We start from the raw sequence: 57,671 nt of genomic DNA, 5'->3' as shown, positions 1-57,671 counted from the left end.
CTTATCCTTTAGGTTTGATGTTGGGTGCATGCATTTATTTAAGCATACTTGTATCTTGCACCCTACTTTTTAAATATTAAAACGACAAAAAGCAGCGAAGATCGCTGCTTTTAATTTACTCAAAAAAGTTATAAAACGCCGCGGCGCTCTTGGTCTCGCTCAATTGACTCAAACAATGCTTGGAAATTACCTTCACCAAAACCACCATCATCTACACGTTGGATCATTTCTATAAAAATAGGTCCAAATAGGTTTTTAGAGAAAATTTGTAATAGGTAGCAGTTTTCACTTTGGCTATCGACTAATATTTGATGCTCGCGAATTTTTTCTTTATCTTCTGCAACCCACGGCACACGGTCAAAAATAGTGTCGTAATACTCAGGAATAATGTCTAAAGTAGCAATGGTCGATTTATCAAGCTTATCAAGCGAGCTAACTAAATCGTCAGTTAAAAACGCGAGATGTTGTACACCAGGGCCATTATATTCGCCTAAATACTCGTCAATTTGGTTGTTGTTATTGCCTTTACCTTCATTAATAGGAATTGAGAAGGTGCCACAGGGTGATTTTAATGCATACGATAGCAACGCTGTTTTTTGACCTTTAATATCGAAATAGCGTACTTCTGTAAAACCAAACACGTCTTTGTAAAAGTTTGCCCATGTTTCCATAGTGCCTTTGTAAACGTTATTAGTTAAGTGATCTATACGTATAAAGCCTTTATCTTCAACTACATTAGGTGATGATAAATCTTCAAAGTCAGACTCATAAATAGACCCTTTATCACCAAATTGCTCAATAAAGTAAATCAGGCTATCGCCAATACCGTAAATGGCGGGGTAAGGTAAGTCTTTATGGGTTGAGTCGGTTGCGGGTTTTGCACCACGTGCTACAGCTGTTTCAAATGCATGCTGTGCATCCTCAACGCGCCAACCCATAGAGCAAATTGCTGGGCCATGACTTTTTGCAAATTCAGCAGAAAAACCATCGCGTTCGTTATTTAGTAAAAAGTGAATGTCGTTTTGGTTGTAATAGACAATATCTTTGCCTTTAAATTTTTTTAATTTTGAAAAACCAAAATCAGTAAACACCTTATCCATGTAGTCTGTATCAGGTGTTGCGTATTCAGTAAACTCAATACCAACTAAACCTAGTGGATTATTTGCTTCACTCATTTTTATTACTCCTGCAATAAATATTGCTACTGCGATTATGTGTTGTTGTCGTGTTGAGCTAGATAATCAACTAGATTTTAAGTTTGGGGAAGAGGGGGAGCAGATTTAGCATTCGAGCAAACTGTAAATTTAATAAGACGTTTACTTAGTCAATAGGTTTAGACCTTACGCTTTAGGGTAAACGAGCATGTATTAGCTTGATGCTTTTCGTTTATTAAAGTTTAAGGTATTGATATAAATAAATAAAAAAGAGGTTTTATAAAAATAAAACCTCTTTTAAAAATGTAGTTACGTAATGTTTTTTGTATTTAATTGTTTACGCTTTGTGTCCTGTTGTTAAAAAACGTGTTGCGCTGCTCGAGCCAAAGGTTAGGTTTTACGGTTGGAGCTGCTTGGTAATGGCGCTCAATAGCTTGGTTTAATACCCGTGTTGTAGGGGTAAATGTCAGCTTTGATTGTGCACTGCCCATGCTTTTAATTTCGTCTCGAGTCAGGGCGCGCCCAGCATATAAAAGTGAATTTAAATAACCTGGCACTGTTTCAAAGTTGTTATCTGTAAAGAGTAAAACAGATGACGTTAATGCCCAGGTGTTATTTATTTCACCGTCTTCTTTAACACCAGCAAGCTCGCCGTCTATGTACACTTCAAATACCCCATTACTGGGGGCGGTATAAAATACAAATGCAACTCGGTGCCAGTTTTCAGGCTCTGTTTGTCCAAAGTAACCACTATCACTGGTTGATTTACCATAACCGCCGGTTGGGTCGATAAACATATCGGCATCATCAGTGAGGTAATCTTGTGTGTTTGCTTGCATGATAGCGCGATAAATATCTTTGCCTTCTTCTGGCCAATATAAATCCATTACTAAGGTGTAATCAGAAACCATTCCTTCACTTGCATAATCACCATTGGCAGGTGTATTTAAGGTTATTAATAACCCCTCGGTAGGGGCGTGGCGTGAAAACGCCATTACACCTGAGCTGCCATCAGCAAAATCAGCAATACCAAGTGCTTGAGTTGTATTATATTGCGTTTCTTCGGGGCCCCAGTTTGTTTGTTCTGGGTCAAAATAGCTCAATACTGATGGGCCATAATCTGCTGCCAAAGGGCTATTTGCATCGTCAAAATTCCACACTGTGACATTACTTTGCTCATTACATGAAAAGAGTTGATTATCGGTATCTAGGTATAAGCATTGGCTTGTTCTAAAACGCGCATATTGATCGAGTAACCACCATGCTTCGTCAATAGCTTCTACATTTGAAAAGGTAACACCGCTAAAAAATAGTTCAGGATTAAGTGCTGCGCCTTTAAATAACGCAACCTGGTAAGTGCTCGCAGCTTGTATATCATCTGGTTTGAGTAAAAACCAATTTGGCTGACTGGCAAACATGGTGTTTAAATCGCTACCTGTAACCGTTACGCTATATAACGAATTAAAGCCAGGAGTGTTAGAGGGCTGACGCTCAACATAGTAGGCTTTATGAAAGTCTTCTTGTGTTAAGGTCCCTGGTGTCCACCTTGTTTGTACTAATTCTGGGTTAAGCAAGGCCGCCGTTATATCACTTGCATGGGCTGCAGCTAAAGCCGTTATTTCTGCAAGTTCTAAACTACTTGGGTAGTTTTCAGAAATAGCAATTTCTGTGTTTGCATCAGGCGCATAGCGGCCCATAATTTCATCAATTGCCAGTTTAGTTGGTTCATCACGTTCGCTGATGCTGTCAGTTTCAATCGTGCTGTAATCTATTGTTGGCGATGTTTTATCTTGCAAGTTAAACGTAAGAGTAACATCGGTGATGCCTTTGGCGTAAAAATCTGGCTGAATAACCACAGCGCCGTTCTCGAGCGTATTATAACTTTCACCGCCATGAGTATGACCGCCTAACACTAAATCAATACCGCTTACATCGGTTGCCATATCAATGTCTAAGCCTTCACCTAAATGGCTTAGCATTACCATGTAGTCAACATCGCCTTGGTATTGGTTTACTATACTTTGTGCTATTTGTTGCCACTGCCAGCTCATTTTAAATTGTTTGATAAAGTCAGGTATAGGCTCATCATCTATCGGTTCATCTAGCTCGTTCCAAGGTACTGAGGTCATACCAAAGACACCTAAGGTCACACAGCCTACTTGTACTTTAGCAAAGCCTACAGCGGCAAAATCTTGTAATTGTTCGCCTTCATAGCGTGTATTACTGGCAAGTACTATGGCGTTATCATCTTGCGAGTAGCTTAATAATTTTTCTGGCCCCCATGCATAGTCGTGATTTCCTACCACACGTAAATCAAACTGCATGGCTTTAATGGCTTCTTCTGTAGCGCTACCTTGTGATAGTTGCTCAGCAACAGTGCCTTTTTCGTAGTCATCACCCCCGTTGGTAAAAAGGGTATGCGGCGTTTGTGCAAGTACTTGGTTGTAGTAGGCTTTTATGCGGCTAAAGTATTGCTCCTCATAACCGAACCGCGCATGTAGGTCGGCAACATGAACAAATCTAACCGATTGCTCTGTGGCTGTGGCATCACATGTTGGGCCTATAGCTGCAAAGGCCTCATTGCGCTGCATCATAATAGCGAAGGTTCCCAGTGTTGTTACTTGCGCACTTACAAAACCATCTGCAACAAAAGAGTTATCAATAACTTCCCAGCCATCGCCAGATTGTCTAGCAATAAATAGTTGGCCACCTAATTGGTAATCATCAGGTATTTTTATGGTAATTGTTATTGGGTTACTAAAAGAAAGCGTACTTGGGGTGAGTAGGTGTATATCTGAGATAATATTTAGTAGTGCATTTGCATCATCTAATACTGTTTTTTCGTAGGTAAGCTCAGTGTTTTGAGAGACGGCATTGGCAGGTACAGTCAGTAAAAAGCTTCCTTCATCAAGGCTGACATCTAAACCTGTAGTTGTAGATACGGTTAACTCGCTAGGCTCAGGCTCAACGGGATCATTAGGGTTAGTTGTAACTTGATCGTCTGAACCACCACAGGCAGATAATAAAAGAATGCTTAAGGTTAAAAATAGGGTGCGAGATAAAGTTAACAAGCGCATGTAATGCGTCCCTGAGACTAGTTAAAAATTAATCAGCAGATGATACCAGTTTACAGCGAGGTGATATAGAAATTTGAGAAAATTTCCCCCATAGCGGCTATGGGGGAAATTATAATTAGTATTACGCGTAATTAAACGTGCAATATTATGCAGCTTTTTCTTCTAGGCCTTGTTTTTCCCATACTTTCGCTTTAAAGCTCATAAGCACTAAAACAATACCTACGCCAATGCTAAATAAGGCAATTTGTAAGTATAAGTTAGGGATTTCTTCAACGTTATTTGGATCAAAGTTACCAGCCAGTAAGCCAGCAATAATGTTACCAATTGAATAAGTTAATACAAATACACCCATCATTTGGCCTGTGTAACGACGCGGCGAAAGTTTACTTACCGCACTTAATGCTACAGGGCTTAAACAAAGCTCACCCACTGTATGTAAAAAGTAGGTTGTTACTAGCCAGTATGGCGCTACTTTTAAGCCTTCAGCTGCGTAGTGAGCGGCCATAAACATAACTAAAAAGCCAGAAGCCATAATAATTAAGCCCATTGCACATTTTACGCTGTAAGTAGGCGATACCATCTTTTTAGATAAGTTAATCCAAAGCGCGGCAAAAAATGGCGATAAAGCAATAATAAATAGTGAGTTTAAAGATTGGAACCACGTAGTTGGAATTTCAAAAGTGCCTATAAGGCGATCTGTGTAATCACGGGCAAATAGGTTTAGTGATGAACCCGCTTGCTCAAAGCCAGACCAAAAACACGCAGAGGCAACACACACTAAAAATAGTGCCCACATTCTTTGTTTTTCGCCCGCTGTTAATTTACCTGTAAAGTAAATAACCCCGAAATAAATAAAGAATATAATAGTAAACACAACAGCTGTGTAGCCTGCTACAACAGTTGGGTTAATAATAATTGCGCCCGTCATTGCTGCAGCGGTCACACCAGCGGCAATAACAACAAAAGCAGCAATACCAAACCATGCACGAGATGCACCTTTAGCGCTTAATGGGTTAGCCGGTAATGCACTGTGCTCTGGTAGGTTGTTAAGCGTACGCTTATATTGGATTAAGCCAATAGCCATACCCACAGCAGCTGCACCAAATGCCCAGTGCCAACCTACGTTTTCCATAAAGTAGCCACATACGTAGTAACCAATTAAAGAACCTAAGTTAATACCCATGTAGTATATAGCGTAACCGCCATCACGGCGCTCATCAGCATCGCTGTATAACTGGCCTACCATTGCGCTGATATTTGGTTTTAGCAAACCAGTACCTGTAGCAACAAAGATCAAACCAATAAAAAATGAATACTCATGAGGCACGGCCAAAATAATATGGCCACACATGATGATGATACCGCCGTACCATACGGCCTTTTGACCACCGAATAATCTATCCGCTAGCCAACCACCCGGTAAGCCTAAGAAATAAACGGCACCTGTGTATAAACCGTAAATTGCAGCAGCTGATGCAACCGTAAAGGCAAGGCCTTCTTCTTGTAGGCTTGCTGTCATAAACAATACGAGCATCGCTCGCATGCCGTAGTAACTCATTCGTTCCCACATCTCAGTGAAGAACAATGTCGAAAGTCCTTTAGGGTGGCCAAACCAACCACTATCTGGAGCTGAACTCATATTTACTTCCTAACTTTAAGAATTGTTGTAATGGCCTTATAATTTTTTGCTTTAGCTGTTTTGTGCCATGGGGCACTAAAACGCTCGACCATCTGTATATTATTTGTAGCTAAGATAATGATTTGCTAAATGGTAGTAACACCACAAGGTAAGAGACACACCCTTATCCTAGTTACAATTGCGCTCAAGTATACATATACCTTAGTGCGAGGGGAAGCATTCGCGATGTATCACCTTGCACTGCGTTAAAAGTCTGCGTAGGGAATAATTGGGGTGCCAGGAAACTCTAACGTCCCGTACACAGGATTGAAGTAATAGCGAATATAGAGCTGGCCAAAGTTTGGTTCGTAAAAGTCAGCGCGATCGATGGCTAAATAACCACCAAAAAACCAATGCGGTGTTATTCGGTACTCAAAGCTTCCTTCAAGATTGTATGACACGCCAGAGCTGTCATCACTCTCAAATACTGGGTCTACCCCGGTAATCGCTTCTCTATCGTAGGCTTGTAGCTGCAAGTCAGTATCGTTAGGATAAAAATCAATGGCCTGGGTTTTTGTTTGCGAATACGAAATCCCTGTTTTTAAGCGATAAACAAAGTCATCGCCCCAGCGCGCATCGTAGCTTAAAGGCACCGACAACCCAACGTAGTTTTGTGGGCTATAGTAACCGCCGTGGCCCCATGTTTCTTCACTTAAATTATACTGATATGCCCAATGTAATAGACTTGCGCCGACGGTAAATTCGCGTTCTTGATTACTAATAACGCGATAATAAGACCCGCCCATTACTCTATAGCGTTGGTTATCTTTAACATTTTGCCCTTTATAGAGCGTAAAGTCGGCGCTTGACCAAAAGCCCCAATCGCCACCTAAGTCATGAGATAGGTTGGCAGTTAGGCCTGTTGAGCGCACGCCGCCCCAAATTTCACCGGTATTTACATCTTCAAGCCCAGCATAAGAGAGCACGGAACTTGTTACAGGGCGTTTTTCGAGCTCTAGGCTATAACCAAAGTCGCCAATACTGTTGGCGTAATTTACACCCCATACTATGTCTTCAATTAAAAAGCCAAGTGGGGTCGTGCCTACATCAACACGCCAATTTTCATTTTGCCACCCAATACCTATGTCGACCCCATCTTGCTCAGGGCTTACTTCATTAATAGCACAGGTAAATATACAAAGTGCACCTTGGCCGTAGCGGCTACCAGCAAATTGCTCATCAAAGCGAGTTGTTTGTGCGCTAATAGTGGTTGGGTCTATTTTAATAAACCCTTGGCCTTGCCAAAGTGGAAAGTAGGCCTCAATAGGTACTAAGCCTGCGCCAAGAGTCGCCTCGCTTTCGGTGCTTGTTTGGCCACTAAAGTTTACCCCAATAGCAATGTATGCTTGGTTTTTGCTTTGCTCATTTATAAGCTCGCGCTTAGCGCCATTAATATACCACGCATCATTTTCATCTATGCGAGCAATTTGTTTATAAAACGATTCATCGTTTAGGCGTTGCTCGCTTGATAGCGTTTTTAAATACCATTGCTTAGCTTGGTCTTGTTCATTAAAATTTCGAGCAACTTCAGCGCCCAAATAACTAAGCTCTTTATCATTGGGTGATTTAGCAATTAATTGATTGGCTAAAACTAAAGCATCACCTGCGTAGTTAAAGTCATTTAACGAGGCCATTATTTGGCGTTGTAAGTAGGCTTGCTGATCATCTGTTTGCGTTATTGCGCGCTCAGTGACTTCTTTTGCCTGAAAGTCGTTACCTAATTCTCTGTAAGCTTTTGCTATTGCAAGCATAGCTTGAGGTTCAATTGGCTGATTGTTTTTCAGTTTTTGCTGATAAACAATAATTGCTGACTCTTGCTGCCCCAGAGCTAAATTAGCATTTATTAATGCCGTGGTGATGGCGGGTGTACTTTGGTACTTTTGATCAAGCTGGTTAAGCTTTGCTAATAATTCGCCACCTTCGTAATACTGATTAATATACGTGGTGTATAAATTGACGTACTGTTCTACTTCGCCAGCACTTGCATTATTAGGCAAGCTGTAATGAGAAAACCATTGTTCTACAGCAGGGCGCTCGTTTTGTTCTAATAGCCACTGCGCGTAAAGCATATGCCAATAAGGTGATAAAGTAGGCTCAGTATTTAATGCAGTATTAATTAACTTTAGAGCGTGTTTTTTCTCATCTATTTGATACCAGCTACGCGATAGCTCGGCTTTCATTACTGGAGTTAAATTTTGCGCTTCTAAATTACTTAAATGAAAAATAGCCGTGGTTCTATTTTTGGTATTTAAGTGTCGCTCGCTTTGTCGAAGAGATTCGTTGAGCCTAAGTTGTTGCTCAAGAGAAATTATGTCGTCATTTCGATCATTAACCGGCACATACTCTAAGGTGTTTAAAGCGCCTTGATAATCATCAATTGAGCGTAAAAATAAAGCATGGCTATAACGTAACTGTGGATTGAGCGGAAACTGCCAAAGCACATTATTAAATAACGTTTTTGCCTTTTTAGTTAACCCGTTTTGTTGATAAATAAACGCTAAATCGTAATAAAGCCAAGGCTGCTCAGGGGCCTGTTCAATAGCCTCTTTTAAGGTTTGCTCAGCAAGCTCTGTATCGCCTGCATCACTATATTGGCGTGCTTTTTCGCGAAGCTGGCTACTTAACGTTGCCGCATACACAGGTTTAAGTTGTGCTTTTTGAGACTGAGATAAAGCATTATAAAACTTGATTAACGACTGCTCATTGTTATCCAATTCAACAATTTCTAATAACCCTGTTAGAGCGCCATTATTAAGCGGATCATTTTTTAACACGGTTTGATAAATAGCGGCCGCTTGTGAATAATTACCTTGAGCAAATTGTAACAATCCGCGGTTATACAAAACGCTAGCAGGGTCTTGCTCAAGTGTGTCGGCTAAATTTAATTTAAGCAACGCCGTTTTAAACTGACTATTATTAATGGCTTCTTTAGCTTGGCGTATGTAAAGCCAAAACTTTGCAGTGGCGGCTAAGTCTTTTAGCGTTTCTCGCTCGGCAAAATCGGCGGTATGCGAATACGCCTTAGTAAAATAATTATAAGACGTTTGATTTTTACCCATACGCAAATAAAGGGTGCCAAGGCTGCGCATAATTGCGCCATCGTTAGGGCGCCCTTTGAGCGCTTTTAGTAAAAGCGGCTCTGCGGCAACGAGCTTGTTTTTTTCAAGTAACGCCTCACCTTTAAGCCATAGTTGGTAGGCCGGGTTAGCTAATAGTTTTTGTCGCGCTTTTAAATCTTTTTTGAAATCTTGATACTGTAATTCGCCTTTGCTGCTAAACGGATACACGCTAAAGTAGCGCTGAAATTGTTTCTCTGTAGCGCTATTTAATTGCATGTTAGATAAAGCACCTAACCAGATTGCTTCTACTTCATTACTGTAGCGAGAGGTGGCACCATATTTACTTAAAATAGTTAGTGCGGTGCTATCAGTGGGGTTATTTCTGAGTAAGTGGCGCGCATATGCAATATCTACCACGCCGATGTTCTCGTAACTGCGTAGTAGCCTTTCGTAGCCTTTTTTTACATTTTGCCATTGGCTTTGCTCTTGTGCATACCAACTTAAATGCTCAAGCTCAAACGCTAAGCTTGGATAGGAGTTTTTAAAAAGCCTGTTGTAAATTAATCGCGCTTGTTCGTAACGTCCCGCACGGGCAAGTAATTTAGCTTGTTGTATATCTGCTTTGTCTTCGTTTTCTAATCTAGCAATTAATCGTAACTGTTCTACACAAGGGTGGGTACGTGTGTTGTTACCGTCAATTTTTCTTAAAATTTGATTTGCTTGTATAGCCTTACCATTGGCAAACTCAAAACGAGCAAGCGCACACTGGCTTTCTATTCGATTAGGGGCAATGGCCAATAGCTTTTGTAGGCTATCGGCAATTAAATCTTTATTTTCTTGCACTTCACCAATATTGATTTGGCTTAAAAGCCACTCAACAGAGTGTGTATCAATGTCATTATTTGTTTTAGCATGCACACTTGCGCTGACTGCTAACGTACAAACAACAGCCCATTTTAACGACATTCAGTGCTCCACCTTGGCTTGAGCGTCCCGTCTGCTGTTATTAAAAAGCGCTTATTAAGCGCACTACTACCAAACAGGTTTAATACACTGTCGTAATAGCGTGTTTGTGTGAATGACTTATCGACCATTAACTTTTGTTGAATGGCCATAACCAAAGAATCATCGCCTTTTTCTTTTAGCATGGGCAGTAGGGCAGCATTAAAGCCTAATGGGCCACGCTTTTGGGTTTTGCCAGAGCGTGCATAGGTATTTAAAGGAACGTAGCCACGGCTGTTTATAGCCTCAACAAAAGGGGTAAACTGCTCGCTTAGTTGTTCTTTGTAAGGCGCATCGTTCGCCATCATACTGGCCCATAAGTAAACCCTAATGGCGTTAAAGCTGCCTAAATCGGTTGCTTTTTTATCATAATAAAAACCTTTTGCTGGGCTATACATCACCCAATCAGGGCTCACTCCGTTTTTAGCTGTATCCAAAATAAGCTTTGCAGACGCTTCATGTAATTGCTGCCAAGGTGAGTGCGGGTATAATTTGCTAAATTGCTGATAAATAAATAACGGTGAATAACTAGGGTTGAGTTTATAGGTGTTATTTTCAAATTCAAACCCAGCAGGGGCGGGTAATAAAGTAAGCCCTAAGCCTGAAATATAGGCGGTTTCTTCTCGCATAATACGCTGCGCTAATACAGCAGCTAAAATACTATAGCGGCGGTCGTCCCATAAAATAGCTGCTTGCGATAAACTATATGCTATCCACAAATCAGAATCTGATGCTGGGTTTGAGTCTAAAATCCCATAGGTATCATTGCCTGTTTCACCCCATTGCCAAGCAGGCAAACGTGTACTTAAATCGCCTTCAGAGAGATGGTCTTGCGTCCAATCTAAAATGGTATCAAACGCGGCTTTATCGTTTGCTACTAGCGCAAAAAATAGTGCGTATGATTGCCCCTCTGAGGTGGTAATATTTTGTTTTGAACCTAGGTCTATTACGCGGCCTTCATCACTAATAAAGTGATTTTTAAATACTTGCCACCCCTGCCAAGGCTCGCACTGCTGCGTTTGCGCTGACACAGAAAAACTTATAAAAGCGGCTACTAATAATGCTCGGTTAAGTAATGTCATTATTCATCTCCTTCAGCTAAACGCTTATGGGTGAGTGCTTGTAGTAATCGCCATAAAATAAATGAAATTAGTAACAGCGTTAATATTGAAAGCAGAGCTAAAATAAATGGATGGTCAGATAAATGGAACCATACCAGCGTATGTACAGGAATATGACCGACAAAGTATTGCTCTTCGGTTTTTATTGTTTTAACGCCTTGTGAGTTTATAACCGCAGCACTGCCTTTTAATTGGCTTAATGTTTGCGAGTCCATAAGGGTTTTATTAATCAAGCCAAAGGCTTTTTCAGTGGTGGCATTAAGTGACACAACAGATCGCTCAGAATCAAAAGGTGATTGATAAGCTGTAATTACCGCCATATCTCCGCTACTTTTTACACTCACTTGTATTTTATCTGTGGCTTGCTCATCGTATGCACCGTTGTAAATTGCTTGCTTTATTTCACGTTGGTTATTGGTTAAAAGTACGTTTGTATGCGCATCTTCATCTAGTTGCTGAGCTGTGCTGCCAGGCTTTGCAACAACTAAAATATCTTTGTCGTCTAAATCAACATTTTCATTTAAATGGGCCACTGTCATTCTGTGGGTTGGATACCCTGTTATTGCACCAAAATGACCGGTAAGATTAAACAGCAAAGTTAACGCTTTAGCAGAAGGTTGCGGGTCAATTAATACAAGTGTTTGCTGTAAATCGGCATATTTGGTGTACGGGAAGCCACTGTTCGCAAATACATTCAAATCTGGCAGGGCAATGTAATGATCAAAGCCACTTACATCAATATTAGAATTACCATCAATAACACCAAACTCACCACCAGGTGGTGCTATTGCACACTCACCTTTTTTCAGCACACCAAATCTAAAATCAAAGTTTAGCTCGTTCCGAGTGGCTAGGTTTATGCCATTCAGTGAAAAGTTTTCTGCGTTTTGTGTAGTATCGGTATTGGCAATAAGTGGCAATAATGTTTTTGTAGTATTGAGTGCAGAGTCGTCATTATCTAACAAATATCCACTAATAAATTTTTGATTAATCAACATATTTAACCGAGAGTCCAAAGACTCGCTCTCGGGTGTGCTGCGATATTGCAATGTAATGGGGATGCCTTTTTCGCGCCAAGTAAATAAATCTGGAGCAAAACGCACATTTAATTTTACGGGGCCGTTATTTAACCCTTGTGCTTGTAGCTGATTGTCAAAATCAATTAATTCGTCAAAGTGTACAGCTCTATCAGCGCGTAACCAGCGCGGGGCATCGTACGCCTTGCGAAGCGGTAGTTGGTTAATTGCTTCTATGCTAGCTGTTCTGCCGGTCATGACTTTATGGCCAAAGGCCAATCCCGTGACGGCGGTTTTTAAATCGTCTTCATCACGCCCTAAAATAAGCAACATTTTACTGTATCTATGTAGTGGGTTTGAAATAATCTCAACGGTTGGCTTTTCCACATCGGGATAGTCTTTTAAAAAGTCAGGCTTTGAATCGTTGGTAATAAAAACCACGCTGTGCGTATCTAATGATTTGTTAATCACCACCGGAAAATCAGCACCACGCCAGTCAGCTTGCGCGCCAAACCAGCTTGAAAGAGTCGCAGCCGCTTCAATTGTTTTGGTGTTAGGTGTTTTTGCAAACACAAACGGTAAGCTTAACTTATTGTAATCTTTGGCATCAAAAAAGGGCTCTGGTAAATATTCTAAACGGCTATCTATTGCCAGTTGCTTTTGATTGAGCGTGATATTGCTCGATTTATTAATTTCGGTCCAAATAGAGCGACTAAAGTAATCTTGGCAACGTAAATCATAATAACCAACAAGCTCAAACCGTACTTGGTTGTAGTCTTGTACATACTTAGCATTGAGTTTTAGGCTATGGTTAACGGTATTTTTAACCACACTTAGTTGCTCATTTATGGGCAGTACAGTGACTAAGTTTTCATTAAAATACACTTTTAAATGCGACACGTTAGCAATCAATGATGGCGAGTTTGTGTAAGAAAAATTAAGCTGTAAATCGGTGCTTAATTTATCAATGCGGTTGGTAAAATCCACTCTTGAGTTGTTGTTTATGCCATCAAGCTTGTAGCCATTAAAGCCCAAAGCAGCAAAGTCTAATCTTAAACTAGATACGTTGGCGCTTTCTGGGTAGCCATTTATAAACACAGATTTATCGTGCATTGGCTCAATAGCACATGCTTTGTAAGCACTGCATGTTAAAAACAGTATTAGAAATGTATTAAGCAAATTTTTAATCATAATTATTATGCACTATTGGTTTTTTAGGGGTGAAAGAGTTTATATATACAACAATTTTTGTCATTAGTTTTACAAAGGGTTGTAATGGCTTAGGAGCATGAAACAATAAATTGCTAAATCCTCTTAAACTTGTTTTTTGTACTTCTTTAAAGCTATATGAAGGGCGGTCATGACGAAAATTATTTTGCCAGTCCAGCCACGCATCCGCTCTTGAAAAGGTGCACTGTATAAATGCTTTTTGCTTTTCGAGCGAGAGATCTTTTAACGTTAAGCCTATTTGTTTGTTTCGGGTGTTACATACATATGTTGTAAACGAAAACTGTTTATTACCGCGGCTCATTAATAGCTCTATTTTGTCGTTTACTCGGCACAAATGAGCGTGCTCTGTTTCAATACCCACTCCATTATCAGAGTAATCGGTAATTTTAACTTTTAACGTATGCCCATTTGCTAAGCGCACGCCCGCCGGAAAGTTTGCCTTAATACGGTGTGACTGCCTTACTTGCCTAGCTTCTGCAGCAACGGCTACCGCAGCGCCTAAAATAATAATATTATAAATTGCCCAGCCCATGCTGATTAACAAAACGCCCACTTGGCTCGGATCGCCAAAGCCTAAGCGTAAAACACCTACAAGCATGCCAACTAAGTTTATGAGTAAAAGTACCAAGTAGGGTTTAGATATACCCCAATCGTAATGCTCTTTATCATTTAAGCCGCCTTTTTCTGTTACGTTAAACTTACCCTTATTAGGGTTTATTAGCGCAACGGTTGTCGGCTTTAATATGTACCAGGCAAGAACAGACTCATACACTTCCCCCCAAAAAGAGTAGCGATATTTACCCTGAATTCGTGAGTTGGTCGCTTTTATTTGTATGAGTGTAGGCACTACATAAATAAAAATAGCTAAAAACGGCGCATAAATAATGTAAGCATTAAAGTATATGAGCGCCAGTGGTGCGGTTAAAAATACAATACGCGGAATGCCCGATAAAAAGTGAAGCATGGCGTTTAAGTAGCACAGGCGCTGTGGTATATCGAGCCCTTTACCTAAAATTGGGTTATCGAGCCTAAATATTTGTGCCATACCCCGAGCCCAACGAATACGCTGGCCAATATGTGCAGAGAGGCTGTCGGTGGCAAGGCCTGCAGCTTGTGGGATATTTATATAAGCAGTTTTATAACCGGCACGTTGCATACGCAGAGCAGTGTGGGCATCTTCGGTTACCGTTTCAAATGCAAAGCCACCAATATTGTCGAGTGCTTCGCGTTTTAAAACAGCGCATGAGCCACAAAAGAAGGTGGCATCCCACATGTCATTACCATCTTGGATCAACCCATAAAAAAGCATGTTTTCATTAGGGATTTGGCTGTGGTTATTTAAATTACGCTCAAACGGGTCTGCTGAGAAAAAGTGATGCGGTGTTTGCACTAAACATACTTTGCTGTCTTTTAAAAATTGGCCCATGGTCATTTGTAAAAATGAGCGGGCAGGTACGTGGTCACAGTCAAAAATAGCAATGTAGTCGCCGTTAGTGTAGCGCATGGCACTATTCATATTACCAGCTTTAGCGTGGTTATTATCGGGCCGTGTTAAATAACCCACCCCCACTTTTTGAGCAAATTCTTTAAACTCAGGGCGTTTGCCATCATCAAGAATATACACGTTGAGCTTATCAGCAGGCCAATCAATGCTCATCGCCGCAAGCGTGGTAGGTTGTACAACGCTTAATGGTTCATTATAAGTAGGAATGTATACATCGACTGTTGGCCATAAGTCGGTGTTTTCTGGCAACGGAACAGGTTTACGCTCAAGGGGGTTTATAGTTTGAAAAAAGCCTAAAATGAGCACTAGCCACGCATAGGTTTCTGCCAGCAGCAAGCCTGCGCCTAACGTAAGCGCAACAGGGTCATCCCAATTGAGGGTTTCTGTGTAGCGCCACCATAAATAACGCGATGAAGTGGTTACCGATAGGGTGATCATTACAATCGTGGCCATTTGTCCTTTAACGCGTTTAAGCCCGTATGCCACTATCAAAATAAAACTAATAAACACGGCTTGCGCTTCTAGGCTAAACGGAATGGTTATAAAAATAGCCAGTAAAAACAATATAAAGGCTACAACCACATATTTTATTAGTTTATTTTGCCAAATCTTAGCGTCAGCCATGGTTTTAAAAGCACTTTTTTTAGGACCCTTAACGTTTTTTGATAACAAACGCTTTAGTAATCTACCTAGTTTTAAGTCAAACCAACGCAACTGTTTAAGTGAATAACTTATCCCATTATAAAACTGATTTGATAGCCGCTCCCTTACAGAGTTATTTTTAGGTTTGTATTTAAAAAATAACAAATAAGCGCTTTGAATGATAAAGCGCAAAATATTTGAATAAATAAACGTGCGGTACGGCAAACGAAGATGCGGGTAGTAATCATATAAAATAAGTTCAAAGTTAATTTTGTGGTCTTTTATATTGATAAACAATGAACTAATCAGCGTAATAAAAGGCATTAAAAAGGCTTCTATTACGTTTACTTTGTGCTGGTTAAAATAACTATGAAACTTAAATAAAATATAACGTACAAGTTTTTCAGTAAAAATAATGCTTAACAGTAAATACAAAGTACTGTGTATTGGACGCTTATAAAATAAAGAAAAGCTCATAACTACAGGGCCGATTTACTTACAAGCCAGCCGGCAAGTGTTTCAAAGTCATCGTTAGCAACACTGTAAGGCGCACAATTAAGCGCTACATTTCTATAGGCTGTAGACTCTTTAATTACTTCATCACTATTTATAAAAAAAGGCGCCATAAGCGGCAAGGTAGATTGCCATAAAGAAAACAGGTCGAACTCAAGTGTTGATGCAGAGTTATAACGATTGACTAAAAAGAAGTGTTTCCACTGGTTGTCAGTGTGTTTTAACGTTTGTAGTTTTTTATAAATTAAGCTGTGGCAAATAGCATCACAATTAACTATTTCAATTACTATGTCGTTTTTATCGAGCGGATAGTGGGTGATATCAATATGTGCAGGGCAATCAAAAAGAAGCCAAGCATTATTGTTATAATCCAGTTTATTGCAATTGTTAATAAAATCGAATAACGCGGCGGTACTAACACTTTTATCGCCAAAAGGTAAAAACACTATGCCATCACTATCTTGATGAAAGTGCTCAAGTGCTTGTTCAAAGTCCTGCTCGTTACTCCAGCCGTGGTTGTACTGCCAAGGCAGGCCAAAGTGCAGGCCCAAATCGCTTTTAGAATCTAAATCTATAGCAATAACGTCAGAGCCCGACTTTTTTAATACGCAGGCTAAATTGGCAACCATAGAAGTAGCGCCAGTGCCGCCTTTAATGCCTTTTAGAAAAATTCTTTGCAAAGGGTTGTTTACCTGTCGTTTTAATTAGTACTTACGTATTTACTGCTCGGTGTATTTCGTTCAGTAATGCGTATTTTTTTATTGTTTGTTTATTTTTTTGTTTATTAACAATTTCAACGTAATCTTCACTTTTGCCGCCAAAACGTCGTGCAAGGTTCTCAATGTCATTTGATGTTAAGGTTTCAGAGCTTTTTGTCGTTAAATTACGCATTGTTGCCTTTATGGTGAAGTTTATTATTTTTATTTAAAGTGGACAATATTTGTCTATTATATATAGAATAGCGGGTAAAACTAGTAAAAAAGTATTTTTTATAGGCTAAATTCAGTGCAAAACTTTAACATTTCAGGCTTGCAGCCCTCTGCTGCAGAGCTAAAACCTGCATCGTTATATGCAATTTTAGCCCCTTTAGACAATTTTGCTACTGAACTGGCATTACATGCAATTAATAAACCCTCAGCCTCTGATATTTATATTGTTTCTTCTCAAATAGAAATATTTTTTGAAGGCCCTTTTAGCGATGCATTAAATTATGCATTTGGCCAACACAAAGTGCATCCGTTTAGGTTTTCGGCAGATACGCGGGATTGGCCAAAGCAACAAATAATTAACAACACCCTAAAAGAGCTAAATGCTTATAAACAGCTAAATAACGCATTGGTCATTGTTCACTTTAGTACGACTGATTTAGCCTCATTGGATCAAAAGCAACTGATTCAAAGTGTTCAGGCCTATAAAAAATTTAGTACACAATCAGGAGCGACCGTCTTATTTTTAGTTTCTGGCCCTGAGGTGACTAACTATCGCTTTTTATTAAGGCGGTTAAATTCGGACCTCGACGGGTTGGTATATGTTGAAAATGATTCAACAGTGCGCGTACTAGAGTACGATTATTGGCATCACAGTACAGGTATCATCGCCTCTGTACAGTATCCATTAATGATTGAAAATGGCTGCTTTAAAGTGCAGCAAAATAGTATTACGGAACAACAAACCTCAACATCGGGTGTATTTGCAGATGAAGACGACGTGTGGATTGTACAAGGAGCTATTCCTGAAGGGACCAAGCTTCCTGCAAAATATAAAATAATAAAAGACAACAATGCGCTTTTTTCTCAAGGCCCTAAATTAGAGGCGGCAACATTGGTATTTGCAGTTTCGCGCTATACCGATTTAGCCCTGCTTGCCAAGCAATGTTTTGAGCTGAGAAAAAACTGTGGTCGCTGGCTTAAATTAGTGATTCAGAACGTTGATGGGGTGATCCGCCATCAAGATGAATGCTTATTTTTGACCTTAGGTGTTAATCTTATTTTGTATAGTTTTTCAGAGCCTTCTAGGTTGCTCTCACAGGTGCAGTCAATTCAAGGGTTTCAATTTTCAAGACCGTTACCGCCTTCTATTGAACATGTACTTCAATTTACCGAAAATACCTTTTCTAAAGGTTACCTGCCTTTTATAGAATTTACCAAACAGGTAGAAGTTCACAGTGACTCAGCTGTAAATCTAGGGGTAAGCGGGGTGTTGGTTAAATTAGAGCTTTTGCCTCGGATTGATCCTATCCACCCATTGCATTTATTTCATATAAAGCGTGAGGGCGACGTATTCAGTTTGGTAGAAAACACCGTGTATTTGTATTTACATGCGTGTCGCGAAAATGATGTAAACAACGCGATAAAGCACTTGTTTAAATTAGAAACAAACGATTTTTTTGCGCAGCAAAATATTATTTCCGATCATTTTTATATTCAGCAAGAATGTAAACAGCTTAGGCGTTATTATGCGGACCAAGATATAACCGATTACTCTGCCCAATTAACAGAGAATGAAAGCTATAAATTTTCGCAAAAAATAGATCCAAGTGTTGCAGCTGATTTAGAAACACCAGAGTTTACTAAAAACGAGCGCGCAGATGCCGTGCCGTTCAAAATGGCCATAAAGAGTAACGTATGAGTATTAATCAATTATTGATTACAGCAATTTTAGCGATGCTAGTTGGCGTATTTTTATGTATGTCGGGGTCGTTGATACTGAAAAAAATAAAAAAATACTATGCTCAGCTTACGTTTAAACATGAAGTACTCGAACCTTACAAACCAAATAGAATAAAGAAGGGTAAATAGTGAAATTATCAGGCTTAGGGGTGTGGAACCTCTATTTTTTAGTTAAGTTTGCACTTTTTTATTATGGTGCAATCGACTTTGGCTTATTAGCAAATGCAGCGCTGGCTGCTTTTTTTGCTATTTCTTACACGCACCCTTTACTAAATAAAGCCAAACATTGGTTAGGCGCAGTAATGGCCATTGTTTTACTTTATAAAGATTCGTGGTTGCCCCCTATAGACCGTTTAACACGCCAAGCTGGTAACGTGCAAGACTTTAGCTTTGGCTACTTTTTAGAGCTCATGGCGCGGGTTATTAATGTTGATATGTTATTGGCACTGTTTGTTATTACTGTGTGCTTTTGGTATTGCTCACAGTGGATACGCTTTACCACCGTAACAATAGTTGGGCTTATGTTTGTAACTTGGCAGGGGACAAACAACGAGGATAATTTAATTACACAGCCTGTGGCGGCTAATAATGTTCAAACAGCAGCGCCTCGTGCACAAGCACAAGTGGTAACGCAAGAAGCAAAATCGCCTGATCAGCAATTAAAAGAGTTTTATCAGCAGCAAAGTTTGCTAGCAAGCCAATTCCCTCAGCAATATAATGGCGAGTTATTTGATGTCATAGTACTAAATATTTGCTCGATGGCCGTGGCTGATCTAGAGGCCATTGGCGTAAGCCTTGATGATTTATATAGCGATTTTGATGTGGTGTTTTCTGATTTTAATTCGGCTACTTCTTACTCTGGGCCTGCTGCAATTCGCCTGCTACGAGCAAGTTGTGGTCAAACAAGCCAAACTGCCTTATTTGAAAATGCGCCAGAGCAGTGTCACTTGTTTAAAAATTTAGAAAACTTAGGTTACAAAAGCAATGTGGTTATGAACCACGACGGCCACTTTGATGAGTTTAAAGGTTTGGTGAAAAAGTTTGGTAAAATAGATGAGCAGCCTTACGATATAACTAACTTACCTGTTGCTCAATACGGGTTTGACAACAAGCCTATTTATTCAGACGGGGCAGTACTAAACTCATGGTTAAATGAAAAAGGTGAAGACTGCGCGCCATGTGCTATGTATTACAACACCACCAGTTTGCATGATGGCAATCAACTAGCGAATCAAGCCCGCATGAGTAGCCTTGAAAGTTACCCAATTAGACATAAAAACTTATTTAACGATATTAACGGGTTTATTAAAAACCTAGAAAAACGTGGCCGTAATGTCATGCTGATGATAGTACCTGAACACGGCGCAGCATTAAAAGGCGATAAAGTGCAATTTGCTGGGCTTCGTGAGATACCAAGCCCAAGTATTGTATCTGTTCCGGTGGCGATTAAGTTTATTGGTAAAAATGTACAAAGTTATTCACAAACGCTTGTTAGCGAATCAACAAGTTACTTTGGTTTATCGGAGCTAATTAGTGGCGTGCTTAGCACAAACTTTTTTGCAGGTAATGGCAATATTGCCGACTTAGTTGATACGCTGCCTCGTGCACCTAAAGTAGCCGAAAACGCCGACACAATAATGATGTATGTTAATAAGCGCCCTTATATTCAATTAGATGGCGGAGACTGGACCCCATATCCGCAAAATTAATTGCGTATACGCACGACCCCTTTTAAAACGCAGCTTACACGCTGCGTTTTTTAGTTTTAAGCTGCACGTTATTACAGTTTGATGTTTATAGGCGTGAGTTTACAGCGATAAAGACGGTGGTTTGTCCAAATTTGTTTACAATTTACTGTATTGAATAACGGAGTTAGCGTATTATTCGGCTAATATAGTTTTTCCTTATTCGAGGATGTATGCGTCTAGATATTCATTGTGCCGACCGTGTAGGTATTGCCCAAGAGATCCTAAATATTTTAGTAAACTACGATGTTGACTTAAAAGGGATTGAGGTTGATTCGGTAAATTGCCGTATGTATGTAAGCTTTCCTGAAATTGAATTTGAGCAATTTCAAAAAATTATGCCTTCTATTCGTTTGATTGATGGCGTACATGATGTTCGCACAACCGCCTTTTTACCCTCTGAGCGAGAGCATAACGAATTAAATACACTGCTGCGTGCACTTCCCGATGGCGTTATCTCGATTGACGCAAAAGGGTGGGTACGTTTGTGTAACGACGCAGCCTGTAAAGACCTACAGTTGAGCGAAAAAGAAGTGGTAGGGGCCAATATTAATAACCTACTAAAAGGGTTTAACTTTACGCGTTGGTTAGAAGGCAAAGAAGTACTTGGACAAACAACCCGGGTAGATGTTGCCGGTGAAGACTTTATTGCCGATATTTTACCGATTGCCGTCCCGCAAGGTGGTGAAGGTGATGTGTTAGCTGGTGCGGTTATAAATATAAAATCGCAAAGCCGCCTTGGTCAGCAGGTCAGTGCCTTTAGACGTTACGGGCAAGAGAGCTTTGCAACAATTCACAACTTTAGTACTGCTATGCGCCGGGTAGTGCGCGAAGCACGCAAAATGTCGCAGCTAGAAGCACCCATTTTAATAACCGGAGAAACTGGCACAGGTAAAGAGCTCCTTGCTCGTGCGTGCCACTATGCCTCTAATCGTTCGGTTAAGCCGTTTATTGCACTTTCGTGCGCATCTTTGCCCGATGATGTGGCTGAATCTGAATTATTTGGTTACGCCGGATATGAAGAAAACACCGCACCTAAACGCGGGGTCCTAGAGCAAGCAGATGGCGGTACTGTGTTTTTAGATGAAGTCGGCGAAATGTCTACACAGCTACAAACAAAGCTGCTGCGCTTTTTACAAGACGGCACATTTAGAAAAGTGGGCGACGAAAACGAAGTAAAAGTAAACGTGCGTATAATTGCAGCCACACAAAAAGATTTACCCGCGATGGTGCAAGAGGGCGTATTTAGAGAAGACCTATACTATCGAATTAATGTACTCACATTAGAGATTGCACCACTGAGAGACCGTAAAGCTGATGTGGGCCCATTAGCCGAGCACTTTATTCAAAAGTACGCACAGCAAAACGGCCACGCAATTCCGCTTTTATCACAAGAGTGCTTACGCTTTTTACAAGAATACCCGTGGCCAGGTAATGTGCGCCAGCTAGAGAATGCAATTTATCGGGCGGTGTCGTTACTTGATGATAGCGAGCTACGTGTAGAGCATTTGCAATTGCCCACCTTTACCCATGATTTAGGCTATTTAGAATCAGACTTTGAAGGGTCGTTAGATCAAGCGGTAAAACGTTTTGAAGCAACCTTGCTACGTAAATTGTATCCGGCTTACCCAAGCTCAAGACAATTAGCTAAGCGTTTAGGGCTTAGCCACACTGCAGTGGCAAATAAACTACGAGATTACGGTATTAATCGCAAAACTGTTAAAGTTTAATAGCCGCTTTACTGGGCACTAGCTCTTAGTGCCCATGTTTTTAGTAACCCCATCAATGGCGATTGTTTCTATGCCATTTTCATCAAAATTAATCACTATGCTTGCGTTATTACGAGTAAAAAAGTAACTGCGGCCATTAAGCTCAATCACGTAATTGCCTTTTACGGGGTCTTTAAATTGCTGCTTTTTTAAACTGACAGTATGTTTACCTATTTGCCAATCAAACGCTTCAATAAAGCCATTATTAAACTCTTGTACCCACACTTGGCTATCGTCTTTAGCTAAAGTGATTGCCACCGAGTATGAGTTAGGTAATTGCGACATATTGTAGCTTTTGCTACCTATCGAAAATTTACCAAGCTGCTGCTGCCATGCAAAGCCAAAATTAAAGGTTTTTTCTATACCTGTTGGGTAAGTTACCGTGCCTGGGCCTTTAATAGTAAAATCGGCCAGTGCGCAGGTGCTAATGCATAATAAACTGGTTGTGAAAAGTGTCGCTAATTTATATTTCATACTATGACTTTTTTATATTTATAATTTGAGATTAAAACAGAACATTCGCCTTAACAAGTGGCTATGTTACACTGAGTTAACTTTATACTGGTAAGACCTTCTCGTGAACTTATATATTAGACTTCTTTTATTATTTTTTAAAATTAAGCGCAACCGCGACTACCAACAGTTACTTGATACTGTCGATATTGATTACAAAGCGCTACCAACAGACTGCGATATAAACCTGCATCTAACAAACTCGCGTTATTTGGCTATGATGGACTTGTCGCGCACTTGGATGATTGAGCGAATTGGTCTATTAAAACAAGTAATGAAGCGCCGTTGGTTTCCTATTGTTAATGCTACAGCCATAACTTATATTCGCGATATTAAACCTATGCAGCGTTATACCATTAGTACCAAGCTGGTGGGGTGGGATCATAAATATTTTTACATTGAACAAAAGTTTCATTCTGCGCGTGGCCTGCACGCTATAGCGTATGTGCGCGGTGTGTTTAAAAACAAAAAAGGCATTGTGAGTATTGAAGAAATGCTTGAAGTAGCCGAGTTTGATGGTGTTGCGCCTATTTTGCCAAGTGAAATTATGCACTGGAAAGAAATGCTTGAGCAAAAAAAGGTGAATAACCTTCCTAAATAATTTTCATAAAATAAGGCCTTTCGGCCTTAAACACATAGAACATAGGCGCTGCAAACTTAATTAAAAGCTGTACCTTACACCAAACATGGCAACGACAGGGTCAAGCTCAACGGTTGATGTAAGGGCTTTTGCACCGTTTGCATACACTGTGGCATCGGTATCTATGTCAATCATTGATACCATGGCATGTAGCCCCCAATGTTGATCGATTTTATAGTTAGCGCCTACTTGTGCAATAAAGCCAAACGAATCATCGAGTTTTACTTCAACATCATCAGTGCCTAGGGTTGCTTTTAGCGCTTGAGAAGGCTGCTCGTCAAAAAAGGTGGTGTAATTTAACCCTAAACCAATAAACGGGCGTAGCGCGTAACTTGTATCTAAAAAGTGGTATTGCGCAACCAATGATGGCGGAAGCTGTTTGATGTCGGCAATTTTATTGCCAGCTAACCCACCCGCGCCATTTACATCGTGCGAAAACGGCGTAGCGGCAATAAGCTCTACCACCCACTTATCGTTAAATGCATAATCGATTGTAATACCTAGCTGCGTGTCAGAGTCGCCTTTAAGACCCAGGGTTGGCGCTTCGTTAATTGCCGAGCTGCTGTTATCTGGATTTACATTAATAGCGCCAACATTAACGCTAAGGTTAGCGTGCGCTGCAGGGGTAATAGCAAGTAAAGAGGTAAGTAATGCAATGCTGATTTGGGTTTTCATGTTGTGCTCCAATAACTACTTTTTGATTGACGCTATTATTACAATCTCCGAGCGTTGAAAACCTGTTCTAGATCAAAGTTTCAAAAATGTTTGAAGTATGTGAACCCTTTTCTTGATTTAGATTAAAGTCAGTGCAAAAAGTATTTTAATTAATTGACACAGTTATATATTTAACGGTCATCGCACTGTATTAACTTTGCCATTATTTGGTCATATTCTCGCGCTTTAATAATCTCTCTTATGGTTATTGAGTGTGTTGTTATGTCTGTTGCAAAAGTATCGCAAAACAGTGTAAGTGAGCCTTTAAGCGCGGTGGTAAAAAATACGCAAACGCTTATTAGGTTTGAGTCTGTAACGCCTAACCAAGGCGGTGCCATAGATTGGCTTAGCAATGAGTTAACTGCGCTTGGTTTTAACTGTGAGCAGTTTATTTGTGAAGGCGTTACCAATTTAATTGCCTACGTTAGTTTTGAGCAAGAAGGACCTTGTGTTGCGTTTTCTGGGCATATTGATGTTGTGCCCGCAGAGTCGGGCAACTGGCTAAGCCCGCCTTTTGCCGGCAATATTATTAATAATGCCGTGTATGGTCGCGGCGCTGCCGATATGAAAGGCGGCGTGGCGGCTATGCTTGGTGCTACTAAGGCACTATTAAAAGAGACTAAAAGTAAAAAAGGGCGTTTTTACTGGCTTATTACCTCCGATGAGGAAGGAGAGGCCGTATTTGGCTCAGAGGTAATAGCCGCGCGTTTAGCAAAAAATAATATACAGCTTGATGGCTGTATTGTTGGTGAGCCGACAAGCTCTACACACGTAGGCGATACAATTAAAAATGGTCGCCGAGGCGCTATTTCTTCTCGTATAAAAGTTCACGGCAAGGCCGGACATGTTGCCTACCCACAGAACACTATAAATGCTGCGCATATTGCGGGTAATATTGTAAATTGTTTAAGTAATTTAACATGGCCTGACGATGAGCCAAGCTCTAAAACCACCTTGCAAGTGACCGGCATTAATATAAATAATGTTGTTGATAATTTAGTGCCTAGTGAATGCGAAATTACCTTTAATGTGCGATATAGCCATGGTTATACAAGCAATGCAATAAAGCACTGTATATCAGCGGCGCTGAGTGAATACGCCCAGCACCTTGAGGTTGAATGGGAGCGAGCGTGTGAGCCCTATTATACGGCACCAACAAACGGGTGGAGTTTATTGCAGCAGTTAGAGCACACCATTTATGCGCAAACAGGGAGTTACCCCATGTTAAGTACCAGTGGCGGTACTTCTGATGGCCGATTTTTTGCAAACCAGCATACCCAAGTTATTGAGTGCGGTGTTAAAAATAGTACCATTCATCAGGTAAACGAGCATGTTCCGGTTGACGATTTACTTAAAATTGAGGCCATTTACACAGACTTATTAGCGCGAATTTTTAGCCATAAATAGTAATCGCCTAATAAAAATAAACAGCGAGAATCACCTCGCTGCTTTATTTGACTAGCCTAAATAGCGCTTGGCTTTATTTTCTTTTACGTTTTGTAAATCTACCAGCACTAACCCATCAATACAGTTGTTAAAGTCGGGGTCGATACTAAAGCTTAAAAACTTTACGCCGCCAGGCTTACACAGCTCAGTATATTGCTTAAATAGCGTAGGAACTTGTGCCCCCATATTGGCCAGTACATGTTTTAATTCTACAAAGTCTTCTTTTACATCGTTGCCACTAAAAACAGTTTTACACTGAGTGAGTTGTTGCTCGCTTAATTTAAACTCGTTATTGGGGGTGGCGAGGTGTTGCTCTGATTTATAATAATGTTGATAGTAATGCACGAGCATGGCTTTTGCTTGTTCAGGCAAGGCGTTAGAAACGCTCACCGCGCCAAATAAGTAACGATATTGCGGGTAGTTTTTAATAAATGCGCCAATACCATACCATAAGTAGTCTAAGCTTTTACGCCCCCAATATTTAGGTTGCACAAAGCTGCGGCCAAGTTCTATACCTTGCTCTAAATACGGTTTCATTGCTTGTGTGTAACTAAATAAACTATCGGTGTATAAGCCTTCTCGGCCATGTTTCTCTATTATTTCCTTTGCACAAGCAAGGCGATATGCCCCCACTAATTCTAGCTGCGTAGGATCCCATAGCACTAAGTGTTGGTAATCCATATCATATTTGTCGATGTCGCGGCGTTTTCCGCTGCCTTCACCTACCGCTCTAAAGGCAATTTCTCTCAGTCGTCCAAGCTCTCTAAACACTGGTGAGCTGCCAGTGTACTGATATAAATGAATATGCATGCCATCTTGTGTTTTGCCTAATAACTGACAACTCTCTATGGCTTTTTTTAGCTCTTTGCGGCACTCGGGTATAGCAATAGGGGTTTGGGTTTTAAGGGGAAGGGGCTTTTTAGTGGTAAGGCGATAAAGTTGTTTGCGAATGAGATTAACGATTTCTTTATCTTTTAAGTTTTCGATTAAATATGACTCAGGTGGAATGGAAGCACCAATTTCAAACTCTAATGACTTTTGTCGCTGCTTAAACATTTCTTTTACTAATAATAAGCTCGCAAGTGGTTTGTAAATCATTGAGGTGCCATAAAAAAGCGGGCTGTTTTTAGCTTTTATATAAATAGGTAAAATAGGGCTGTTTGCTTTTTTAGCCATGCGTAAAAAGCCACTGTTCCACTTGCAATCTTTAATACCGGTAGGGCTTAAACGTGAGACCTCTCCCGCAGGAAAAATAAGTAACGCACCTTCATCTTTTAAGTGTTTTTGTATATTACTTAATTCTTGTTTTTTACTGGTTCCCGATAAATTATCCACTGGCAACAGCAATGAATGCATAGGGGTGACCGACATTAGCATGCGATTGGCAACCACTTTTAAATCTTGCCTAACGCTGGAAAGTACTTTTATCAGCGCAAGTGCGTCGAGCGAGCCAATGGGGTGGTTAGCCACAATAACTAACTTACCTTCGCTGGGTATGTTTTCAATTTGTTTTGGTTTGTAGCGGGTATCAAAGTCAAGCTCATCAAGCACTTGTTCAACAAACTCTAGCCCTTGTAAATGGGGGTAAGCATCGCCAAAGGCGACAAATTCTTGTTCATGTAATAAGTAGCCTAGCCCCTTTTTAACTAAACCTTTTACTTTAGGGGAGTTCTCTAATTGTGGTAAGTTTGCTGCTATTACTTTATCAACGCTTATCATATTAACCTCATTTACAATTTGGCCTATTCGCCATCCTGTTTAGAGTAAAAAAAGGGTGTGACATTTACTTTGCAGTTGTGTGACTTTTTAAAGAGCACATAACGAGCTGCTCAGTTGTTTATTAGTGTAGATAAAATTTATTCAATAAAATTAGGAGCTTCTATGTCGGTATTAGTAGCCATTACCGGGCGAGATAATACAAAGCTAATTGCAAAGCTAAAAGAGCTATTACCCAATGAAGAAATAATGCAATGGCCAGAGTGTAAAAAGCTCAACAATGTAGAGTTTGTATTAGCCTGGAATGCACCAGATAATTTGTGGCAGCAATTACCTAACTTAAAAGCGGTGTCATCGTTTGGGGCGGGTGTAGATAGTATTAATATGTCTTTATTGCCTAAAGAGGTAGACGTGGTTCGCATTGTTGATACTGAGCTTGCTCAAGATATGGCAGAGTACGTGCTAGGCCATTTACTTGCGCACAAGCTGCGTTTAAAAGAGTATTTTGTCAAGCAATCACAATGCAATTATAAACCTAAGCGTGCATATAAATATAATCACGTGGGTATTTTAGGGTTTGGTGAGCTAGGTAAAGCGTGCGCCAAAAAACTAACCCTGAATGGCTTTACGGTAAGCGCTTGGTCAAAAACTGAAAAAAGCGATGAGCAGGTGCATCTATATTCTCAGCTGCAAGGCCTTAATGAAATGCTGCCTACAATTGACTACTTGGTATGCCTACTGCCGCTAACTAAAGATACTAAGGGTATTATTAATGCTGATTTATTAGCTAAGTTACCGGCCCATGCCTGTGTAATTAACGTTGCCAGAGGTGAGCACCTAGTAGAGCAAGATTTAATAAACGCACTTAACAGTGAAATGTTAAGGGCTGCCACGCTCGATGTATTTACCCAAGAGCCGCTACCGCACGACCACCCATTTTGGCATAACGCTAAAATAACGATTACACCACACTGCGCCGCGTTATCTGATTTAAATAGCGTAACAGCGCAAATTGCAGAAAATATTAATCGCCTAAAAAGCGGCCTTACATTAAATAATCGGGTTAATAGAACAAAAGGTTATTGATAGATAGCAAAACAGTTTAACAAACAGCTTGTTAACATTTGTAATTTTAATTATTGTGAAGTTTAGTCACTAAAATAAAAATAATAAGAGTAACGTATGAAATCAAGTCAAGGCGGAGTAAAACTAAGTTTAGTAGTGGTTTCTATTATAGTGCTAGGCGTGTCTGCTTGGTTTAACCAAGCAAGTGCCGATCAAGTGCCACAAAGCAAAAGTTCACAAACTTCACAAAGTGAATAAGTGCATTTGCAGGCAAATTATAAAAAGGGGGCTCTGTTAATTTGTTTTTGGCCTAATAAAGCCAGATCATTAAAGAGTACCCACCTTTCATTAGGACATTCAATTACTAAAGTGCGCTTCGTTACTGGTATTTAGTAAAATAAGTTAATTAGTACCGTTTAGCATGGATCTCTCGGTTTTCATGCTTTTTCTCATCACTTTTTTTAAGCAACACATACGTTGCGCCACTGCCACCATGGTGCTTTAAAGCGGTATGATACGCTAATACCGCGGGTAGAGCCTGTAGCCACTTATTAACATAGCTCTTTAGTATACCGGGCTTAGCTTTATTTTTTATACCAATGCCATGGCGAACTAATACAACGCGAATGTTTCGCTGGTGGCAATCAGTAATAAAGTTAAATAATGTTGTGCGTGCGTTTTTAAGTAATTGGCCATGCAAATCTAATGTGGCATCAACTTGGTATTTAGCTAAGCGTAAGTTTTTAAATACTGCGCTTTGTACGCCATCTTTTTTAAAACTGAGTAATGCATGCGGGTCTAAAAGCTCTACATGCTCAGATTGTAAGTAATTTTCGTCATTCGCAAGGCTAAGCTCGGCAGCTTTGCGTTTTTCTTGTTGGGCAAGAGTGGCACTGGGATTACTTGCAAGGGGAGTTACAGTATCGTGGTTTATAGGTTTTACATCTTCCATAGAAGATAAAAATAAATCGAAATCAGATAAAGACATAGTAAGACCTAAATGAGGATTAATACGAGATAAATTTTATCTTAGTTCAATCTGTTCCCCAAGCCTTTTAATTTTTTCAAATAAAAAAGCCCAGCAAGGCTGGGCGATAAAATATTCTAAGGGGAAATGTTAACTCTGCGTTACATTAAATTGTCCAAACGTATACACTTTGAACAAGTAAAATGTATTGATCAACACTAAACTCATATTCGAAATAACACTCGACGACATTAAATCCAAGCTAAAAGACAAAAATAACAGACCACATGCACTGATCGCTGCAACACGCAGTATTGTTATGTGGTTAATAAAGAATGCACCTAAACCTAGTGCAAGTAATACAGTGTTTAAAAGCCAATCTAGCTCGTTTAGCATGGTCGTTTCAATAGTTCAGTTGTTGAAAAAAGGAGCGCCATTATGTTGATCTTTTGCACACCTTTCAACCAAGTAATTTTAAATTTTCAGATTAGTTTTTTTAATGCTAAATATAGCTAGCTAGTGCTGCAAAAAAGCCATTATTTTTTATTAGTTGGTACTTTTGACAGCTTTGCGGCGTCTTCATATCTGCGCATAAATAAAGGGCATTGCGCTTCTCGTCTAGCTGCGGGTGTAAGTTTGAATCAAGTAATGTACGGCCATACCCAAAGACCCCAGGCCAATAAATACTTTCGCTCACTAACCCTAATTTTTTATAGGTGAGCAAAGTTGGTTTTGGAAAAATAATGGCTACAGCAAAAATGATAGCCAGCGTAATAAGTAACCCTTTTTTAGACTTTACAGGCTGCTCCGCTGGGGTTGATGTTGGGTTAGCTGAAGATTGCGGTGCTGTTTGCGGCCTATTGCGGGGCTTTTTTACAGGGTTTTTTCTTTTTTGTGGTGTTTTACCAAGCAATGATTGTTTTTTTGTGTTGTTTGACATAAAGCAAATCTGGCCTTTTGAGCGTAGGTCTCTATAATAAAATGATTAAATATCTAGTTATATAATAACTTATACAATGCTTTTAGCCTACGAGGAAGATACATGGATACGCAGCTATCAATTTTAATAGTAGATGATGTTAGCACAGTGCGTAGTTTTTTGAGCCAAACGCTCATGCACTTAGGAATAGAAAACGTTAAAGAGGCTTCAACGGCTAAACAATGCATTAGCGAATGCCAAGCGGCTAATTACAATATGATTTTTTTAGATATTGAACTGCCTGACGGCGATGGAAAAGAGTTAATCGCGCAAATTAATGATATTAACCCTGAAACTAATGTGGTGATGGTGTCGGCCCATTCAGCAGTAGAAAATGTTAAAGAAGCCATCGATAAAGGTGCTAAGGGGTTTGTAGTTAAGCCATTTACGCCTAAAAAAATTGCGGCCATGTTGAAAAAGTTTTATCCCGATTTGGAAAATGTTTAACCAGCTTTAATAGTAATGCGTTAAATCAGCTTAAAGTTTAGTGGATTGCTAAATACCAAATTTTAGATATAAAAAAACCGGCCTAGGCCGGTTTTTTAATCATAAAACAAATTATAGCGCTTTAATTTTAGCTGCTAAACGGCTCTTATGACGAGCTGCTTTGTTTTTATGAATTAGACCCTTAGTTGCGTAACGGTCTAGGATAGGTGTAGCAACAGAGAAAGCTTGCTGTGCAGCTTCTTTATCGCCAGCTTCAATAGCAGCGGTTACTTTTTTGAAGTAAGTACGCATCATTGAACGACGGCTTGCGTTGTGCTGACGGTTTTTTTCGCTAGTGATAGCGCGTTTTTTTGCAGACTTGATGTTAGCCAAGGTTTGCTCCTAACAATCTTAAATAAAGCTTAAATTAAAGGCCGTGGAATATGCCTGTTTTTATCATGAATGTCAATTTAAATTTAACAACTCAAGAAAAACTGCTCCTTATAACGAACATCAATTTGCCGCTTTAGCAGTTAATATCGCTATTGTAACAAAGCACAGACGCCCAGCCTAGTGCTTTAAAGCGATTTATAAAAAAGACTGTGGCATAATTGCGCTAACTAAAGGTTTTTAAGTAGGTTTAAGGTGTCAAAAGGATTATTTCGCTCCGGTATGATTGTAAGTTGTATGACAATGATATCGCGTATTTTAGGGTTAGTACGAGACGCTGTCGTTGCAAACTTATTAGGTGCTAGTGCAGCTGCTGATGTTTTTTTGTTTGCTAACCGTATTCCCAATTTTTTACGCCGTCTATTTGCAGAGGGGGCCTTTGCTCAGGCATTTGTGCCTGTACTTAGCGAAATTAAAGAACACCATGGCGATGATAAAGTTAAGTTATTTGTAGCACAGGCTGCCGGTACGCTGGGCACTATTTTGCTTTGTGTGACTATTTTTGGCGTTATTGCCTCGCCTGTTATTGCCGCGTTATTTGGTACTGGCTGGTTTATAGATTGGTGGCAAGGTGGCCCCAATGCAGAAAAGTTTGTGCTGGCAAGCTCATTATTAAAGTTAACCTTTCCGTATTTGTTATTTGTTAGTTTGGTAGCACTTAGCGGTGCGGTAATGAATGTGTATAACCGCTTTGCAGTGGCTGCTTTTACGCCCGTATTACTTAATGTTTCAATTATTACCTGCGCCATTTTATTGCACGACAAATTTAGCGTGGGGGCGTATGCGTTAGCTATTGGTGTATTTGTGGGCGGAGTGGTGCAATTGTTGTTTCAGTTACCATTTTTATACCGAGCAAAAATGCTGGCACGTCCTCGCTGGGCGTGGCAAGACGAGAACGTTAAAAAAGTGCGTAAGCTTATGCTACCGGCATTATTTGGTGTTTCAATAAGCCAAATTAACCTCCTGCTCGACACCATGATTGCCTCGCTATTAATGACGGGCTCTATCGCATGGCTTTATTACTCAGATAGGTTAATTGAGTTTCCACTTGGTTTATTTGGTATTGGTATTGCCACCGTTATTTTACCCGCACTTTCTAAATTACATAGCAGTAAAAAGCTCAGTGATTTTCAGCATACGTTAGATTGGGGGGTGCGTTTTGTGATTTTTTTAGGCATACCCGCCATGGTTGGTTTAATGATTATAAGCCCGCTTATCATTACTGTGTTATTTGATCACGGCGCATTTAAAGACGCTGATGTTGATCATGTTAAAGCGGTAAGCTTAGGGGTGGTTGCCTACTCGGTAGGGTTAGTTAGCTTTATGCTTATTAAAGTGCTAGCGCCGGGTTTTTACTCGCGCCAAGATACCAAAACACCTGTGCGCATTGGTATTATTACGCTGGTGCTTAATATGGTATTTAATATTATGTTAGCCCCGTTTATAGGATATTTAGGGCTTGCTTTAGCAACGTCTATGTCGGCCAGCTGCAATGCTTTTTTACTTTACAGGCAACTTAAAAAAGAAAACGTGTATCAGTTTTCTGCAATGAGCCTGCGCTTTAGCGTAAAGTGCATAGTGGCAAGCTTGGTAATGGGTGCTCTAACGTGGTACGTCAGCAGCCGTTATTATTGGGCTACATGGCACTTTTCTGAGCAAGTAATGTTGTTAATTGCATTGCTAGTAATTGCCGCAATAAGTTACTTTGCGGTGCTGTTTTTACTTGGTGTAAGACTAAATACGATAAAAAGTGTAGCAACTACTGAATCAAACTAAAAAAAAGATTATAATCGGCAGCCCTGTGGTTTTGAACGATTTTAAAGTCGTTAATAATACTCGCTGAAAAAGGCATTAGGTGGCATGGAGTTAATTAGAGGTATACACAATATTCGAGCGCAACATTATGGTTGTGTGTTGACTATTGGTAATTTTGACGGTGTGCATTTAGGCCATGGCGAAGTGTTAAAAGGGCTGTTAGCGGATGCCAAAGCACATAACTTACCCAGTACTGTGATGTTATTTGAGCCGCAGCCGCAAGAGTTTTTTGCTAAAAACAATGCGCCAGCTCGACTTACTCGGTTACGCGACAAACTCAGATTACTAAGTAACTTAGGTATTGAGCGGGTTATTTGTATTAGCTTTAACCAACAATTTGCCAATATGCATGCTGAGCAATTTGTTAGTGATATTTTAATTAAAAAGCTAGGCGTTAAAGCACTCACAGTAGGTGATGATTTTAAATTTGGTAAACAGCGCCAAGGGAATTTTAATTTACTGCTCAGCATGGGCAAACAAGCGGGCATGGATGTAAAAAGCACCGCGAGTTTTCGCCAATTAAATGCTAGAGTAAGCAGCACACTAATACGTGAAGCATTAGCCGCAGGCGACTTAGAAAATGCTAAGTTAATGCTAGGGCATAATTATGCTATTTCAGGGCGTGTAATACATGGTTGGAAAAGAGGGCGAGAGCTTGGTTTTCGAACTGCAAATATAGCGCTTAAACGCCAAGTTTGCCCTGTAAATGGGGTGTTTGCCGTAAAAGCAAACATTGCTGGAAAACACGTTTATGGGGTAGCCAATATTGGTAACAAGCCCACTTTTAATGGAACTCGTGCTTTGTTAGAAGTTCATCTTTTTGATTTTGCACAAGATATATATGGACAGTTTATGCACGTGGAGTTAATAAAAAAACTTCGCGATGAGAAAAAATTCGAGACATTAACACAGTTAACGGCACAAATTGCAACCGATGTTGCCGCCGCAAAACAGTGTTTTGGTTTAAATTAGGTAGCCGATAGATACGGAAAGTAGGATTAATGAGCGACTACAAACATACTTTGAATTTACCGGAAACACAGTTTCCAATGCGTGGCAATTTGGCACAACGTGAACCAAAAATGCTTAAAGCATGGTATGAAGACGACCTGTACGGTCAAATTCGCAGCGCTAAAAAAGGTAAAAAGACCTTTATTTTGCATGACGGCCCTCCGTATGCAAACGGCGATATCCATTTAGGCCACTCAGTAAATAAAATTTTAAAAGACATAATTGTTAAGTCTAAAACTTTATCTGACTTTGATGCACCTTATGTGCCTGGTTGGGACTGTCATGGTTTGCCAATTGAGTTAATGGTTGAGAAAAAAGTAGGCAAGCCAGGCGTTAAAGTAACCGCGAGCGAGTTTCGTGAAAAATGCCGTGCTTACGCTAAAAAGCAAGTTGAAGGTCAAAAAGTAGACTTTAAACGTTTAGGTGTGTTTGGCGATTGGGACAAACCTTACTTAACAATGAACTATGACTTTGAAGCAAACGCTATTCGCGTGCTAGGTCGTATTATTAAAAATGGCCACCTTCATAAAGGTGCAAAGCCTGTGCATTGGTGTACAGACTGTGGTTCTGCATTAGCAGAGGCCGAAGTAGAGTACCAAGATAAGCAATCTCCAGCGATTGACGTACGTTTTACATTTGCAGATCAAGACGCGGTTGTTAATGCCTTTGATTTAGCCGATGGCCATAAAGGCCAAGGCAGTGTAGGTACTGTTATTTGGACTACAACGCCGTGGACCTTACCCGCAAACCGTGCGGTAGCAGTGCATGCAGATTTAGAGTACGCCTTAGTACAAGTAGATGATGAAGGCTCACAGCAACGTTTAATTTTAGGCTCAGAGCTTGTTAAAGATGCAATGGACCGTTATGGCTTTAATCATTTCCACGTACTAGGTTATGTTAAAGGTGCAGCACTTGAAAACTTACACGTTGCTCACCCATTTTACGATTTTGATGTACCGGTAATTGTAGCAGACCACGTAACTACTGACTCAGGTACGGGTGTGGTACATACCGCGCCAGGCCATGGTCAAGAAGATTTCGCGGCAGGCTTAAATTACAATCTTGAAGTAGCAAACCCTGTAGGCGCGAATGGCGTTTACCTACCTGATACAGAATTATTTGCTGGTCAGCATGTATTTAAAGCAAATGCCAGTGTAATTGACGTACTAACAGAGCGCGGTGCTTTAATGCATCATCATGCGCTTACGCATAGCTACCCGCATTGTTGGCGCCACAAAACACCTATTATTTTCCGTGCTACACCGCAGTGGTTTGTAAGCATGGATCAGGCTAACTTACGTCAAGACTCGTTAAGCGAAATTAAAAACACCCAATGGTTGCCAGAGTGGGGCGAAAGCCGCATTGCGAACATGGTTGAAGGTCGCCCAGATTGGTGTATTTCACGCCAACGTACTTGGGGTGTGCCAATTGCTTTATTTGTTGATAAAGACACTGGTGCTTTACACCCAAATACGCAAGCGCTTATTGAGCAAGCTGCAGAGCTGGTAGAAAAATCAGGCATTCAAGCATGGTATGACTTAGAGCCTGCCACCTTGTTAGGCGAAGAAGATGCCAAGCAATACATGAAAGTACAAGATACGTTAGATGTATGGTTTGATTCGGGCGTAACACATGCATGTGTTGTTGATGCACGAGAAGAGTTAGTTGGCCCAGCCGATTTATACCTAGAAGGTTCTGATCAGCACCGTGGTTGGTTTATGTCATCAATGATGACCTCAGTTGCTATTAACGGTCACGCACCTTACAAGCAAGTACTAACGCATGGCTTTACCGTAGATGAAAACGGCCGCAAAATGTCAAAGTCGTTAGGCAACGTTATTTCACCACAAAACGTGATGAATAAACTTGGCGCTGACATTTTACGTTTATGGGTAGCTTCTACCGATTACACCGCCGAAATGACGGTATCGGATGAAATATTTAAACGCTCTGCAGATCGCTACCGCCGTATTCGTAACACTAGCCGTTACTTGTTAGCTAACTTAAGTGGTTTTGATCCAAAAACAGACCAAGTTGCTGTTGATGATATGGTTGAGCTTGATAAGTGGATTGTTGGCCGTGCAGCCCAATTACAAGAAGAAATTTTAGCAGCTTACGATAGCTACCAAATGCTATTAGTAACGCAAAAGCTAATGAACTTCTGTACAGGTGAGCTTGGTTCGTTCTACTTAGATGTAATTAAAGACCGCCAGTACACAGCAAAAAGCGACAGTCATGCACGTCGTTCTTGTCAAACTGCGCTTTATCATATTGCTGAAGCAATGACTCGTTGGATGGCGCCAATTATGAGCTTTACAGCTCAAGAAATTTGGGAAGCATTACCGGGCGAGCGTAGCGATTACGTATTTACATCGGTATGGTACGACGGTTTACACGCACCGACAAACAGCCAATTTAGCAACGATGACTGGCAAGCGATTCTAAATGTACGTGACGAAGTAAACCGCGTACTAGAAGCAGCCCGTAAAGAAGAAGTGATTGGCGCAACGTTACAAGCAAGCGTTAACTTATACGCCGAAAAAGCACTGGCTGATAAGTTAGCAGCATTAGGTGATGAGCTACGTTTTGTATTACTAACGTCTGCGGTCACAGTATCTGCAGTGGATAGCCAGCCAAGTGATACACAAACAACTGAAATTGAAGGTTTGTACATCAGCGTAGCAGCCACAGATGCAACTAAATGTGAGCGTTGTTGGCATTACAGCGATGATGTAGGCTCAGAGCCTGCACACCCTGAAATTTGTGGTCGTTGTGTAAGCAATGTTGACGGCGAAGGTGAAAAGCGTCAATTCGCTTAGGAGCTTTACTCAGTGAGCAAACTAGCCCAAAAAAGTGGTTTAGTGTGGCTTTGGTTAAGTCTATTACTGCTTGTAATAGACTTTGCCACTAAAACACTTGTTGTAAATACCATGGCTTATCAAGAGTCGATTAATTTACTGCCTGTTTTTAGTATTACCTACGTACATAACTATGGAGCGGCCTACAGCTTTTTAAGTGAAGCGGGTGGCTGGCAACGTTGGTTTTTAAGTTTTATTGCCATTGCTATTAGTGCGCTATTAGTGTGGTGGTTAAAGCGTTTACCAGCGACAAATAAAATATTATGTAGTGCTTATGCGTTAGTGCTTGCTGGCGCTATTGGTAATTTATATGACCGTGTTGCTTATGGTTATGTAATTGACTTTATACATGTGTTTTATAAAAACTCGCATTTTCCAGTATTTAATATTGCCGACTGTGCAATTTGTATTGGTGCCGCATTATTATTATTTGATGCCTTTACAGGCGAAAGTCCGAAGGAGCATAAAGCATGAGCCAAGCTGTAATTGGTGAAAACTCAGAGGTTATTTTTCACTTTTCTATTAAACTAGAAGATGGCTCTGCCGCAGACTCAACCAAGGTGCATAATAAACCAGCCAAGTTAACGATGGGTGATGGCAGCTTAACGGCTAATTTTGAAAAGTGCTTACTAGGTTTAAGTGCAGGCGAAAGCAAAACGTTTGAGTTAGAACCAGAAGACGCCTTTGGCCAACCTAATCCAGATAATATTTACTATGTAGAACGCAGTAAATTTGGTGTAGAAACGCCAGCTAAAGTCGGCGCAATTATTGCCTTTACTCAGCCAGATGGTACTGAGCTGCCAGGACTGGTACGCGAAGTACAAGGTGAGTCGGTTACTATAGATTTTAATCATCCGTTAGCAGGTCAACGTTTAACGTTTGAAGTAGATATTATTGAGGTGCAAGGCTAATGGATATTTTATTAGCGAACCCGCGAGGCTTTTGTGCAGGGGTAGATCGTGCAATTAGCATAGTAGAGCGCGCTTTAGATATTTTTGAAAAGCCAATTTACGTACGCCACGAGGTCGTTCATAACCGCTACGTAGTAGATGGTTTAAAAAACCGTGGTGCCGTATTTGTTGAAGAGCTAGACCAAGTACCTGATGACAGCATTGTTATTTTTAGCGCCCACGGTGTATCGCAAGCAGTACGCTCAGAAGCTAAACGCCGCGATTTAAAAGTATTTGATGCAACATGCCCATTAGTTACTAAAGTGCATATGGAAGTAACGCGTGCGAGCCGTAAAGGTATTGAGTGTATTTTAATTGGTCACCATGGACACCCAGAAGTTGAGGGTACTATGGGGCAGTATGACAATAACGACGGTGGTATTTACCTTGTGGAAACCGCAGAAGATGTTGCCGAACTTAACGTTAAAAATGCTGATAACCTATTTTATTGTAGCCAAACAACGCTTTCGGTAGATGACACTGCAGATGTAATTGATGCGCTGCGCGAAAAATTCCCAGCAATTGATGGCCCGCGCAAAGATGACATTTGCTATGCGACACAAAACCGTCAAGATGCTGTGCGTGATTTAGCAGACAAAGTAGATGTGCTATTAGTTGTGGGGGCAAAAAACAGCTCTAACTCTAACCGTTTACGTGAGCTTGCAGATAAAATGGGCACAACCGCTTATTTAATCGATGATGCAACCAATGTTGAAGCACAGTGGTTTGGCGAAACTAACGCTGTGGGAGTAACTGCGGGGGCTTCTGCGCCAGAAGTGCTTGTACAACAAGTTATTGCACGTTTAAAAGAGCTTGGCGGCAAGCAGGTAGTTGAAAACCCAGGTGAAGAAGAGAATATCGTATTTGCCGTTCCTGTTGAGCTGCGTTAATCTATATAAATTAATTATTTAGATTACAAGGAGAGCCGTTATGAGCAAGTTGCCGCAAGGTGAAACATTGCTTTTTTCGGCTCTTTTTAATGAGCGCGGGGTACTTGCCACGCTTATTGTTACTCAAGTTGTTGCTACTATCTTAGCGTTTGCTCCTTTTGTTGAAGGGGATAGCTGGCAGAGCCTTGGCGTAATTAGTTTATTTTCTCATATGACCGTTTTGGTCAGTATTTCTGCTTTATACTCTTTTCGGGGTGTTTTACAAAAAAAGCAGCAAACCACCCAACTTTTTGCTTTTTTCATTTCCTTTTTAGTCAGTACCGCTCTATTTAGTGTGCTGTGTGCCCGCTACTTTTTAGATATTACAAATAATGAAACGAGTATTTATTTTGTATTACGAAACTGCTTAATTGTTTTTTTGATCACGGCTTTATTTGTACAGTTTTTACTGATTTACTTTGAAAAAGAGCAGCAAACAAAAGCGCTCTCGCGCGCAGAGCTTGATGCTTTGCAAGCCAGAATTCGCCCTCATTTTTTGTACAATAGCCTTAATACCGCCGCCGAGCTAACACATCATGATGCCGATGCTGCAGAGCAAGCAATACTTGCGCTTGCGGCGCTGTCGCAAGCGGCTATGCGCTCGGGACAGCGCGTTTCTCTCGAAGATGAGCTGACCTTATCAAAACAATATGTTGCGCTGGAAACTTGGCGCTTTGGCAGTCGTTTAAAGCTTAATTGGCTAGTGCCTGCTGATTTACCAGATATTAGTATTCCGTGCTTAACCCTTCAGCCGTTAATAGAAAATGCGGTGTGTCATGGGGTAGAGCCCAGTGAAACAGGGGCCGTTATTAGTGTAGAGCTACACGTAACAACAGGGTATTTAACATTGATTGTTTCTAACCCTATCACTCATAATGAGGCGTTAAAAAGACCAAATAACGGCATGGCACTTGAAAATATTCGCCAACGATTGTTTATATATTACAAAGAAAAAGCACAACTAACGATCACACAAAAAGAGGATATATTTAGAGTAAAAGTGGTGATCCCTAAGCAGTTTGAGAACCCCCAATGAATGTTGTAATTATTGATGATGAACCGCTAGCTCGCGCTAGAATAAAGCGGCTACTGCAGCACAACGAGCATATTTTAGTTAAAGGCGAAGGTGATAACGGCGCGCAGGGGCTTGCCATTATCAAGCAGGTTCATCCCGATTTGGTTTTTTTAGACATAGATATGCCGGGTATTAATGGCCTAGAGGTAGCGCAGCAACTCAATACGCTGAGCGTGCCACCGGCAATAGTATTTGTAACGGCTTACCCCGAGCATGCACTTGATGCGCTACAGCTCAGTGCCGCAGGATACTTAGTAAAACCCGTTACTGAACAGGCATTAAATAAAGTGTTAGCGCAAGTAGGGCGTTTAAATAAAGCGCATATGCAAAAGCAGCAATCTACAAAAATTAGTTATCAGCTTGGTGGCACAATAAAAAGTATTGAACTTGATCAAGTGTATTACTTTAATGCTCAAGAAAAATACACCAATATGGTATTTAAAGAGGGCGAGGCCCTAATTGAACAAAGCTTAAAACAACTTGAGCAACGCTTCCCAACGCAATTATTACGTATTCACAGAAATACGCTCATAAACAAACAAAAGCTTGTTGCCTTGCATACCCAAAGCCCTGGTGTACATAGCGTAGAACTAGCCGGATGTAAGGAGCAATTAAGCGTAAGTAGGCGAGAGCTAAAAACAGTAAAAAATGCGCTATGTTAGAGCCTGTTATATTTTAGGTTGAATTTGTAGTAGGTTGCTTGGCTTTTTAAGTAAGGCAGAGGCCGTTATTGAGCCCATTAAATTAGCAGCATTGCGCTGGAATTAAATCGCTTCTAGATAGAGTAACTTTAATCCTCAAAGCTCAATTGGTTTGATGCTGTTAACCGTTTATCAACAAATTTAACCGCTTGTCCTAGTATATATTGCATCTACATTTTCAATGCATAAACTTATAATCAGATAAAATTTATTTGGTTTTTACTATGCATTCACCTCACAAAAAACCTCAAAAAGGCTTTACTTTAATTGAAGTGCTGATTGCGTTTATTATTTTAAGCTTTGGCTTACTAGGCGCAGTTGCACTGCAAGCAAAAGCTAAGCAGGCAAGCTTTGACTCTATGCAGCGCGCAGCCGCGGTGGCGTTAGGAAATGATATTATTCAGCGCATTAGAGCAAATGATACCGCACAGCTAGTTACTTTATATACGCAAACTTTCACCAGTAAAACATCAACGTCTACCTCTACGGCTTGTTTTAGTGGGTCATGCACTGCAGCGCAAGTTGCAGCCCTTGATTTACAGCAATGGAAACGCGCCATTCGTGCACGCGAAAACACCGGCTCTCTCGATGATGCCACTGTATGTATAAACCCTACGGCTGCAGCAGGTACGGGTGGGCGTGGGTTTAATATTGAAGTAATAGTGTCTTGGCAAGGCCGCCAAGAGTTTAATGCCAATGATGAAACCAAAGCACTAAAATGCGGTACTGACGATAAAAAGCGCCGTTTGGTTGCATTAAATAGCTATATATACCTAAGGAGCTAACATGAGAGAAAAAGGTTTTACACTAATAGAAATGATGATTTCATTATTTATTGGTGGGCTTATTTTAGGTGGGGTGATGTTTACCTATATTGGTATGAAAGTAACCACAAAAGACACAATGACAATAGGCGAGTTACAAGAGTCAGGCCGCTTAGCCATTAATATTATGCAGCGTGATATAGAGCAGATAGGCTTTTGGGGAACTTATTATGATGATTCGTTTACTGCAGCAAACACACAAACGTTAGCTAACCCTGGTGGTGATTGCTTCGAAGGGCTTAATAACGGCAGCTTTCCAGATTTAGCATCCTCTAGCAATTTCAGAACTATTTATGCAAAAGAAGCCAGTTCAACAAGTGAGCTTAACTGTATAAGTAAGCCAATTGCAGGGACTGACATTTTACAAATCAAGTTTTTACAAGGTGAGCAGCTCACGGTAGATGGCGCTACTAATGAAACACAAGCGGATGAAAACTATTTTATAGCTGAGCAAGAAAGCGCAGAATTTACCCGAGGCGTTGTAGCTGCGGGTAGTTTAAACGTTAATGCCACGGTGTGGCCTTATAGCCATCATGTTTATTACCTCGCAGAGCAAACTTATACGGTAAATAATAAAAGCCTTACAGTACCAGCATTAATGCGTAAACGCTTAAATGGCGCCAACATGAAGGCCGAAACCATTATGGAGGGCGTTGAAAACATGCGCTTTGTATTTGGTTTAGATACAGACAGTGATAGTCGTGTTGATTCGTACCGAAGCATTGAGGATATGCAGCACTCTGATTGGGAAAACCGCAAAAGCATTCTAACAGTGCAGGTTTTTTTGTTAGTTAGAGCATTGCAACCAGACCCGGGACTTAAAATAAAAAATCAAACATATATTTTAGGTGAAGATGAAGACTCCCGAGAGCTCACTTTTACCGATACTTACAGAAGAACAGTATTTACCACCACAATTCGTTTAAATAACGTGGGAGCAAATTTATGGCGTATCTAAGTAAACACGCAAATAAACAACAAGGTGTTGTGCTTATTACAGCCCTTATTATGGTTATTGCTGTAACGGGAATTGCCGTTACATTAATGAGCAGCAGTAGTGTAGATATCAAAATTACTAATGCAGCTCAAGAGCGAGAAGTCGCTGAAAATGAGCTCATTGGAGAAGTACAGCGAATGATTTCTGATGAGGCAAGCAAAGGAGCTGCTAATCAGTTTTTTTTAACGCCAGATGAAGTATCAACTCATGCAGGCGCAGATGATGAAGGGATGGTAATAGCCACGCACGACGATATGCAAAGCAAAATGGTAAACCTAAATCAGGGGGCGCTTGATTTAGAATGCCCACGCCGATTTAATTTTACTGCCGGTATATCGTGTAACATGCTGCAAGTTTCTACCACTATTCAATATGGCTCTAAAGCAAAGCACGAACTTACAATTGTAACAGGTGTAGCTCAAGAAATGGCCAGTATAAGTAAGGGGATTTAGAATGAAATTTAATCTTAATAAGCCATTGGTCTCTTTACTTGGTTTAGCACTGAGCGCTTCAGCAATTGCTGAAGATATAGAGCTTTATGTAAATCATGATTTAGATTTAGATGAGAAACCAAGGGTTTTACTCATATTTGATACATCAGGCAGTATGGCGTTTTCATCCTCTAATGGTAATAGTTGTGGCTTTAGCAACCAAACTGGTTACTACTTATGTGCAGATAGTCGCCTTGCGGCAGCACAATATGCCATGACAAAAGTGGTATCAGATAACGAAGACTCTATTGATTTTGGTTTGATGCGATTTAAAAGTGATTCTGAGGGCGGCTATGTTGTAAATGGTGTTGGTAGTGACTCATCTATAGTGCGCAGCTCCATCGCAGCTCTCCCAGCCAATGGTGGCACCCCTCTAACCGAAACGTTATGGGAAGCTTATCTGTATATTACTGGTAAAGGGGTGGGGTATGGCCTAGATGCCTCTACCTTTGAGCGAGATACAAGCGTAGAAGATACAACTACCACCCAAGTAGTGAAAGAATACTGCTATACAATCGGACGAGGGCGAAATCGTCAAGAGTACTGTTATGATTATGTTGATACCCAAACAAGTTATACTTATATATCGCCCTTTGCAGACAGTGAAGCTGAAGCGGCTCGTTGTGATAATTCAATCAACATTATTTATATGACTGATGGCGACCCTTCTAATGATAACGGCAGCGATAGTGATATTAGTGATGAACACGAAAAGTACTTTGGAGAGCCATTAAACTGGAATACCGATAGTTATTACAGTAACTACTTACACCAAATGGCTAAAATTATTCATGGTACAAGTGATGTTACCGTTGATTTATACCCTGCCACTGCCGATATCCACGAAACAGGCCGCTTATACACTATAGGTTTTGGTTCAGGTATGAGTGCAAGCGGGCAAGAACTGTTAAGACGTGCTGCCTTATTGGGTGGCGGTGAAAACTTACCAGCAAGCACCCCAGATGAGCTTTCTAACTCGCTAAATAGTGCTATTTCTCGTATTCGTGAAGTAAACGATAGCTTCTCTTCGCCTTCGGTAGCAAGTAACAACGTAGACCAAACACGTAGCCGTGATGCCATTTACTTTGCCATGTTTTACCCAGAAACAAACACTCGATGGGGTGGGAATTTAAAAAAATTAAAAGTATCAGGCAGCGAAATAGTTGACTCTGCAGATAATACAGCGCTTGATTCTGATGGTTTAATCGACACCGATGCTAAAACATTTTGGTTGCCAGATGGCCAGTCTGCCGATGGTAACTTAGTTGCACAAGGGGGTGTAAACTATCATTTAGCTACACTCACGGGGACTCCAGCTGAAGAAAGACGCAACCTCTATACAGATAAGCAAGGCGATATAGTTGAGTTTACTACTAATATTGTGAGCGATATTTTAGATTTAGTCACCAATAACCCGATTAGCCTAGCTAGTTCAGATATAAAATGGGCAATGGGGATAGATGTTGACGATGAAGACAACGATGGCTCAAACACCGATCAACGCAGCGATATTTTTGGCGACCCTTTACATTCTAAGCCAGTGGCAATCGACTATGGCAATGACGACATACGCATATTGATTGGTACTAATGCCGGCTTTTTACATATGTTTAAAGACGATGATACCAATAACCAAGTGACCGAAAGCTGGGCGTTCATTCCCTCTGATCTTTACGATATTATTCAGCCTTTACGCAATGAAGACACCGGTAAACTCTACGGGATGGACGGCCCAATCAGTGTTTACTTTAGTGATAAAAGCTTAAATGACGAAGGCATTAACGATGGTATTGTTGATGCAAGCGATGGTGACGACGTGTGGGCATTTGCAGGTATGCGCCGTGGTGGAAAAAACTATTACGCCTTTGATATTACTAACCCCGATCAGCCTAAAAAACTATGGGATAACCCTATAGAAGGCGGTACTGGCGATTTTAAAGAGCTAGCTCAAACGTGGTCAAAACCCCAAATAGCGTACATAAAAGCATTTGGTGATAAGCCATTACTCGTCTTTGGAGCAGGGTACGATACAAATAAAGATGCCGTGGTAAGAAGTGAAGACTCGGTTGGTCGCGGTATTTATATAGTAGAAGCTGAAACAGGTAAAAAAGTGTGGGCTTTAACGCCAAACGAAAATGGATTTAAAGGCAAGCACTCGATTGCAGCAAATGTTTCTACGCTTGATTCAGATTACGATGGTTACATTGACAGAATTTATGCTGCCGATACCGGGGGCGATATTTGGCGTATAGACATGCCAGGCACAAGCACCAGTAATTTTACGCACTTTAAACTTGCAGAGCTTGGTAGCAGTTTAGCAAGCCAAGACCGTCGCTTTTTTTACCAGCCGTTGGTGGCACGTACACTTTATAGCAAAGTAAGTGAAACAACGATTAATGGTGAAACAGTGATTACACGTTTAGATACGCCGTATGACGCTATTGTAATAGGCAGCGGAAATCGCTCAAAACCAACAGGTACAAATGAAGACGATCAGCTGTTTATGATAAGAGATGAAAATACAGTAACTCAGTCATTCACTAGCGCCCCTACAGCGATTAAACCAGCAGATTTAATGCTAATGAACAGCGACCCGTTTGGTAATGCACTTGATGATGTAGATGAGTTTGTTGATTTAGAAGTCGATTTAGCTAAATTTAAAGGCTGGCGCTATGAATTAGGCACAGGCGAAAAATCTTTAGCAGCAGCCACAGTGGTGGGCGGTGTCGCTTACTATACAAGCTTTACTCCATCATCAGAAACCTCTACAGAGAACCAATGTTCGTTAAGTGGCGGTGGCGGCTCGTTGTATGCGTTCCATTTACATTATGGCACCAAGGTATATGACGACTTAAAGTTTACCACTAGCTATGATGTACCTGATACACCACAATTGTACTTTGGTGAAGGCCCCTCTTGTGCCGATGGAAATGGCGACGGCTTTTGTGATGATAACCCAACCATTGAAGTGACCGAAGAAAGCCAGTTTTACCTAATTGGGCCGGGAATAAAAGGCGAAGATGCACAAAACCCAATGAAGCCAGTAGAAATAATGGGCCCAGGCTTAACGGTTGTAGATGGTACCGTACAATTAGTGAATGACGATGATAGTGTAGGGTTTGGCTTTAAAACCCAACAAACCTATATTTATAAACGTGAAGAAAATGATGAAATTGATGATTAAGGAATATTAATGAATAAACAAGCACGCGGATTCACGTTGATAGAGTTAATGATAGCCGTAGCTATTGTAGGTATTTTAGCCTCAATAGCACTGCCTAATTATACTGAGTATGTAAAACGCTCTTCTCGGGCCGAGGCCGCAGCGGCGCTTTTAGACGCTGCAAACAAACAAGAGCAGTACTTTGTAGATAATCGTGAGTACACAGAGACATTCTCAGACTTAGGTATACAAGAGACCACAGAAAACGGCCATTTTGAGCTGTCGATTGATGTGGATGATGACGATAATACGTTTACAATTACTGCAAAACCTATTGCGGGTGCTGTAAAAGGCGATGGTGACTGCACGCAAATTACAATTACTGACACAGGCTATAAAGGCGCAAAAGGCAGTAAAGGTAATTCAGATGTTGAGTATTGCTGGGGACGTTAACTTAATCGGGTTAACTTAATCGGGTTAACTAGTCGCTCTGACATTTGTCGGTTGATTTAATTCGTATACGGCCTGTTTGACTGACCGATAAAGCCAGCCCCTCAAGGTTGGCTTTATCTTTATTTGGGCAATATATAAATGTTCCATTTTGAAAACCATTTAAAGAGCCATCGGGCCGAAAGGTAATTGCACTTCGGGGGTATTGCATAGAATCTGCATCATGGATTTTTTCAAATGTGCTTATTAATAAGTCGTCGGTGTCTAATGACGTAGACTTGTCGTTATCAATAAACAGCGACATTTGCCCATCCCACTCATCTTTAGTGCATTGATTATCTTTTAAAGCACACAAAGTAACATAAGTGCCATTTTCAATGGCGTAAAGGCGGCCATAATTAATGTTTCTGTGCAGCAAACTAACATGATTGTCAGCTCGGTTTTTCGCTAAAAAGTCAGGAAAAACCGATAGAGAAATTTGGCTAACAATACTCACAATAGCAATAGATGCCATTAATTCTAAAAGCGTATAGCCAGCCTGAGTTTGGGTAGATAACCTCATCCCTGAAGCCTTGAGTCAAAAAATGTATTAACTCAGTGTAGTAAATGATAAAAATATGACAACCTAAATTGTATGTTTTTTAACCGCACTTAAGTGCACTGTCACCGGCATAAAAAGCAGTACCTGATTGCGATAAAGTAAGCGCTTTATTATTTTCAGTGCCACCATTGGGGCAAAAAACAAAGTCACCTGGGTTTGTGGTAATTCGTCCACTGGTATTAAAACGAAGGCGACGCTCATTTCCTGTAAAGGTTAACTTGTCGTTATCTGATATTTCTTCCATGACTCTAAGCAGCGTATCGGAAGCGCCGTTATAGTGCCCATCGTTATCTACATCGATAAATACAACAATAATTTTATTCTCGTCCCACTTTTTGTTGCAGTTGAAAGTGTCTTCGCTGTTTTTAATTTTACCTTGGCCAGTAGGGCACAAAACAACAATTTCATCTGTACTGGCAGCTTGTGAGCGAGCAAAGCTAATATTGCGCTTTAGTTCAAGCAAGAAATTCTCAGCGCGGTTCTCCTCAAGCATATCGCTACTGTCCCAAAGAGCTATAGAGGCGATAATACCGACTATGGCTACTGCCACCATGAGCTCTAATAAAGTTAAACCGGTTTGGAATTTTTTCATATTATTTATACCTACTACATTTGTTATTATTATAGCTAGTTGAGAAAGATTTATAATTCAGACTTATAAATAATTATACCACGCTTGGTTGTTTTATCATCGAATTCAATTGCTTTGTTTGCTATGAACTCCATGATTGTCTAAAATCGAGGCAACTAAAGCTTTAATAAGTAGTGAGCATGAAAAAAATAGAAGCAATCATCAAACCGTTTAAGTTAGACGACGTACGTGAAGCCCTATCAGATGTAGGTATTACGGGTATGACTGTAAGTGAAGTAAAAGGTTTTGGTCGTCAAAAAGGTCACACAGAACTTTACCGTGGCGCTGAGTACATGGTGGATTTTTTACCTAAGGTAAAACTTGATATTGTGCTAACCGATGAAGATGTTGAACGCGCTATAGAAGTAATAGTAAAAACAGCGCAAACAGGCAAAATTGGTGATGGTAAAATATTTGTCACAGACGTTGAGCGGGTAGTACGTATACGCACCGCAGAAGAAGACGAAGAAGCAATTTAATTATAGTAATAAGCGCATAAATAAAAAGGCTGCAAATAATGTTATTTGCAGCCTTTTTTTGTAAATACTATTTAATACTAATTAGCAATAATAATTAAGTATTTTAAGGGGCTAAGCCCCACGCTAAGTGCGTTAAAAACGCTTGTTAAGAACACCTAAATAGCAATTTTTTACTTACTAAACGATGTTTTTACCCCAAAGAAAGTTACTTAATTAAATGAATTAGTATCAATAATATTACTGTTTTTCAGCATGTTCTTCACGCGCTTCTTCAATTTCTTCAGCGATTTCTTGCGCTTTTTGCTTTGTTTTTTCGGTTAATTCACCGGCTGCTTCTTTGCTTTTTATCCATGCATCAACGGCAATTTCTTTGCCATCGTCGTACATGTCTAAGCCCATTGCTTTACTTTGTTCAAGCAACTCATTTAATGTCTCATCATTTTTAAGCTCTGTGGCTTTATCTTTTACATCGTTCCATGTGTCACCAAGCTGCTCTTGCATTTGCGCGCTTTTATCTTTTGCATCTTCTTGTACTTCCTGAGCATCTTCACAGCCCGTTAGTGTAATTAAAGTGCCTAATAAAGCTAAACCTGCTAATTTGTTCATGTGCTATCTCTCCTTAGAGACAAATAATTAATTCCATTTAATAATAGAACAGCGAAGATGAACACACCTGTAACAACACGCTTAAATTTCAAATTAATGAATGAACACGATTGGCCGCTGCTGCATGAACTAGATCAAGACCCCGCGGTAATGAAATACATAAACCGGGGAACGCCTTCGACATTAAAACAAATTAAAGAAATAGGGATCCCCAGAATGCTTGCCTATAAAAATGTAAACAAAGGCTGGGGGCTGTGGAAAATCACGCTTAAAAAAGAGGACCCTTTTATAGGGTGGGTGCTGATTAGGCCTATGCACTTTTTTACTCAAACTCCCGATTTTACAAATATTGAAATAGGGTGGCGCTTTAAGCAATCTAGTTGGGGACAGGGTTATGCAACGGAAGCGGCTAGTGCATTATGTAACGCCTTAAAAATGCAGCCAGAGATAAAAACACTATCAGCAATGGCACTGGCCGATAATAAAGCCTCAATTAGCGTCATGCAAAAGCTGGGGTTTAGCTGGGTCAAAAACTATATACACACTGATGAACAAGGCGATTTGGATGCCGTTTTATACGCAAAGGCGTTATAGCATACAAAAAATTACTTGTATAAACATTGACCTAACATTCTATGGTATGCATAAATGAGCCAAGCGAGATTCAAATAATAAAGTAAGGATGTTTTATGGGGTTATTTTTTCGACCAAGCCGGCTCATTGTTAAGAGTGTGTTGATTGCACAATTTTGTATATTTAGCGTGCAGGCGGAGCAAGTTACTAAAAGCGCTGTCGCAATGCCTGACTCGTTTAGTGCAGATACAGCACAAGCTATTTTAGAACAAGGTGGAAATGCTGTTGATGCGGCTATTGCTGCGCAATTTGTATTAGCGGTAACGCTTCCCGAAGCCGGAAATATTGGCGGGGGAGGCTTTATGCTTATACAAAAAGAGGGAAAAGGCGACTTTATAGACTATCGCGAAACGGCTCCTCAAGCAGCGCACAGAGATATGTATTTAGATGCCAAGGGCGATGTAATTAAAAACAAGTCAATTTATGGTATTCACGCAAGTGGTGTACCTGGGAGCGTAGCCGGTATGTGGCTGGCGCATCAAAAACACGGCACCTTAAAATGGCAAACATTATTACAGCCTGCGGTTACCTTAGCAGAGCAAGGCTTTAAAGTGCCGCCCAAATTGGCTCAAGGGGTCGCACAATACATTGCTCATTTAGACAAACAAAATATAAATGTAAATTTTAAACACTATTTTGCAGATATAAAAGCAAATCAGGTTTTTAAACAGCCTGAGCTAGCCGCTACTTTAAAGCGCATAAGAGATAACGGTCAAGACGGGTTTTATAAAGGCGAAACGGCCCGCATTATTGCCAACTTTATGCACCAGCACGGTGGCATTATTAACCAAACTGATTTGGCTAATTACACGGCTGTGTCGCGCACGCCGATTAAAGCTAACTGGAACGGTTATGAAGTATTAACCTCTCCACCACCAAGCTCTGGCGGAATTGCTATTTTACAGTGGCTAAAAATGTTTGAGCTTAAAAAAAGCGAAATGGGGTTGGTACATAACTCTACTCAATACGTACATTTACTTGCTGAAATAGGTAAACGTGTGTTTGCCGATAGAGCAGAGTACTTGGGCGATCCGGACTTTTTTGATGTACCAGTGACTGAGCTTACTCATATTGATTACCTAAAAGCGCGCAGTAAAGATATTTCTTTAACAGCTATTTCAAAGACCGAAAACATAAAACCAGGCCTCAAAGAAAGTGAGCAAACCACGCATTTTTCTATTATTGATAAAATGGGTAATGCAGTGGCCAATACCACAACGATTAATTTAAGCTTTGGCAGTGGCGTTGTGGTTGAAGGTGCAGGCTTTATATTAAATGACGAAATGGACGACTTTAGCGCTAAACCTGGGGTAATGAACGCCTTTGGTGCGCTCGGCGGTAAAGCCAATGAAATTCAGCCACAAAAGCGTATGCTTAGCTCAATGTCGCCAACCATACTGCTCAAAAACAACAGCGTTAAAATGGTCACAGGCTCGCCTGGGGGCACAACAATTATTAGCTCGGTGTATCAATCTATTTTAAATGCGGTTGAATTTAACATGGGCGCCAACGATATTGTTAATAGCACGCGGTTTCATCATCAGTTATGGCCTAAAAACGTGATCAGAACACACGCAGGGCTCAGTGAAAACACACAAGCTGAACTTATAAAAATGGGCTACACACTGGATAAGCGCCGTTTTGGTGATTTGCAGGTTATTGTAAATAAAGACGGTGAGTTACAAGCAGCTTCTCAGGCTACAGGCCGTGGTGAGTCTCGCGTATTTTAATATTTTTAACTAACCCCTTTAAACTAAAGGGGTTAGGTTTTTTATTAACCAATAGCGGGTACTAAACCCAACATTTGCATAAATTGGGCGACAATAATTACAACGCCGCACAGCCCTGCAACCGCTAATCCCATATTACCACTTCGCACTTGATATCCCGTTTGAGGGCCAGATTTACGCTGCCTATACACCATAGAAACCGGTAAAAATATTGCTAATACCACAAGGGCGATGGCTGCATAGCCTAACGCCATTATAAATCCCTGAGGGTAAAATAACGCAAACCCTAAAGGGGGAATAAAAGTAATTAGTGCGGTTTTTATTCTTTCTGACTTGGTGTCGCCTTTATTAAATGCATCAGCAAAAAAATCAAATAACCCTAAGCTAACACCTAAAAAAGAGGTGGCCAATGCTAAGTCGGCAAACAGTGTAACAGCGCTTGTTACCTGCGGATTATGCGCAATATTTGCCACACTCTCTACAAAGCCTGTTAAGCCATTACTATTGAGTAAATCACTTTGCTGCATAATACCTTGGCTAAGCAGTTGCCAAAAAATATAAATCACTAAAGGTAAAGCAGCCCCTGCAATCATTACCTTACGCAATACTTTTGTTTCTAGCCCCACATACTTAACAATTGACGGAATAGAGCCATGAAAACCAAATGAGGTAAAAATAACGGGTAAGGCAGATAAAATCAGCCCTTGCTCAACGGGCATTTCAAGTAAGTGCCTACCTTGTACATAGGGTGTAAGCATATAAAACAAGCTGCCCAGTACTAAAATTTTAATCGTAAATAACACGCGGTTAAGTTTATCTACTTTACTGGTGCCTAAAGTAACCACGCTACCTATTACAATGGCTAAAACAATAGAGGCAATTTGGGGCGCTATGTTTATGCTCAAATCATTACTAATACGCGACTGCAACTGCGCGCCACCCCCGGCTATATAGGCTGCGCACAGGGCGTAAAACAAAAATATCATCGAAAAATTAGCTACGTACTGGCCGCGCTTTCCTAACCAGCGCTTTGCTAAGGTGTTTAACGTTGCATCTCTAGGGGCGTATTGGTGGAGCTCTAGCATTAATAAAGCGGTGTAGGTCATCAATAACCAGCTGGCTATTATCAGTGCAAGCGCGGTATTAAACCCAAGTCCTGCAGAGGCAATTGGCAATGCCAGCATACCTGCGCCTATGGTGGTGCCTGCAACAATTAACATGCTGCCTATTGTTTTATTTTTAAGCACTTAACTATCCTAAAATGTGTGAGAGGCACTCAAGATATAACTAGTTACTTAAAACATAAATAGTTTTGTAATAAATGCCGGTAAATAATAATGTAACTATGAATTTACAGCTGTATTTAGACGTTTATATATGTACTGCGTATTACTTTCGCGCGTATAATTTACTTTAATAGGGTTTCTACCTCCTCAGTGCAAAGGAATGGCGTGTGCCAGTTAAATTATCTTATTTACTACTTGTCATTATTTGGTGTACTACGCCTTTAGGTATTGTATGGAGCAGTGAAACTGTAGCACCAATGCTCGCCGTTTTAATGCGCATGATTATAGGCTTATTTGTTGCTGGGTTAATTGTTGCTATAGCCAATATTCGTGTACCTTGGAGTAAAAACGCGTGCACGTTATATGCACACTCCAGTTTGGGTATTTTTGGCGGTATGTCATTAAGTTACATGGCTGCTACCACAGTACCTTCAGGTATTATTTCATTAGTGTTTGGCCTTGCGCCTATTCTCTCTGGCTTTTTAGCACAAAGGTTACTTAATGAGCCTAAATTTAGCCCTATTAAATTAATAGCGCTGAGCTGTGCATTAATAGGCCTTTATTTTGTAAGTTATAACCAGCTACAAACCTCACAAACACAGGGCATAGGGCTGATGTATGTGTTATTGGCGGTTACTTTATTTAGTCTCAGTGGGGTGATGATCAAACGTGTAAAAATTGCTATTCATCCTATGGCAACCACTTTTGGAGCGCTGGTTTTTGTTACTCCTTTATTTGGACTGTTGTGGTGGCTGGTAGATGGGCAAATAAGTATGGACTATTGGAGTGCTCGCTCGTTATGGAGTATTGCGTATTTAGGTATTTTTGGCTCGATTGTAGGGGCTTTAGCGTATTTTCATGTATTACAAAAGTTAAACGCCAGTACTGTAGCCTTAAGTAGTTTAATTACACCAAGTTTTGCATTAGCGCTAGGCGCATTACTTAATAACGAGCCTTTAAGTCAGGAGCTCATTATAGGAGCCATAATTATATTTTTGAGCCTAACGTTTTTTCAGTTTGGCGATAAGCTCATAAAGCGGCGCAGCGGTAGTTAGCAGTTTAGGGCGGTTACATTTTTGCTATTTGAATAATTAAACGACGGTTTTTATTTCGCCCTAAAATATTTTCGTTAGTATCAACAAAACGTTTTTCACCTAGGCCTGTGGTTTGTACTTTGCCCTCATCAACCCCTAAGCTGACCATATAATCTTTTATAGCTTTAGCACGCTTACGCGATAAATCTAAGTTATTCCAACGACCACCGTAGCTATCGGTATACGAATCAATACTTATAGACTCAATACTGGTGTCATTTTTTAAATACTCAGCAATTTTATCTAAGCGCTTTTGCGACTCTTTAGTGAGCTTACTGCTATTTGATTGGTAGTTCATTACAGTAAATGAAATATCTTCAAAGCTGTATGGTAAAAGTTCATCACGGCACTGTAAAAACGCCCAATAGGCTTGTTTAAAATTAACGCTTGAAATACCAACGGCAATTTTGTCGGCACTATTTTGCCAGTCCTGGTAGTAAAAGGTAGGATGAAACCCTTTTTCAAGTTCAGTTAGCATTTCCCACGCGGTTTTATTACCAAGCTCACCATCAAACTTTTTAAGTAACTTCATCGTGGTTATATCACGCGCGGGAAGGCCTGAACGCCATGCTGGTGGCACCGCCTTTAAACCGGCTATATCGTAATTGTCGGGGCGCACAACCATATCTAGATTAAAAGTTAGGTTTTTGTTTTTACTGGCCGATGCCTTAAATATGGCCTCACCGTAGTAGGGCACTTCGTGGTTTAATTGACACTGTAAGCGTGTTGTTTTTATAACTTCCCAATTGGAGTTATCTTGATTTGCGCTGTATTGGCGCATAGCCGCTTGCGATGAATAACTCATCAAGGCAGTGCCAAGGCTTACGCTAATAAAAAACAACTTACACTTCATAAAACGCTCCGGTTAATCTACTAAGCCAATATTTTGGCGTACGGCTAAAGTAGGGCTCTGTACCAACTTAATTAAAAAAATAATCTTTGTATCGTATTAAATAGCCGTCTTACTGCGTTAAACTTATTGATATAGAACAAAGCTATAAATAATTTTCGCCTTGTTATTGCGCTATTTTCTAGGCGCCTTACTAGTATCCGTAATTTAATGCGATGGGGATTAATAACAGCCAATACAATTAGCAGTTATTTAAAAGCAAATAGCATGCCTACAATATATTAATTAAATAATTTATAAAGCCCTAGCCGAGTAGCCCCCAATTTTGACATAATAGTGAGCTTATCCTCATAAACCAAGAAGACTATGGCAAATACTGAGCAAACACTTTTCGCACAACGCTTTCGCGGCTTTTTTCCTGTTGTTATTGATGTAGAAACCGCCGGCTTTAATAAAGAAACCGACGCCTTACTTGAAATTGCCGTATCAATTTTAAAAATGGATGACGAAGGGTTACTCAGCATAGATCATACCGTTCATTTTCATGTAGAGCCTTTTGAAGGCGCTAATATTGAACAAGCCGCAATTGAATTTAACGGCATAGACCCGTTTAGTCCGTTGCGCGGCGCAGTACCAGAAGACGAAGCAATTAAAGAAATTTGTAAAGCAGTACGTAAAGCGCAAAAAGCTGCTGGGTGTCAACGCTCAGTTGTAGTGGCACACAATGCCGCCTTTGATCATGGCTTTTTAAACGCAGCCATTGAGCGTAACAATATTAAGCGTACGCCATTTCATCCATTTGTGAGTTTCGACACAACCTCGCTTGCAGGGTTAGCTTTAGGCCAAACGGTACTAGCTAAAGCATGTAGAGCCGCGGGGATTGAGTTTGATAACAGCCAAGCACACTCGGCACTTTACGATACAGAACGCACAGCAGAGCTATATTGTTTAATAGTAAATCGTTGGCAAGAACTAGGGGGCTGGCCGTTAGCGCCACTACCTGAAAGTGACGCCCAAGAAACTGAAAACACCGAAGAGGAGACTAAAACGACTGAGTGATTTTTCCCTCAGAAAGTTTTACTAAGTGGGGTGGGTAAATACGCGAAAACTGTTTTGTGTCTTTTGCTATTTTAAGCTCCACACCTGGGTGCATTATTTCGTTAATTTTAAGTCGGCTAGTTGCCAATAGCTGAGAAATTTTTTGCTTCACCAATCTTTTTTGACGTTGTACGTGCATAGCGCGAGTTTTTATATGCTGCTCATTAGCGGCAATTTTATCTAGTAGCTGTTGGCGTTGAGCAGCAACTGGAATTTTTATCGCTTTTTCTTTAGCTTGTTTAAGTGCAGATGTTTTACTTGCTAATACTTTTTCAAAATCAATTATTTGAGACTGCTTTGAGCGCAGTTCATGCCAGTTTTGAGCTAAAAACACACGGGTCTTAGTCCCTGCCGGCGCACCTAGCTCACCTGTTTCTATACGCATAGCATCAAGAATATTGCCCCCAATTATTTTGCCGCGAGGGTTACCTGCTTTACCAACACGTATTAAGCGCCTTGCACTTAAATTACAATGTAATGCTTGGCGTTCTATAAATAAATCTTGCGCACTTTTAATATTACAGTACTGGGCATAGCCAATAGAAATAGTACGTTGGGCTGAAATTTCGCACGTAAATGCTTCTTCATTTTCACGCTTACGGCCAATAGCGCCGAGCATAATAGTTACCGCGCTTTGGCTTTCAATCGTGCCTGATTCAACAAACCCTAATACAGTAATATCGCCATTGGCTTTAACCCGCATACCGTCTTTTACATCACCAGAGATAATTACACTGCCATCAAAATCAACGTGGCCTGTACTTACATCTACATTATGAAAACACAAAACATCGTCAACCCGCATGCCTCTAGGTAAGGCCACAGGCACACCTTTACAATCGGCAATGAGCATGTTTGGGTTATTAGGATCTATTTTTGTGCCTTCAAAGGGCTGTAATTGATGCTCTTTACCAGGCGTTGCCTTGATCATATCGCCAAAAACCGTATAGCCATCTTCACCTGGTGTAGCAGCTACTCGCTGCATTAAAGGGGTGCCGGGTTTTACCGTAATAATCGCGCCAAGGTCTTTCATATCGACCTTGCCACCTTCTTTTGCTTGGGGGCTAAGTACGCGGTCTTGCGCAGTAGAGCAAAGACGAACAAACCTCGCATCACTGCCTTCTTTAGGGTTTCGGCCATGAGCCACAATAGCGCTGTATGATGTACCTGCGGGGTGAGAAAACTGCTGACCTAAAAACGTATCCAGTGCACGAGGACTAATGCCTTTTTTTACACCGGCTTTAACTAAAGCTGCTTGAGCTGCCTCCATAGAGAGTAATGCGCCGCCTTTGGCCGTGGTAAGCGTAGCCTCTGCAACCATGTTTTTTTCATCAACGTTAATAACAATGCTCGCGTCCGTGGCTTTGGCAATTACTAATGATTCTTGCTGATAATTTTTACTCGGTGAAAATAACTTACCAATATTGCCAGAGAGTACTTCAAACTCGCAATAATCCGACTGTTCAAGTAGCTCAATAAGTTGAGCACTCGTCACCGGAAATCCATTATCAATAGGATGTGCAGATAACGCCAGCTCACCCGTTTGTTCATTAAATAAAAAAACCGACATTTATAAATTCCCTACGTAATATGCCTGTTATTATGATTATTACTTTTACTACTAAAGCCTTATAGCTAGTGTAAAATTTAACTCCTTATTTGAGCACAACTTGACCGGTATGTTAAGTAAATGTTCGGTATTTGTTTGCTTTTTTACAAACTTGTGCTTGTTTACTGTTCAGTTGATTCAGTTAGCTAAAATAAAAGTGTCACACCCCTTGAGTATCAGTCGTTTACTCAGTTATACTGCCCTCACTGAAAGAAATTCATATTTCAGGGGCTGATTAGGATTCGACGGAATTCAAGAAGCCTGAGGTGCATGTCGAGGTGCGGTTTGCCTCGTAAAAAAGCCGCAATTTAAAGTAATCGCAAACGACGATAACTACTCTCTAGCAGCTTAGGCTGGCTAGCGCTCCTTCCATGTATTCTTGTGGACTGGATTTTGGAGTGTCACCCTAACACCTGATCGCGACGGAAACCCTGGCCGGGGTTGAAGCGTTAAAACTAAGCGGCCTCGCCTTTATCTACCGTGTTTGTCCGGGATTTAAAGGTTAATTAAATGACAATACTAAACATGTAGTACCGACGGTCGAGGCTTTTCGGACGGGGGTTCAAATCCCCCCAGCTCCACCAATACAGGTATTTAAGTTCGTTACTTAAAAACCATAAAAAACCGCCAATTTGAGCAATCAAGTTGGCGGTTTTTTTATGGATAAAATTTAATTAAAGCAATTGATTTGTTTC

At 40.5% G+C, this 57,671-nt stretch carries 48 protein-coding genes and 1 other RNA gene; 27 read left to right on the top strand and 22 right to left on the bottom strand.

What is annotated here, in order from left to right:
* Positions 1-128: 128 nt before the first annotated feature.
* From hppD to bcsR, 9 genes are all read right to left on the bottom strand, one after another.
* Positions 129-1,175 (bottom strand): 4-hydroxyphenylpyruvate dioxygenase, encoded by a 1,047-nt coding sequence (gene hppD, locus CWC04_RS15020; protein WP_138685809.1) that lies wholly within the window; start codon positions 1,173-1,175, stop codon positions 129-131.
* A gap of 308 nt (positions 1,176-1,483) precedes the next feature.
* Positions 1,484-4,231, bottom strand: a complete 2,748-nt coding sequence (locus tag CWC04_RS15015; protein ID WP_138685808.1) for a metallophosphoesterase — start codon at positions 4,229-4,231, stop codon at positions 1,484-1,486.
* Between the two features lie 145 nt (positions 4,232-4,376).
* Positions 4,377-5,870, bottom strand: a complete 1,494-nt coding sequence (locus CWC04_RS15010; protein ID WP_024032295.1) for a peptide MFS transporter — start codon at positions 5,868-5,870, stop codon at positions 4,377-4,379.
* A 245-nt stretch (positions 5,871-6,115) separates the two neighbouring features.
* On the bottom strand, positions 6,116-9,934 hold the full coding sequence (locus CWC04_RS15005) for a cellulose synthase subunit BcsC-related outer membrane protein (RefSeq protein ID WP_138685807.1): 3,819 nt from the start codon (positions 9,932-9,934) through the stop codon (positions 6,116-6,118).
* Positions 9,925-11,052 (bottom strand): cellulose synthase complex periplasmic endoglucanase BcsZ, encoded by a 1,128-nt coding sequence (gene bcsZ, locus CWC04_RS15000; RefSeq protein WP_138685806.1) that lies wholly within the window; start codon positions 11,050-11,052, stop codon positions 9,925-9,927. The genes CWC04_RS15005 and bcsZ overlap by 10 nt, the downstream gene beginning before the upstream one ends.
* The gene (gene bcsB / locus CWC04_RS14995) at positions 11,052-13,298 is read right to left on the bottom strand and encodes a cellulose biosynthesis cyclic di-GMP-binding regulatory protein BcsB (RefSeq protein WP_126007815.1); all 2,247 of its coding nucleotides are present in this window, start codon (positions 13,296-13,298) and stop codon (positions 11,052-11,054) included. The genes bcsZ and bcsB overlap by 1 nt, the downstream gene beginning before the upstream one ends.
* On the bottom strand, positions 13,291-15,960 hold the full coding sequence (gene bcsA, locus CWC04_RS14990; RefSeq protein WP_126007814.1) for a UDP-forming cellulose synthase catalytic subunit: 2,670 nt from the start codon (positions 15,958-15,960) through the stop codon (positions 13,291-13,293). Before bcsA ends, bcsB begins: the two co-directional genes overlap by 8 nt.
* A 2-nt stretch (positions 15,961-15,962) precedes the next feature.
* The gene (gene bcsQ / locus CWC04_RS14985) at positions 15,963-16,676 is read right to left on the bottom strand and encodes a cellulose biosynthesis protein BcsQ (protein WP_004588340.1); all 714 of its coding nucleotides are present in this window, start codon (positions 16,674-16,676) and stop codon (positions 15,963-15,965) included.
* A gap of 31 nt (positions 16,677-16,707) precedes the next feature.
* On the bottom strand, positions 16,708-16,887 hold the full coding sequence (bcsR, locus tag CWC04_RS14980) for a BcsR/BcsP family cellulose biosynthesis protein (protein WP_126007812.1): 180 nt from the start codon (positions 16,885-16,887) through the stop codon (positions 16,708-16,710).
* Between the two features lie 114 nt (positions 16,888-17,001).
* Between bcsR and bcsE the strand changes: the two genes are divergently transcribed.
* The 3 genes from bcsE to tyrR all read left to right on the top strand — a co-directional run bounded on the left by bcsE (position 17,002) and on the right by tyrR (position 22,140).
* Positions 17,002-18,624, top strand: a complete 1,623-nt coding sequence (bcsE, locus tag CWC04_RS14975) for a cellulose biosynthesis protein BcsE (protein ID WP_138685805.1) — start codon at positions 17,002-17,004, stop codon at positions 18,622-18,624.
* A 169-nt stretch (positions 18,625-18,793) separates the two neighbouring features.
* Entirely contained in the window at positions 18,794-20,374 is a 1,581-nt protein-coding gene (bcsG, locus tag CWC04_RS14970) for a cellulose biosynthesis protein BcsG (RefSeq protein ID WP_138685804.1), read from the top strand.
* A gap of 209 nt (positions 20,375-20,583) precedes the next feature.
* Positions 20,584-22,140, top strand: a complete 1,557-nt coding sequence (gene tyrR, locus CWC04_RS14965; protein ID WP_004588344.1) for a transcriptional regulator TyrR — start codon at positions 20,584-20,586, stop codon at positions 22,138-22,140.
* An 18-nt stretch (positions 22,141-22,158) separates the two neighbouring features.
* On the opposite strand, the gene CWC04_RS14960 is transcribed toward tyrR, so the two are convergent.
* The gene (locus tag CWC04_RS14960; RefSeq protein WP_138685803.1) at positions 22,159-22,653 is read right to left on the bottom strand and encodes a hypothetical protein; all 495 of its coding nucleotides are present in this window, start codon (positions 22,651-22,653) and stop codon (positions 22,159-22,161) included.
* Between the two features lie 103 nt (positions 22,654-22,756).
* On the opposite strand from CWC04_RS14960, the gene CWC04_RS14955 reads away from it, so the two are divergent.
* The gene (locus CWC04_RS14955; protein ID WP_004588346.1) at positions 22,757-23,293 is read left to right on the top strand and encodes a thioesterase family protein; all 537 of its coding nucleotides are present in this window, start codon (positions 22,757-22,759) and stop codon (positions 23,291-23,293) included.
* Positions 23,294-23,353: 60 nt separating this feature from the next.
* Here the strand turns inward: CWC04_RS14955 and CWC04_RS14950 are convergent, their stop codons facing one another.
* A complete protein-coding gene (locus tag CWC04_RS14950) occupies positions 23,354-24,007 on the bottom strand; it encodes an OmpW/AlkL family protein (protein ID WP_138685802.1) in 654 nt (217 codons plus the stop codon).
* 261 nt (positions 24,008-24,268) lie between these two features.
* Between CWC04_RS14950 and dapE the strand changes: the two genes are divergently transcribed.
* Positions 24,269-25,453 (top strand): succinyl-diaminopimelate desuccinylase, encoded by a 1,185-nt coding sequence (gene dapE / locus CWC04_RS14945; protein WP_138685801.1) that lies wholly within the window; start codon positions 24,269-24,271, stop codon positions 25,451-25,453.
* Positions 25,454-25,504: 51 nt separating this feature from the next.
* On the opposite strand, the gene olsF is transcribed toward dapE, so the two are convergent.
* Positions 25,505-27,211, bottom strand: coding sequence for a bifunctional ornithine lipid synthase OlsF (olsF, locus tag CWC04_RS14940; RefSeq protein WP_029774118.1), 1,707 nt, complete (start codon positions 27,209-27,211; stop codon positions 25,505-25,507).
* Between the two features lie 162 nt (positions 27,212-27,373).
* On the opposite strand from olsF, the gene CWC04_RS14935 reads away from it, so the two are divergent.
* Both CWC04_RS14935 and CWC04_RS19695 read left to right on the top strand, forming a co-directional pair.
* The gene (locus CWC04_RS14935; protein ID WP_126007805.1) at positions 27,374-28,294 is read left to right on the top strand and encodes a 2-hydroxyacid dehydrogenase; all 921 of its coding nucleotides are present in this window, start codon (positions 27,374-27,376) and stop codon (positions 28,292-28,294) included.
* Between the two features lie 96 nt (positions 28,295-28,390).
* Positions 28,391-28,531, top strand: coding sequence for a hypothetical protein (locus tag CWC04_RS19695; protein ID WP_024032281.1), 141 nt, complete (start codon positions 28,391-28,393; stop codon positions 28,529-28,531).
* Between the two features lie 148 nt (positions 28,532-28,679).
* On the opposite strand, the gene smrA is transcribed toward CWC04_RS19695, so the two are convergent.
* The 3 genes from smrA to CWC04_RS14920 all read right to left on the bottom strand — a co-directional run bounded on the left by smrA (position 28,680) and on the right by CWC04_RS14920 (position 30,180).
* Positions 28,680-29,261 carry a DNA endonuclease SmrA gene (gene smrA, locus CWC04_RS14930; protein ID WP_024032280.1) on the bottom strand — a complete coding sequence of 194 codons (582 nt, stop codon included), beginning with the start codon at positions 29,259-29,261 and terminating at the stop codon, positions 28,680-28,682.
* Between the two features lie 129 nt (positions 29,262-29,390).
* Positions 29,391-29,636, bottom strand: a complete 246-nt coding sequence (locus CWC04_RS19865) for a hypothetical protein (RefSeq protein ID WP_083901815.1) — start codon at positions 29,634-29,636, stop codon at positions 29,391-29,393.
* Positions 29,637-29,742: 106 nt separating this feature from the next.
* Entirely contained in the window at positions 29,743-30,180 is a 438-nt protein-coding gene (locus tag CWC04_RS14920) for a hypothetical protein (protein WP_138685800.1), read from the bottom strand.
* A gap of 102 nt (positions 30,181-30,282) precedes the next feature.
* Here CWC04_RS14920 and CWC04_RS14915 point away from each other — a divergent pair, with 102 nt between their 5' ends.
* Positions 30,283-30,666 (top strand): response regulator, encoded by a 384-nt coding sequence (locus tag CWC04_RS14915; protein WP_004588354.1) that lies wholly within the window; start codon positions 30,283-30,285, stop codon positions 30,664-30,666.
* Between the two features lie 111 nt (positions 30,667-30,777).
* Here the strand turns inward: CWC04_RS14915 and rpsT are convergent, their stop codons facing one another.
* Positions 30,778-31,038: a 30S ribosomal protein S20 gene (gene rpsT, locus CWC04_RS14910; protein WP_004588355.1), complete on the bottom strand. Its 261-nt coding sequence runs from the start codon at positions 31,036-31,038 to the stop codon at positions 30,778-30,780.
* Between the two features lie 294 nt (positions 31,039-31,332).
* Here rpsT and murJ point away from each other — a divergent pair, with 294 nt between their 5' ends.
* From murJ to CWC04_RS14845, 13 genes are all read left to right on the top strand, one after another.
* On the top strand, positions 31,333-32,871 hold the full coding sequence (gene murJ, locus CWC04_RS14905) for a murein biosynthesis integral membrane protein MurJ (RefSeq protein ID WP_417655527.1): 1,539 nt from the start codon (positions 31,333-31,335) through the stop codon (positions 32,869-32,871).
* An 84-nt stretch (positions 32,872-32,955) separates the two neighbouring features.
* Complete coding sequence (gene ribF / locus CWC04_RS14900) at positions 32,956-33,882, top strand: bifunctional riboflavin kinase/FAD synthetase (protein ID WP_004588357.1); 927 nt, start codon at positions 32,956-32,958, stop codon at positions 33,880-33,882.
* Positions 33,883-33,911: 29 nt separating this feature from the next.
* A complete protein-coding gene (gene ileS / locus CWC04_RS14895) occupies positions 33,912-36,740 on the top strand; it encodes an isoleucine--tRNA ligase (protein ID WP_054983029.1) in 2,829 nt (942 codons plus the stop codon).
* Between the two features lie 12 nt (positions 36,741-36,752).
* Positions 36,753-37,253: a signal peptidase II gene (gene lspA, locus CWC04_RS14890; RefSeq protein WP_004588359.1), complete on the top strand. Its 501-nt coding sequence runs from the start codon at positions 36,753-36,755 to the stop codon at positions 37,251-37,253.
* Positions 37,250-37,690: an FKBP-type peptidyl-prolyl cis-trans isomerase gene (gene fkpB, locus CWC04_RS14885; protein WP_126007799.1), complete on the top strand. Its 441-nt coding sequence runs from the start codon at positions 37,250-37,252 to the stop codon at positions 37,688-37,690. Before lspA ends, fkpB begins: the two co-directional genes overlap by 4 nt.
* Positions 37,690-38,619 (top strand): 4-hydroxy-3-methylbut-2-enyl diphosphate reductase, encoded by a 930-nt coding sequence (gene ispH / locus CWC04_RS14880; RefSeq protein ID WP_004588361.1) that lies wholly within the window; start codon positions 37,690-37,692, stop codon positions 38,617-38,619. The genes fkpB and ispH overlap by 1 nt, the downstream gene beginning before the upstream one ends.
* Before the next feature lie 40 nt (positions 38,620-38,659).
* Positions 38,660-39,694 carry a sensor histidine kinase gene (locus CWC04_RS14875; RefSeq protein WP_138685799.1) on the top strand — a complete coding sequence of 345 codons (1,035 nt, stop codon included), beginning with the start codon at positions 38,660-38,662 and terminating at the stop codon, positions 39,692-39,694.
* Positions 39,691-40,395: a LytR/AlgR family response regulator transcription factor gene (locus tag CWC04_RS14870; protein ID WP_004588363.1), complete on the top strand. Its 705-nt coding sequence runs from the start codon at positions 39,691-39,693 to the stop codon at positions 40,393-40,395. Before CWC04_RS14875 ends, CWC04_RS14870 begins: the two co-directional genes overlap by 4 nt.
* Positions 40,396-40,658: 263 nt before the next feature.
* Positions 40,659-41,219 carry a type IV pilus modification protein PilV gene (gene pilV / locus CWC04_RS14865; protein ID WP_064386015.1) on the top strand — a complete coding sequence of 187 codons (561 nt, stop codon included), beginning with the start codon at positions 40,659-40,661 and terminating at the stop codon, positions 41,217-41,219.
* A 1-nt stretch (position 41,220) separates the two neighbouring features.
* Positions 41,221-42,216 carry a PilW family protein gene (locus tag CWC04_RS14860; protein ID WP_126007791.1) on the top strand — a complete coding sequence of 332 codons (996 nt, stop codon included), beginning with the start codon at positions 41,221-41,223 and terminating at the stop codon, positions 42,214-42,216.
* Complete coding sequence (locus tag CWC04_RS14855) at positions 42,204-42,707, top strand: hypothetical protein (RefSeq protein ID WP_029774108.1); 504 nt, start codon at positions 42,204-42,206, stop codon at positions 42,705-42,707. The genes CWC04_RS14860 and CWC04_RS14855 overlap by 13 nt, the downstream gene beginning before the upstream one ends.
* Before the next feature lies 1 nt (position 42,708).
* Positions 42,709-45,930, top strand: coding sequence for a PilC/PilY family type IV pilus protein (locus CWC04_RS14850; protein WP_138685798.1), 3,222 nt, complete (start codon positions 42,709-42,711; stop codon positions 45,928-45,930).
* Positions 45,931-45,939: 9 nt separating this feature from the next.
* Positions 45,940-46,362, top strand: coding sequence for a type IV pilin protein (locus CWC04_RS14845; protein WP_024032268.1), 423 nt, complete (start codon positions 45,940-45,942; stop codon positions 46,360-46,362).
* A gap of 28 nt (positions 46,363-46,390) precedes the next feature.
* Here CWC04_RS14845 and CWC04_RS14840 read toward each other — a convergent pair whose 3' ends face one another.
* Together CWC04_RS14840 and CWC04_RS14835 are read right to left on the bottom strand one after the other, a co-directional pair.
* The gene (locus CWC04_RS14840; protein ID WP_096041389.1) at positions 46,391-46,921 is read right to left on the bottom strand and encodes a GspH/FimT family pseudopilin; all 531 of its coding nucleotides are present in this window, start codon (positions 46,919-46,921) and stop codon (positions 46,391-46,393) included.
* Positions 46,922-47,000: 79 nt separating this feature from the next.
* On the bottom strand, positions 47,001-47,552 hold the full coding sequence (locus CWC04_RS14835; protein ID WP_126007785.1) for a GspH/FimT family pseudopilin: 552 nt from the start codon (positions 47,550-47,552) through the stop codon (positions 47,001-47,003).
* Positions 47,553-47,731: 179 nt separating this feature from the next.
* On the opposite strand from CWC04_RS14835, the gene CWC04_RS14830 reads away from it, so the two are divergent.
* Positions 47,732-48,070: a P-II family nitrogen regulator gene (locus tag CWC04_RS14830; RefSeq protein ID WP_004588371.1), complete on the top strand. Its 339-nt coding sequence runs from the start codon at positions 47,732-47,734 to the stop codon at positions 48,068-48,070.
* A 237-nt stretch (positions 48,071-48,307) separates the two neighbouring features.
* Here the strand turns inward: CWC04_RS14830 and CWC04_RS14825 are convergent, their stop codons facing one another.
* Positions 48,308-48,676, bottom strand: coding sequence for a hypothetical protein (locus CWC04_RS14825; protein ID WP_138685797.1), 369 nt, complete (start codon positions 48,674-48,676; stop codon positions 48,308-48,310).
* A gap of 57 nt (positions 48,677-48,733) precedes the next feature.
* Between CWC04_RS14825 and CWC04_RS14820 the strand changes: the two genes are divergently transcribed.
* Positions 48,734-49,270 carry a GNAT family N-acetyltransferase gene (locus CWC04_RS14820; protein WP_138685796.1) on the top strand — a complete coding sequence of 179 codons (537 nt, stop codon included), beginning with the start codon at positions 48,734-48,736 and terminating at the stop codon, positions 49,268-49,270.
* Positions 49,271-49,365: 95 nt separating this feature from the next.
* Entirely contained in the window at positions 49,366-51,039 is a 1,674-nt protein-coding gene (gene ggt, locus CWC04_RS14815; RefSeq protein WP_138685795.1) for a gamma-glutamyltransferase, read from the top strand.
* Positions 51,040-51,083: 44 nt separating this feature from the next.
* Here ggt and CWC04_RS14810 read toward each other — a convergent pair whose 3' ends face one another.
* The gene (locus CWC04_RS14810) at positions 51,084-52,286 is read right to left on the bottom strand and encodes an aromatic amino acid transport family protein (RefSeq protein ID WP_138685794.1); all 1,203 of its coding nucleotides are present in this window, start codon (positions 52,284-52,286) and stop codon (positions 51,084-51,086) included.
* 206 nt (positions 52,287-52,492) lie between these two features.
* Here CWC04_RS14810 and CWC04_RS14805 point away from each other — a divergent pair, with 206 nt between their 5' ends.
* The gene (locus CWC04_RS14805) at positions 52,493-53,380 is read left to right on the top strand and encodes a DMT family transporter (protein ID WP_138685793.1); all 888 of its coding nucleotides are present in this window, start codon (positions 52,493-52,495) and stop codon (positions 53,378-53,380) included.
* 13 nt (positions 53,381-53,393) lie between these two features.
* On the opposite strand, the gene CWC04_RS14800 is transcribed toward CWC04_RS14805, so the two are convergent.
* Positions 53,394-54,272 carry a flagellar protein MotY gene (locus CWC04_RS14800; RefSeq protein ID WP_024032261.1) on the bottom strand — a complete coding sequence of 293 codons (879 nt, stop codon included), beginning with the start codon at positions 54,270-54,272 and terminating at the stop codon, positions 53,394-53,396.
* A gap of 363 nt (positions 54,273-54,635) precedes the next feature.
* Between CWC04_RS14800 and rnt the strand changes: the two genes are divergently transcribed.
* A complete protein-coding gene (gene rnt, locus CWC04_RS14795; protein ID WP_138685792.1) occupies positions 54,636-55,328 on the top strand; it encodes a ribonuclease T in 693 nt (230 codons plus the stop codon).
* Here rnt and CWC04_RS14790 read toward each other — a convergent pair.
* Positions 55,312-56,937: a flagellar assembly protein A gene (locus tag CWC04_RS14790; protein WP_054983045.1), complete on the bottom strand. Its 1,626-nt coding sequence runs from the start codon at positions 56,935-56,937 to the stop codon at positions 55,312-55,314. The two genes, rnt and CWC04_RS14790, sit on opposite strands and share 17 nt — an antisense overlap.
* A 266-nt stretch (positions 56,938-57,203) precedes the next feature.
* Here CWC04_RS14790 and ssrA point away from each other — a divergent pair.
* Positions 57,204-57,560, top strand: a transfer-messenger RNA (tmRNA) gene (ssrA, locus tag CWC04_RS14785).
* The last annotated feature ends 111 nt before the right edge of the window (positions 57,561-57,671 follow it).

Source organism: Pseudoalteromonas sp. S2893 (assembly GCF_005887105.1).
Classification (GTDB): domain Bacteria; phylum Pseudomonadota; class Gammaproteobacteria; order Enterobacterales; family Alteromonadaceae; genus Pseudoalteromonas; species Pseudoalteromonas atlantica.
Note: the sequence above shows the minus strand (reverse complement) of the source record. Positions and strands in the feature narration are given on the sequence as shown.

Bases quoted from the DNA above. Each gene is read 5' to 3' on its own strand.
- CWC04_RS14870 (WP_004588363.1), top strand. From the start codon at position 39,691: ATGAATGTTGTAATTATTGATGATGAACCGCTAGCTCGCGCTAGAATA.
- ribF (WP_004588357.1), top strand. From the start codon at position 32,956: ATGGAGTTAATTAGAGGTATACACAATATTCGAGCGCAACATTATGGT.
- rnt (WP_138685792.1), top strand. From the start codon at position 54,636: ATGGCAAATACTGAGCAAACACTTTTCGCACAACGCTTTCGCGGCTTT.
- CWC04_RS14875 (WP_138685799.1), top strand. From the start codon at position 38,660: ATGAGCAAGTTGCCGCAAGGTGAAACATTGCTTTTTTCGGCTCTTTTT.
- olsF (WP_029774118.1), bottom strand. From the start codon at position 27,211: ATGATAAGCGTTGATAAAGTAATAGCAGCAAACTTACCACAATTAGAG.
- CWC04_RS15005 (WP_138685807.1), bottom strand. From the start codon at position 9,934: ATGTCGTTAAAATGGGCTGTTGTTTGTACGTTAGCAGTCAGCGCAAGT.
- CWC04_RS14835 (WP_126007785.1), bottom strand. From the start codon at position 47,552: ATGAAAAAATTCCAAACCGGTTTAACTTTATTAGAGCTCATGGTGGCA.
- CWC04_RS14935 (WP_126007805.1), top strand. From the start codon at position 27,374: ATGTCGGTATTAGTAGCCATTACCGGGCGAGATAATACAAAGCTAATT.
- fkpB (WP_126007799.1), top strand. From the start codon at position 37,250: ATGAGCCAAGCTGTAATTGGTGAAAACTCAGAGGTTATTTTTCACTTT.
- CWC04_RS19695 (WP_024032281.1), top strand. From the start codon at position 28,391: ATGAAATCAAGTCAAGGCGGAGTAAAACTAAGTTTAGTAGTGGTTTCT.
- ileS (WP_054983029.1), top strand. From the start codon at position 33,912: ATGAGCGACTACAAACATACTTTGAATTTACCGGAAACACAGTTTCCA.
- CWC04_RS14800 (WP_024032261.1), bottom strand. From the start codon at position 54,272: ATGAAGTGTAAGTTGTTTTTTATTAGCGTAAGCCTTGGCACTGCCTTG.
- CWC04_RS14790 (WP_054983045.1), bottom strand. From the start codon at position 56,937: ATGTCGGTTTTTTTATTTAATGAACAAACGGGTGAGCTGGCGTTATCT.
- hppD (WP_138685809.1), bottom strand. From the start codon at position 1,175: ATGAGTGAAGCAAATAATCCACTAGGTTTAGTTGGTATTGAGTTTACT.
- CWC04_RS15010 (WP_024032295.1), bottom strand. From the start codon at position 5,870: ATGAGTTCAGCTCCAGATAGTGGTTGGTTTGGCCACCCTAAAGGACTT.
- CWC04_RS14845 (WP_024032268.1), top strand. From the start codon at position 45,940: ATGAATAAACAAGCACGCGGATTCACGTTGATAGAGTTAATGATAGCC.
- CWC04_RS14960 (WP_138685803.1), bottom strand. From the start codon at position 22,653: ATGAAATATAAATTAGCGACACTTTTCACAACCAGTTTATTATGCATT.
- bcsB (WP_126007815.1), bottom strand. From the start codon at position 13,298: ATGATTAAAAATTTGCTTAATACATTTCTAATACTGTTTTTAACATGC.
- smrA (WP_024032280.1), bottom strand. From the start codon at position 29,261: ATGTCTTTATCTGATTTCGATTTATTTTTATCTTCTATGGAAGATGTA.
- ggt (WP_138685795.1), top strand. From the start codon at position 49,366: ATGGGGTTATTTTTTCGACCAAGCCGGCTCATTGTTAAGAGTGTGTTG.
- CWC04_RS14830 (WP_004588371.1), top strand. From the start codon at position 47,732: ATGAAAAAAATAGAAGCAATCATCAAACCGTTTAAGTTAGACGACGTA.
- bcsA (WP_126007814.1), bottom strand. From the start codon at position 15,960: ATGAGCTTTTCTTTATTTTATAAGCGTCCAATACACAGTACTTTGTAT.
- CWC04_RS14950 (WP_138685802.1), bottom strand. From the start codon at position 24,007: ATGAAAACCCAAATCAGCATTGCATTACTTACCTCTTTACTTGCTATT.
- pilV (WP_064386015.1), top strand. From the start codon at position 40,659: ATGCATTCACCTCACAAAAAACCTCAAAAAGGCTTTACTTTAATTGAA.
- CWC04_RS14825 (WP_138685797.1), bottom strand. From the start codon at position 48,676: ATGAACAAATTAGCAGGTTTAGCTTTATTAGGCACTTTAATTACACTA.
- CWC04_RS14920 (WP_138685800.1), bottom strand. From the start codon at position 30,180: ATGTCAAACAACACAAAAAAACAATCATTGCTTGGTAAAACACCACAA.
- CWC04_RS14915 (WP_004588354.1), top strand. From the start codon at position 30,283: ATGGATACGCAGCTATCAATTTTAATAGTAGATGATGTTAGCACAGTG.
- CWC04_RS14860 (WP_126007791.1), top strand. From the start codon at position 41,221: ATGAGAGAAAAAGGTTTTACACTAATAGAAATGATGATTTCATTATTT.
- CWC04_RS19865 (WP_083901815.1), bottom strand. From the start codon at position 29,636: ATGCTAAACGAGCTAGATTGGCTTTTAAACACTGTATTACTTGCACTA.
- dapE (WP_138685801.1), top strand. From the start codon at position 24,269: ATGTCTGTTGCAAAAGTATCGCAAAACAGTGTAAGTGAGCCTTTAAGC.
- murJ (WP_417655527.1), top strand. From the start codon at position 31,333: ATGACAATGATATCGCGTATTTTAGGGTTAGTACGAGACGCTGTCGTT.
- tyrR (WP_004588344.1), top strand. From the start codon at position 20,584: ATGCGTCTAGATATTCATTGTGCCGACCGTGTAGGTATTGCCCAAGAG.
- CWC04_RS14820 (WP_138685796.1), top strand. From the start codon at position 48,734: ATGAACACACCTGTAACAACACGCTTAAATTTCAAATTAATGAATGAA.
- CWC04_RS14850 (WP_138685798.1), top strand. From the start codon at position 42,709: ATGAAATTTAATCTTAATAAGCCATTGGTCTCTTTACTTGGTTTAGCA.
- ispH (WP_004588361.1), top strand. From the start codon at position 37,690: ATGGATATTTTATTAGCGAACCCGCGAGGCTTTTGTGCAGGGGTAGAT.
- CWC04_RS14840 (WP_096041389.1), bottom strand. From the start codon at position 46,921: ATGAGGTTATCTACCCAAACTCAGGCTGGCTATACGCTTTTAGAATTA.
- bcsZ (WP_138685806.1), bottom strand. From the start codon at position 11,052: ATGACATTACTTAACCGAGCATTATTAGTAGCCGCTTTTATAAGTTTT.
- bcsR (WP_126007812.1), bottom strand. From the start codon at position 16,887: ATGCGTAATTTAACGACAAAAAGCTCTGAAACCTTAACATCAAATGAC.
- CWC04_RS14855 (WP_029774108.1), top strand. From the start codon at position 42,204: ATGGCGTATCTAAGTAAACACGCAAATAAACAACAAGGTGTTGTGCTT.
- CWC04_RS15015 (WP_138685808.1), bottom strand. From the start codon at position 4,231: ATGCGCTTGTTAACTTTATCTCGCACCCTATTTTTAACCTTAAGCATT.